General features: G+C 67.7%; 53 protein-coding genes and 1 pseudogene (1 of these 54 only partly in view). 20 read left to right on the forward strand and 34 right to left on the reverse strand.

What is annotated here, in order from left to right; translation table 11 throughout:
• Positions 1-109 precede the first annotated feature (109 nt).
• From AC3WTD_RS11305 to AC3WTD_RS11315, 3 genes are all read left to right on the forward strand, one after another.
• Entirely contained in the window at positions 110-2,107 is a 1,998-nt protein-coding gene (locus tag AC3WTD_RS11305; RefSeq protein WP_492613850.1) for an acetyl/propionyl/methylcrotonyl-CoA carboxylase subunit alpha, read from the forward strand.
• Between the two features lie 140 nt (positions 2,108-2,247).
• Positions 2,248-3,150, forward strand: coding sequence for a hydroxymethylglutaryl-CoA lyase (locus tag AC3WTD_RS11310; protein WP_027492742.1), 903 nt, complete (start codon positions 2,248-2,250; stop codon positions 3,148-3,150).
• Between the two features lie 64 nt (positions 3,151-3,214).
• Positions 3,215-4,531: a metal-dependent hydrolase family protein gene (locus tag AC3WTD_RS11315; RefSeq protein ID WP_492613890.1), complete on the forward strand. Its 1,317-nt coding sequence runs from the start codon at positions 3,215-3,217 to the stop codon at positions 4,529-4,531.
• Positions 4,532-4,553: 22 nt separating this feature from the next.
• Here the strand turns inward: AC3WTD_RS11315 and AC3WTD_RS11320 are convergent, their stop codons facing one another.
• On the reverse strand, positions 4,554-5,030 hold the full coding sequence (locus AC3WTD_RS11320) for an NUDIX hydrolase (protein ID WP_492613851.1): 477 nt from the start codon (positions 5,028-5,030) through the stop codon (positions 4,554-4,556).
• On the reverse strand, positions 5,027-5,698 hold the full coding sequence (locus AC3WTD_RS11325) for a glutathione S-transferase family protein (protein WP_492613852.1): 672 nt from the start codon (positions 5,696-5,698) through the stop codon (positions 5,027-5,029). The genes AC3WTD_RS11320 and AC3WTD_RS11325 overlap by 4 nt, the downstream gene beginning before the upstream one ends.
• A 32-nt stretch (positions 5,699-5,730) precedes the next feature.
• Here AC3WTD_RS11325 and AC3WTD_RS11330 point away from each other — a divergent pair, with 32 nt between their 5' ends.
• Together AC3WTD_RS11330 and AC3WTD_RS11335 are read left to right on the forward strand one after the other, a co-directional pair.
• Positions 5,731-6,219, forward strand: a complete 489-nt coding sequence (locus AC3WTD_RS11330) for a GNAT family N-acetyltransferase (RefSeq protein WP_027492745.1) — start codon at positions 5,731-5,733, stop codon at positions 6,217-6,219.
• Between the two features lie 5 nt (positions 6,220-6,224).
• Positions 6,225-6,800 carry a GNAT family N-acetyltransferase gene (locus tag AC3WTD_RS11335; RefSeq protein ID WP_492613853.1) on the forward strand — a complete coding sequence of 192 codons (576 nt, stop codon included), beginning with the start codon at positions 6,225-6,227 and terminating at the stop codon, positions 6,798-6,800.
• A gap of 161 nt (positions 6,801-6,961) precedes the next feature.
• Here the strand turns inward: AC3WTD_RS11335 and AC3WTD_RS11340 are convergent, their stop codons facing one another.
• Entirely contained in the window at positions 6,962-7,426 is a 465-nt protein-coding gene (locus tag AC3WTD_RS11340) for an RcnB family protein (RefSeq protein ID WP_492613854.1), read from the reverse strand.
• A gap of 213 nt (positions 7,427-7,639) precedes the next feature.
• Between AC3WTD_RS11340 and AC3WTD_RS11345 the strand changes: the two genes are divergently transcribed.
• From AC3WTD_RS11345 to kynU, 6 genes are all read left to right on the forward strand, one after another.
• The gene (locus AC3WTD_RS11345) at positions 7,640-8,407 is read left to right on the forward strand and encodes an SDR family NAD(P)-dependent oxidoreductase (protein ID WP_027492748.1); all 768 of its coding nucleotides are present in this window, start codon (positions 7,640-7,642) and stop codon (positions 8,405-8,407) included.
• A gap of 111 nt (positions 8,408-8,518) precedes the next feature.
• On the forward strand, positions 8,519-9,082 hold the full coding sequence (gene efpL / locus AC3WTD_RS11350; RefSeq protein ID WP_027492749.1) for an elongation factor P-like protein EfpL: 564 nt from the start codon (positions 8,519-8,521) through the stop codon (positions 9,080-9,082).
• Between the two features lie 187 nt (positions 9,083-9,269).
• Positions 9,270-11,351: an FUSC family protein gene (locus tag AC3WTD_RS11355; RefSeq protein ID WP_027492750.1), complete on the forward strand. Its 2,082-nt coding sequence runs from the start codon at positions 9,270-9,272 to the stop codon at positions 11,349-11,351.
• A gap of 97 nt (positions 11,352-11,448) precedes the next feature.
• On the forward strand, positions 11,449-12,483 hold the full coding sequence (locus AC3WTD_RS11360) for an amidohydrolase family protein (RefSeq protein ID WP_492613855.1): 1,035 nt from the start codon (positions 11,449-11,451) through the stop codon (positions 12,481-12,483).
• A complete protein-coding gene (locus AC3WTD_RS11365) occupies positions 12,480-12,998 on the forward strand; it encodes a hypothetical protein (protein ID WP_027492751.1) in 519 nt (172 codons plus the stop codon). The genes AC3WTD_RS11360 and AC3WTD_RS11365 overlap by 4 nt, the downstream gene beginning before the upstream one ends.
• Positions 12,999-13,183: 185 nt before the next feature.
• Entirely contained in the window at positions 13,184-14,464 is a 1,281-nt protein-coding gene (gene kynU, locus AC3WTD_RS11370; protein ID WP_492613856.1) for a kynureninase, read from the forward strand.
• 91 nt (positions 14,465-14,555) lie between these two features.
• On the opposite strand, the gene AC3WTD_RS11375 is transcribed toward kynU, so the two are convergent.
• The 4 genes from AC3WTD_RS11375 to AC3WTD_RS11390 all read right to left on the reverse strand — a co-directional run bounded on the left by AC3WTD_RS11375 (position 14,556) and on the right by AC3WTD_RS11390 (position 18,616).
• Positions 14,556-15,683: an alpha/beta hydrolase family protein gene (locus tag AC3WTD_RS11375; protein WP_027492753.1), complete on the reverse strand. Its 1,128-nt coding sequence runs from the start codon at positions 15,681-15,683 to the stop codon at positions 14,556-14,558.
• Positions 15,684-15,792: 109 nt separating this feature from the next.
• Complete coding sequence (locus AC3WTD_RS11380) at positions 15,793-16,983, reverse strand: ABC transporter permease (protein WP_492613857.1); 1,191 nt, start codon at positions 16,981-16,983, stop codon at positions 15,793-15,795.
• Positions 16,983-17,921 carry an efflux RND transporter periplasmic adaptor subunit gene (locus AC3WTD_RS11385; RefSeq protein ID WP_492613858.1) on the reverse strand — a complete coding sequence of 313 codons (939 nt, stop codon included), beginning with the start codon at positions 17,919-17,921 and terminating at the stop codon, positions 16,983-16,985. Before AC3WTD_RS11385 ends, AC3WTD_RS11380 begins: the two co-directional genes overlap by 1 nt.
• Positions 17,921-18,616, reverse strand: a complete 696-nt coding sequence (locus AC3WTD_RS11390) for an ABC transporter ATP-binding protein (RefSeq protein ID WP_027492756.1) — start codon at positions 18,614-18,616, stop codon at positions 17,921-17,923. Before AC3WTD_RS11390 ends, AC3WTD_RS11385 begins: the two co-directional genes overlap by 1 nt.
• A gap of 77 nt (positions 18,617-18,693) precedes the next feature.
• Between AC3WTD_RS11390 and AC3WTD_RS11395 the strand changes: the two genes are divergently transcribed.
• Together AC3WTD_RS11395 and AC3WTD_RS11400 are read left to right on the forward strand one after the other, a co-directional pair.
• Positions 18,694-19,008, forward strand: a complete 315-nt coding sequence (locus AC3WTD_RS11395; RefSeq protein WP_492613859.1) for a kynureninase/PvdN C-terminal domain-containing protein — start codon at positions 18,694-18,696, stop codon at positions 19,006-19,008.
• 179 nt (positions 19,009-19,187) lie between these two features.
• Positions 19,188-20,975: a tetratricopeptide repeat protein gene (locus AC3WTD_RS11400; RefSeq protein ID WP_492613860.1), complete on the forward strand. Its 1,788-nt coding sequence runs from the start codon at positions 19,188-19,190 to the stop codon at positions 20,973-20,975.
• 536 nt (positions 20,976-21,511) lie between these two features.
• Here the strand turns inward: AC3WTD_RS11400 and AC3WTD_RS11405 are convergent.
• From AC3WTD_RS11405 to AC3WTD_RS11465, 13 genes and pseudogenes are all read right to left on the reverse strand, one after another.
• Entirely contained in the window at positions 21,512-22,255 is a 744-nt protein-coding gene (locus tag AC3WTD_RS11405; protein ID WP_492613861.1) for a PEP-CTERM sorting domain-containing protein, read from the reverse strand.
• A 297-nt stretch (positions 22,256-22,552) separates the two neighbouring features.
• Positions 22,553-22,697, reverse strand: a pseudogene (locus tag AC3WTD_RS11410) (IS256 family transposase); the annotation flags it as partial.
• 63 nt (positions 22,698-22,760) lie between these two features.
• Positions 22,761-24,029 carry a glutamate-5-semialdehyde dehydrogenase gene (locus AC3WTD_RS11415; protein WP_492613862.1) on the reverse strand — a complete coding sequence of 423 codons (1,269 nt, stop codon included), beginning with the start codon at positions 24,027-24,029 and terminating at the stop codon, positions 22,761-22,763.
• Entirely contained in the window at positions 24,026-25,213 is a 1,188-nt protein-coding gene (proB, locus tag AC3WTD_RS11420; RefSeq protein ID WP_492613863.1) for a glutamate 5-kinase, read from the reverse strand. The genes AC3WTD_RS11415 and proB overlap by 4 nt, the downstream gene beginning before the upstream one ends.
• A 15-nt stretch (positions 25,214-25,228) precedes the next feature.
• Positions 25,229-26,524, reverse strand: coding sequence for an argininosuccinate lyase (locus tag AC3WTD_RS11425; RefSeq protein WP_492613864.1), 1,296 nt, complete (start codon positions 26,522-26,524; stop codon positions 25,229-25,231).
• 138 nt (positions 26,525-26,662) lie between these two features.
• Positions 26,663-27,616 carry an N-acetyl-gamma-glutamyl-phosphate reductase gene (gene argC, locus AC3WTD_RS11430; protein ID WP_492613865.1) on the reverse strand — a complete coding sequence of 318 codons (954 nt, stop codon included), beginning with the start codon at positions 27,614-27,616 and terminating at the stop codon, positions 26,663-26,665.
• Between the two features lie 142 nt (positions 27,617-27,758).
• Entirely contained in the window at positions 27,759-29,081 is a 1,323-nt protein-coding gene (locus AC3WTD_RS11435; protein ID WP_027492763.1) for an acetylglutamate kinase, read from the reverse strand.
• A gap of 16 nt (positions 29,082-29,097) precedes the next feature.
• Positions 29,098-30,357, reverse strand: a complete 1,260-nt coding sequence (locus AC3WTD_RS11440; RefSeq protein WP_492613866.1) for an acetylornithine deacetylase — start codon at positions 30,355-30,357, stop codon at positions 29,098-29,100.
• A gap of 169 nt (positions 30,358-30,526) precedes the next feature.
• A complete protein-coding gene (locus AC3WTD_RS11445; protein WP_492613867.1) occupies positions 30,527-31,789 on the reverse strand; it encodes an argininosuccinate synthase in 1,263 nt (420 codons plus the stop codon).
• A gap of 52 nt (positions 31,790-31,841) precedes the next feature.
• Entirely contained in the window at positions 31,842-32,339 is a 498-nt protein-coding gene (locus tag AC3WTD_RS11450) for an OsmC family protein (protein ID WP_492613868.1), read from the reverse strand.
• Positions 32,336-32,959 (reverse strand): FMN-binding negative transcriptional regulator, encoded by a 624-nt coding sequence (locus AC3WTD_RS11455; protein ID WP_492613869.1) that lies wholly within the window; start codon positions 32,957-32,959, stop codon positions 32,336-32,338. The genes AC3WTD_RS11450 and AC3WTD_RS11455 overlap by 4 nt, the downstream gene beginning before the upstream one ends.
• 42 nt (positions 32,960-33,001) lie before the next feature.
• Positions 33,002-34,003: an N-acetylornithine carbamoyltransferase gene (locus AC3WTD_RS11460; RefSeq protein WP_492613870.1), complete on the reverse strand. Its 1,002-nt coding sequence runs from the start codon at positions 34,001-34,003 to the stop codon at positions 33,002-33,004.
• A gap of 311 nt (positions 34,004-34,314) precedes the next feature.
• Positions 34,315-34,839, reverse strand: coding sequence for a glycine zipper 2TM domain-containing protein (locus tag AC3WTD_RS11465; RefSeq protein ID WP_027492769.1), 525 nt, complete (start codon positions 34,837-34,839; stop codon positions 34,315-34,317).
• A 190-nt stretch (positions 34,840-35,029) separates the two neighbouring features.
• On the opposite strand from AC3WTD_RS11465, the gene cysS reads away from it, so the two are divergent.
• The 3 genes from cysS (at position 35,030) to AC3WTD_RS11480 (ending at position 39,372) form a co-directional block, all read left to right on the forward strand.
• The gene (gene cysS, locus AC3WTD_RS11470) at positions 35,030-36,400 is read left to right on the forward strand and encodes a cysteine--tRNA ligase (protein WP_492613871.1); all 1,371 of its coding nucleotides are present in this window, start codon (positions 35,030-35,032) and stop codon (positions 36,398-36,400) included.
• A gap of 143 nt (positions 36,401-36,543) precedes the next feature.
• Positions 36,544-36,978 carry a SufE family protein gene (locus AC3WTD_RS11475; protein WP_492613872.1) on the forward strand — a complete coding sequence of 145 codons (435 nt, stop codon included), beginning with the start codon at positions 36,544-36,546 and terminating at the stop codon, positions 36,976-36,978.
• Positions 36,979-37,275: 297 nt separating this feature from the next.
• Entirely contained in the window at positions 37,276-39,372 is a 2,097-nt protein-coding gene (locus AC3WTD_RS11480) for a TonB-dependent receptor (RefSeq protein WP_492613873.1), read from the forward strand.
• 126 nt (positions 39,373-39,498) lie between these two features.
• Here AC3WTD_RS11480 and dksA read toward each other — a convergent pair whose 3' ends face one another.
• Positions 39,499-40,590 (reverse strand): RNA polymerase-binding protein DksA, encoded by a 1,092-nt coding sequence (gene dksA / locus AC3WTD_RS11485; RefSeq protein ID WP_492613874.1) that lies wholly within the window; start codon positions 40,588-40,590, stop codon positions 39,499-39,501.
• A 253-nt stretch (positions 40,591-40,843) separates the two neighbouring features.
• Here dksA and yidD point away from each other — a divergent pair, with 253 nt between their 5' ends.
• Positions 40,844-41,086 (forward strand): membrane protein insertion efficiency factor YidD, encoded by a 243-nt coding sequence (yidD, locus tag AC3WTD_RS11490; protein WP_221174207.1) that lies wholly within the window; start codon positions 40,844-40,846, stop codon positions 41,084-41,086.
• 122 nt (positions 41,087-41,208) lie between these two features.
• Here the strand turns inward: yidD and folE2 are convergent, their stop codons facing one another.
• The 7 genes from folE2 to efp form a co-directional block, all read right to left on the reverse strand.
• On the reverse strand, positions 41,209-42,156 hold the full coding sequence (folE2, locus tag AC3WTD_RS11495; protein WP_027492775.1) for a GTP cyclohydrolase FolE2: 948 nt from the start codon (positions 42,154-42,156) through the stop codon (positions 41,209-41,211).
• Positions 42,157-42,265: 109 nt separating this feature from the next.
• Positions 42,266-43,120 carry an isoprenoid biosynthesis enzyme family protein gene (locus AC3WTD_RS11500; protein ID WP_492613875.1) on the reverse strand — a complete coding sequence of 285 codons (855 nt, stop codon included), beginning with the start codon at positions 43,118-43,120 and terminating at the stop codon, positions 42,266-42,268.
• A complete protein-coding gene (gene gph, locus AC3WTD_RS11505) occupies positions 43,117-43,797 on the reverse strand; it encodes a phosphoglycolate phosphatase (protein WP_027492776.1) in 681 nt (226 codons plus the stop codon). Before gph ends, AC3WTD_RS11500 begins: the two co-directional genes overlap by 4 nt.
• Positions 43,794-44,522, reverse strand: a complete 729-nt coding sequence (gene ubiG / locus AC3WTD_RS11510; protein ID WP_492613876.1) for a bifunctional 2-polyprenyl-6-hydroxyphenol methylase/3-demethylubiquinol 3-O-methyltransferase UbiG — start codon at positions 44,520-44,522, stop codon at positions 43,794-43,796. Before ubiG ends, gph begins: the two co-directional genes overlap by 4 nt.
• 78 nt (positions 44,523-44,600) lie before the next feature.
• Positions 44,601-44,855 (reverse strand): YciI family protein, encoded by a 255-nt coding sequence (locus AC3WTD_RS11515; protein ID WP_492613877.1) that lies wholly within the window; start codon positions 44,853-44,855, stop codon positions 44,601-44,603.
• A gap of 14 nt (positions 44,856-44,869) precedes the next feature.
• Positions 44,870-46,201: a TRZ/ATZ family hydrolase gene (locus AC3WTD_RS11520; protein ID WP_027492779.1), complete on the reverse strand. Its 1,332-nt coding sequence runs from the start codon at positions 46,199-46,201 to the stop codon at positions 44,870-44,872.
• Positions 46,202-46,432: 231 nt separating this feature from the next.
• Positions 46,433-46,999: an elongation factor P gene (gene efp, locus AC3WTD_RS11525; protein ID WP_235642598.1), complete on the reverse strand. Its 567-nt coding sequence runs from the start codon at positions 46,997-46,999 to the stop codon at positions 46,433-46,435.
• Positions 47,000-47,116: 117 nt separating this feature from the next.
• Here efp and epmB point away from each other — a divergent pair, with 117 nt between their 5' ends.
• Positions 47,117-48,133: an EF-P beta-lysylation protein EpmB gene (gene epmB, locus AC3WTD_RS11530; protein ID WP_492613878.1), complete on the forward strand. Its 1,017-nt coding sequence runs from the start codon at positions 47,117-47,119 to the stop codon at positions 48,131-48,133.
• Positions 48,134-48,266: 133 nt separating this feature from the next.
• The gene (locus AC3WTD_RS11535; protein ID WP_027492781.1) at positions 48,267-50,309 is read left to right on the forward strand and encodes an EAL domain-containing response regulator; all 2,043 of its coding nucleotides are present in this window, start codon (positions 48,267-48,269) and stop codon (positions 50,307-50,309) included.
• A gap of 98 nt (positions 50,310-50,407) precedes the next feature.
• Here the strand turns inward: AC3WTD_RS11535 and rplS are convergent, their stop codons facing one another.
• The 5 genes from rplS to ffh form a co-directional block, all read right to left on the reverse strand.
• Entirely contained in the window at positions 50,408-50,800 is a 393-nt protein-coding gene (rplS, locus tag AC3WTD_RS11540; protein ID WP_027492782.1) for a 50S ribosomal protein L19, read from the reverse strand.
• Positions 50,801-50,845: 45 nt separating this feature from the next.
• The gene (trmD, locus tag AC3WTD_RS11545) at positions 50,846-51,619 is read right to left on the reverse strand and encodes a tRNA (guanosine(37)-N1)-methyltransferase TrmD (protein WP_027492783.1); all 774 of its coding nucleotides are present in this window, start codon (positions 51,617-51,619) and stop codon (positions 50,846-50,848) included.
• A gap of 19 nt (positions 51,620-51,638) precedes the next feature.
• The gene (gene rimM, locus AC3WTD_RS11550; RefSeq protein ID WP_027492784.1) at positions 51,639-52,154 is read right to left on the reverse strand and encodes a ribosome maturation factor RimM; all 516 of its coding nucleotides are present in this window, start codon (positions 52,152-52,154) and stop codon (positions 51,639-51,641) included.
• A gap of 2 nt (positions 52,155-52,156) precedes the next feature.
• A complete protein-coding gene (gene rpsP, locus AC3WTD_RS11555) occupies positions 52,157-52,411 on the reverse strand; it encodes a 30S ribosomal protein S16 (protein WP_007510510.1) in 255 nt (84 codons plus the stop codon).
• 253 nt (positions 52,412-52,664) lie between these two features.
• Entirely contained in the window at positions 52,665-54,044 is a 1,380-nt protein-coding gene (ffh, locus tag AC3WTD_RS11560) for a signal recognition particle protein (protein ID WP_492613879.1), read from the reverse strand.
• Between the two features lie 96 nt (positions 54,045-54,140).
• On the opposite strand from ffh, the gene AC3WTD_RS11565 reads away from it, so the two are divergent.
• The gene (locus AC3WTD_RS11565) at positions 54,141-54,941 is read left to right on the forward strand and encodes a cytochrome C assembly family protein (RefSeq protein WP_027492786.1); all 801 of its coding nucleotides are present in this window, start codon (positions 54,141-54,143) and stop codon (positions 54,939-54,941) included.
• A 32-nt stretch (positions 54,942-54,973) separates the two neighbouring features.
• Here AC3WTD_RS11565 and radA read toward each other — a convergent pair whose 3' ends face one another.
• Positions 54,974-55,629: the 3' end of a DNA repair protein RadA gene (radA, locus tag AC3WTD_RS11570; RefSeq protein WP_235642596.1), read on the reverse strand. The gene runs 730 nt beyond the window's last position; only the last 656 of its 1,386 coding nucleotides appear in the window; its start codon lies off the right edge, out of view — the gene reads right to left on this strand; it ends in the stop codon at positions 54,974-54,976.

Consider the following 55,629-nt stretch of genomic DNA (forward strand, 5'->3'; position numbering starts at 1 on the left):
GTGCGCGATGCTCTTCGTCACGTGACGAAAGGCATCGCGCACAGGGTGCGCTCCTACACGTGCGTCGCAATCTGCTAGCTTTAGACGATTTGCATCGACAGGGATTCGCATGTTCGAACGCGTACTGATCGCCAACCGCGGTGAAATTGCCTGCCGGGTGATCCGCACCTGCCGCCGGCTTGGCATCCGCACCATCGCGGTATATTCGGAAGCCGACAAGGATGCGCAGCACGTGCGACTGGCCGACGAGGCGTGGCCGATCGGCGGCCCTCTGCCGACCGAGTCCTACCTGCGCATCGACGCGATCCTCGACGCTGCGAAGAACAGCGGCGCCCAGGCCATCCACCCCGGCTACGGCTTCCTGTCCGAGAACACCGCCTTCTCACGCGCCTGCCGGGACGCCGGCATCGTGTTCATCGGCCCCGCTCCGGAGAGCATCGAGGCGATGGGCTCCAAGGCCGCCGCCAAGCACCTGATGGCGAAGCACGCCGTGCCGCTGGTGCCCGGCTACGACGGCGACGAGCAGGACAACGCGTACCTTGCCGAACAGGCGCACGCCATCGGCTATCCGCTGATCATCAAGCCCTCGGCCGGCGGCGGCGGCAAGGGCATGCAGATCGTCCGCTCGGATGCCGAGTTCGCCGAGGCGCTGGCCACCGCGCAGCGCGTGGCGCTGGCCGCGTTCGGCGACGCCAGCATGCTGCTGGAGCGTTATGTCGAGCAGCCGCGCCACATCGAGTTCCAGGTGTTCGGTGACCGCCACGGCCATGTGATCCACCTCAACGAGCGCGAGTGCTCGGCCCAGCGCCGCTATCAGAAGGTGCTGGAGGAAACCCCCTCGCCGTTCCTCGACGACACGCGCCGCCAGGCGATGGGTGCGGCTGCCGTGGCCGCCGCGAAAGCAGTGGATTACGTCGGCGCCGGCACGGTGGAGTTCATCGTGGCGCAGGACGGCACGTTCTTCTTCATGGAGATGAACACGCGCCTGCAGGTCGAGCACCCGGTCACCGAGCTGACCCTGGGCCTGGACCTGGTCGAATGGCAGCTGCGCGTGGCGAACGGCGAAGCGCTGCCGCTCACGCAGGATGAAGTGGCCTCGCACGGCCACGCCATCGAGGTGCGCATCTACGCCGAGGACCCCGACCAGAACTTCCTGCCCGGCTCCGGCAAGCTGCACACGCTGCGCCTGCCCGCGCCGTCGGCCCACGTGCGCCTCGACGGCGGCGTGGTCGAGGGCGATACGGTGACGATCTTCTACGACCCGATGATCGCCAAGTTGATCGTGTTCGACGCGGACCGGCCGCAGGCCCTGCAACGGCTGCGCGAAGCGCTGGCGGCGTGCGAGATCACCGGCCCGAAATCGAACATCGGCTTCCTCGAACGGCTGGCGCGGCACCCGGCCGTGGTCGAGGGGCGCATCGACACTGGCTACCTGGATCGCCACCTCGACGAATTCCTGGTCGGCGATGCGGCACCGACCGCTGGCGTACTGTTCGCGGCCGCGACGGCGGTGTTGCTGCGCGACGAGTCGCACCTGGCCACCGCCGCCTCCGACCCGCATTCACCCTGGGCCAGCGCCGACGCCTGGCGCATCAGCCATGCTGGCAAGCGCATCGTGGCGCTGACCTGGCGCGAGCAGCGCTTCGAGATCGAGGCGCGTGGCCACGCCGGCGATTACCAGCTGCACCAAGGCGAAACCGGCTGCAACGTGCGCGGCGCGCGCCTGCTCGATGACCATCTCAGCGCCCGCTTCGACGGCGAATCGCGCCGCGTGCCGTTGCGCGCTGACGCCGCCCACGTGCTGCTGCACGACGCCCACGGCCAGCGCTACAGCTTCGCCCGCGCCGCCGCATTCGCGTGGGCGTCCAGCGACGACGCCGGCGGCAACCAGGTGATCGCGCCGATGCCCGGCCGCATCGTGCTGGTGAAGGCGAAAGCCGGCGACACGGTCGAGCAAGGCCAGGAGCTGCTGGTGATGGAAGCGATGAAGATGGAACTGGCCTTGAAGGCGCCTCGCGCCGGCACCATCGAGAGCGTGAATGCCACACAGGGCGAGTTTGTCGAAGCCGACGCGGTGCTGGTGCGTTTCGCCGATCGAGCTTCTTGAGCCCCTCTCCCCTCGGGAGAGGGGTTGGGGTGAGGGTCCGGGCAGGCAGGATGGTTCACCTCGACCCCGCACCCTCATCCGCCCCTTCGGGGCACCTTCTCCCGGAGGGAGAAGGACATTACGTCCTTCGGAGCTTTTTCATGAACGCTTCCAACCACGTCCGCATCGTCGAAGTCGGCGCCCGCGACGGCCTGCAGAACGAGAAGACCATGCTGCCGGCCGAGGTGAAGATCGCGCTGATCGACCGGCTCTCCTCCACCGGTCTGAAGACCATCGAGGCGACCAGCTTCGTCAGCCCGAAGTGGGTGCCGCAGCTCGCCGACGCAGCCGAAGTGTTCGCCGGCATCCGCAAGCTGCCGGGGGTGAGCTACCCGGTGCTGGTGCCGAACCTGCAGGGCTACCAGCGCGCGCGCGAAGCCGGCGCCACGCATGTCGCCGTGTTCACCGCCGCGTCCGAAGCGTTCAACCGCCGGAACATCAACGCCTCGATCGACGAGTCGATCGAGCGCTTCATCCCGGTGATGGAACAGGCCCAGGCCGACGAGGTGAAGGTGCGCGGCTACGTCTCCACCGTGCTCGGCTGCCCCTACCAGGGCGCGGTGCCGGTGGCCGACGTGGTGCGCGTGGCGCGGCGCATGTACGAGCTGGGCTGCGACGAGATCTCGCTGGGCGACACCATCGGCGTAGGCACTCCGGCGAAGGCGCGCGCGATGCTGCACGCGGTGGCGCAGGAGGTGCCGATCCATGCGCTCGCCGTGCACTTCCACGACACCTACGGCCAGGCGCTGGCGAACATCCTGGCCTGCCTGGAGGAAGGCGTGCGCGTGGTCGACAGCGCCGTCTCCGGCACCGGCGGCTGCCCGTACGCAAAGGGCGCCACCGGCAACGTAGCCAGCGAGGACGTGGTCTACATGCTGTACGGCCTGGGGCTGGAAACCGGCATCGACCTCGACCTGCTCATCGCCACCGGCGCCTGGCTCGCCGCGCAGCTGCACAAGGAAACCGCCAGCCGGGTCACCCGCGCGCGCACGGCCGCCGGCTGAGCCGCCCGTGCTCCCCGCGCGACTCGTTATGATCGAAACCTCGATCGACGAGGGGCAGGACACGATGCGCGCAAACCCGACGATCCGGCGAACGACGACACTCCTGCTGCTCCTGCTGTGCACCGTGCTCGCACCCGTGGCGGCGGGCGGCACCACACCCAAGGGCGACTGGCTGCTGCTGCCCGAGCGCGTGTGGACCGGCGACGGTGATGCCGCGCACAGCGGCTGGGCGGTGCTGGTGCACGATGGCGCGATCGCGGCGGTGGGTCCCGCTGCATCGATCCAGGCGCCCGCCGATGCGCAGCGCATCGAACTGCCCGGCGCCACGCTCACGCCCGGCCTGATCGACCTGCACTCGCACCTGTTCCTGCATCCGTACAACGAGACGTTGTGGAACGACCAGGTGCTCACCGAGCCGCAGGACTACCGCACGCTGGAAGCCGCCGCGCACGCGAAGGCCACCCTGCTCGCCGGCTTCACCACCCTGCGCGATCTCGGCACTGAGGGTGCCGGCTACGCCGACGTGTCGGTGAAACGCGCGATCGACGAAGGCCTAATCCCCGGTCCGCGGTTGTTCGTGGCCACCCGCGCGATCGTGGCCACCGCCAGCTACGGCCCCGGCCCGCGCGGCTTCCGCCCGGATCTCGAACTACCCGGCGGCGCGCAGGAAGTCAGCGGCGTCGACCAGGCGATGGCCGCGGTGCGCGAGCAGGCCGCGCGCGGCGCCGACTGGATCAAGCTCTACGGCGACTACCGCGTCGGCCCCGACGGCGCCACCGCGCCCACCTTTACCCCCGCCGAGCTGAAGGCGCTGGTCGACACCGCGCACCAGCTCGGCCGTCCGGTCGCCGTGCACGCAGCCAGCGACGTCGGCGTGCGCATGGCGGCGGAAGCCGGTGCGGACAGCATCGAGCACGGCTACGGCGCCAGCGAGGCGACCTTCAAGCTGCTCAAGCAGAAGGCCATTGCCTACGAGCCCACGCTCACTGCGGTCGCGTCTACCGAGCAGTACTTCCACCACTACGTGCCCGGCCGCGACCCACCCACCCCACGCATGCAGGAGGCCGCCCGCGCGTTCCGCACCGCGCTGAAGCTGGGCGTGACCATCGGCAACGGCAGCGACGTGGGTGTGTTCACGCATGGCGAGAACTGGCGCGAACCAGCCGCAATGGTCGCTGACGGCATGACGCCCGCGCAGGCGCTGCACGCCGCTACCGACGTGGCGGCGAAGATCCTGCGCCAGCAGGCCGCGTTCGGCCGCATCGCGCCCGGCCTGCGCGCCGACCTCGCCGCCTTCGCGGGCGACCCGGACGCGCAGATCGACGCCCTGAAAAAACCGGTGTTCGTGATGAAGGACGGCAGCGTCTACCGCCACCCCTGACCGCAAGCCCGGCGCGTACCGCTCAGTCGAGCGCGAGGCGCAGGAACGGCGAGGGCTCGCGCTCCACGAATTCGCGGCGTACGTGCGCCAGCAGCTCGCGCTGGCTGCCGAACGGCAGCAGCGCGGCGGCCTCATCCAGGGTGACCCAGCGGAACGCCGAGTGCTCGCCGTTGAGGCGCACCTGCACTCCCTCGGACACGCGCGCCACGAAGGCAGGCACGATTTCGATGGCGTCCGCTGCAGCGAGATAGACCTGCTCGCAGAAGCTGGTGGCCCAGAAGCTTTGCGGCACCAGCGCGGTTTCCTCGCGCAATTCACGCAACGCGGCCTGCCAGCCCGTCTCGCCCGCCTCGACATGGCCGGCGAGGTAACTCCACGCACCGTCGAGATAGGCGCCGGCGCGCCGCGCCACCAGCATCTGCGTCGCCACGCCCGAGCCGCGCAACGCCACCACGGACACCATGCTGCTGCGCACCGGCAGGCCGCGTCCGACGCTCATGCGGATGCCAGCAGCTCGCGGCTGGCCGCCGCGCTCGGCCGTGCCGCCACGCGCGCGAACCACGGGCCGATGCTCGGCAGCGTGCGGTCGAAGGGCTGGTTCACGCCGGCGCCGAAATCCAGCCACACGTAAAGCCAGATATCCGCCGCGCTGAAGCGCTCGCCGCACAGCCACGGCCCGGCGCCGAACAGGCCATCGAGCCAGGCCAGGCGATCCTGCGCGATGCGCTTCAGGCCTGCCGCTGCCTCGGGCGCCACCGGGATGCGCGGCGCGAAGCGCGACAGACCCTCGGCGTAGTGGAAGGCGTTGTGGATGAACTCGGTGACGTTGAGCTCCACCCGCCGCCACCATTGGCGGGTCAGTGCGCGCTGTTCCGGCGTTGCGCCGACCAGCGCCGGCGCGGGGTGCAGCTCCTCCAGGTATTCGGCGATCGCCACCGCCTCGGCCAGCGTCGAGCCGTCGTCCAGCCGCAGCGCCGGTGTCTGCCCGGCCGGGTTGATCGCAAGATAAGCGGGCTCGCGGTTCTCGCCGCGCATCACGTCCACCGTCACGGCCGGCAGGCGCAGGCCTTTCTCCAGCAGGAACATGCGCAGGCAACGCGGCGCGGGGCTTATGGCATCGTAGACCAGCACGGCACGACTCCCGGGCGGCACCAACTCGGTGCACACTACACCCTCTCCTTTCCCCGCACCCCGCTTCCATGGCCAACGACTACCTGATCCGCCGGATCGAGCCTTCCGACAACGCGGCCATCGCCGCGATCATCCGCACCGTGATGCCCGAGTTCGGCGCCGACGGCCCCGGCTTCGCGATCCACGACGCCGAGGTGGACACGATGTGCGAGGCCTACGCACAGCCACGCAGCAGCTATTTCGTGGTCGAGCGCGACGGGGCGGTGATCGGCGGCGGCGGCGTGGCGCCGCTGCAGAATGCCGAAGCGGACGTGTGCGAGCTGCGCAAGATGTATTTCCTGCCCGCCGCGCGCGGCATCGGCGCGGGTGCGGCGATGATGCAGCGTTGCCTCGACGCGGCGCGCACGCACGGCTTCCAGCGCTGCTACCTGGAAACGCTGACCGGCATGGACGCGGCGCAGGCGCTGTACAAGCGCAGCGGTTTCACGCCGTTGTGCGCACCGCTGGGCGGCACCGGACACTTCAGCTGCGACCGCTTCTTCATCCGCGAGCTGTGACCGTGATGACCGCCATCCGCACCGCCCGCGACGAAGACGCCGCAGCCATCCACGCCATCTACGCCCCTTCGGTCAGCGCCGGCACGGCCACCTTCGAGACCGAACTGCCCGGCGTGGACGCCATGCGCGAACGCCTGCGCGCTCGCCTCAAGCACTACCCGTGGCTAGTGTGGGAAGAGGCCAGCGAGGTGCTGGCCTATGCCTATGCCGGACGCTTCCGCGAGCGCGCCGCCTACGACTGGATCGCCGAGACCTCGATCTACGTGCGCGCCGACGCGCAGCGTCGCGGCATCGCACGCCAACTGTACGGCGCGCTGCTGGACGTGATGCGGCAGCAGGGCATCACCCAGGCCGTCGGCGTGATCACCCTGCCCGGTGCGGCCAGCGTGGCGATGCATGAGGCGATGGGCTTCCAGCCCGCCGGCGTGTGGCGCCAGTGCGGCTACAAGCTGGGGCAGTGGTGGGACGTGGGGGTGTGGCAGAAGGAACTGCAGCCGGCGGCGAATCCGCCCGCAGCCGTCATCCCGTTCCCCCGGCTGCCGCCAGCGCAGTTGCAATCACTGCTGGAACGCCAACACTGAATTCCCAACGCGCGTAGGGCGGGCACGGCCCGCCGCTTTGTCCTCACGATGCCGAAGAAGCCAAAGCTGGCGGGCAGTGCCCGCCCTACAACTGTGCGATGCCATAAAAAAAACGTGCCCGCGGTGGCGGGCACGTCTTCATGCGTCGCAGTCGAACCGGCTTACTGGTTGAGCAGCAGGTCGACGATCACGCCGGTGGCGATCGCCACCAGCAGGTAGTCGCCGCTATCGCTGCGTACCCAGCGATAGCCGCGCGGCGGTTCGCGCAGGTCGGCGTCGCGCCAGTCGTACACCACGTAGCGGGTGCTGCGGTATTCCTCCGGCAGGTAGCCGCCGCGCTTGTACCAGCCCTCGTGGCGGCCACGGTCGTGCCAGTTCTTGTAATGGCCGTAGGCATGGCCGCGGCCACGCCCGTGACCCGGTCCCTGGTCGTCGTCATCGTCGTAGCGCACGTAGCGACCGCCATCCTGATCATGGCCGCGACCGCGATCGCCATCATCCTGCTCATACCCGTCATTGTCGTGACCATGGCCACGACCGTGGCCGTGACCCTGCGCCAGCACGGAGCCGCTGGCCAGCATCAGCATCGCACCGCACACGACGGACAGACCTAGCAGCTTCTTCATGTGTCGATCTCCACTTCTATGGACCATGGGGCCGCCCGCATCGTACCGGCAATCACCCCGGCACTGCTGTGCGGCCCGGCACAAAGCTTGCCCCGGCCAGCCCAACCCGGCATGAACCGCCCGGACCCGGTCGGATTCGCGTTCAGCCTGCAGCAACCGGGGCCGCTCGGCTACCATTGGCGGCTTTCAGCATCCATTTCGGGGGAATTCCTAATGCAGCTCGATCAGGTCAAGGCGATCATCACCGGCGGCGCCTCCGGTCTCGGCCACGCGGTGGCGCAGCACTTCGTCGCCCACGGCGGCAAGGTCGCGCTGTTCGACGTCAACGACGACAAGGGCCAGGCCGCCGCGAAGGAGCTGGGCGGCGCCGCGCGCTTCTTCCGCACCGACGTCACCTCCGAGGACGGCGTGGCCACCAACGTGGCCGCCGCGCACCACGCGATGGGCGGCCTCAACGTGGTGATGAACTGCGCCGGCATCCTCGGCGCCGGCCGCGTGCTGGGCAAGGAGGGCCCGATGGCGCTGTCCACCTTCGCCACCACCGTGATGGTGAACCTGGTTGGCAGCTTCAACGTGGCCAAGGCCGGCGCGGCGCTGATGCAGAACAACGAGGCCGGTGAGGACGGCGAGCGCGGCGTGATCGTCAACACCGCCAGCGTGGCCGCGTATGAAGGCCAGATCGGCCAGGCGGCGTACTCCGCCTCCAAGGGCGGCGTGGTTGGCATGACCCTGCCAATGGCGCGCGAGCTGGCCCGCTTCGGCATCCGCGTGGCGACCATCGCACCGGGCATCTTCTGGACTCCCATGATGGACGGCATGCCCGAGTCCGTGCAGCAGTCGCTGTCCGCCTCGATCCCGTTCCCCTCGCGCCTCGGCAAGCCGCAGGAGTTCGCGCAGACCGTCGCCTTCATCCTCGGCAACCGCTACATCAACGGCGAGACCATTCGCCTCGATGGCGCGGTGCGGTTGGCTGCCAAATAGCCGGGATTCGGGATTCGAGATTCGGGATTCGTACAATCCGCATCGCGCAAGCCCTGACGCCCCGGCTCCAGAACGAATCCCGAATCCCCAATCCCGAATCCCGGAAAAAAAATGAAAGCTTCCGACGTCAAGAAAGGCAACGTGGTCGAACACGACGGTACCGTCTACCAGGTGCGCGACATCGAGCGCAGCGCGCCCACTGCGCGCGGCGGCAACGTCACCTTCCGCTTCACCATGTATTCGATCCCCGGCGGGCGCAAGTACGACCTCAGCCTGCGCGCCGACGACGATCTGCGCGAGATGGACCTGGTGCGCCGCGCGGCGAACTTCTCCTACATGGATGGCGAGGCCTTCGTGTTCATGGACGCCGAGGATTACACCCAGTACCCACTGTCGCCGGAACTGGTGGGCGACAACGCCGGCTACATCGTCGAGAGCGTCGAGGGCTACTACGTGCAGCTGATCGACGACGCCCCGGTGGGCCTGCAGGTGCCCACCAGCGTGGTGCTCACCGTGGTCGACACCGCGCCGGAGATGAAGGGCGCCAGCGCCACCAAGCGCACCAAGCCGGCCAAGCTCGACACCGGCATCGAGATCCAGGTGCCTGAGTACATCAGCAACGACGAGAAGGTGTGGGTGAACACGCTGACCGGCGAGTTCGCGGGTAGAGCCTGACGCGTTTGCGACAGTCCAGTGGACTGTCGCGCGTCAGGCTCCGGTGAGGCATGGATGCCGGGCGGACAGCGCCGCAAGGACGCCTGCTCGCCCTCCCCTGTTGCGCTGACACACAGAACGCGAGCGTGAGGCCTGCGGCACCTGGTTTTGCCATACTCGTCCCTCACCTCGCTGCTCATCACGCCTGATGCCCTCCAGCGCCTATTCGCTCCGCGCCCACGCGCTCGAAAGCCTGACCGCCATCAAGCGGCCGGACGTACCGTGGCGGGTGGTGCTGCGCAATACCGCGGCGGTGGTGCTGCCGCTGGGTGTGGGCATGGCCACCGGCCACCCGCAGATCGGCCTGGGCGTGGCCGCCGGCGCGCTGGACACGATGTTCTCCGACCAGCACGGGCCCTATCGCCAGCGCATGCAGCAATTGCTGCTGGCCTCGCTGGCCGCCGGCCTCGCCGCGCTGGTGGGTTTCCTGATCGGCGGCCAGTTGCTGCCGATCCTGCTGGCTACGGCGGCCTGCGGCTTCTTCGGCGGCCTGCTGGTGGTGTTCGGCACCGACACCGCGCGGGTCGGCATGACCAGCATGATCCTGCTGGTGATCACCGCCTCGACGCCGGCCTCGCTCGAGCATGCGCTCGGCGGCGCCGCGCTGATCTTCGCCGGCGGCCTGCTGCTGATGGTGTTCTCGCTGGCGGCGTGGCCGCTGCAGCGTTACTGGCCGGAGCGCATGGCGCTGGCCAACGTATACGCGGGGCTGGCGGAACTGGCCCGGCAGCCATCGCACGACGAGGCCGACGTGCCGGCGCTGACCGAGGCGATGACCACGCTGCAGCAGACCCTGCTCGGCCGCCACCGCGCGCACGGCCGCGCGATGGAGGCGTTCGGCGTGCTGCTGGAGCTGGCCGAGCGGATCCGGTTGGAACTCACCGCGATGAGCGCGCTGCACGCCGAGCCGGGCATCCATGCGCGGTTTCGCGACGACGCCGCACACGTGCTGGCAGCCATCGCCGAGGCGCTGGAACGCGGCGACTCGCCCGAACGCGCGCAGCGCATGCTTGAGGCCCTGCGCGCCAGCGAGCGCATCCTGCTCGACGGCAACGAACGGGCGCCTGGGCTGGCCGCGCACATCCACGCGCTGGCCGGCCAGCTGGCCGCCGCGGTGCGCAACGCCGACTGGGCCGGCAGCCGCGGCGAACTGCGCGCCAACGCGGCCGAAACCCGGCTGCCGCCGTCGCTGCGCAGCAACTCCCCCTGGGCCACCCTGCGCGCCAGCCTCACGCCGCGCTCGGTGGCGTTCCGCCATGCCGTGCGCATGGCGGTCTGCCTCACTGCCGCCCTGTGGCTCTCGCGCCAGCTGCAGCTGCCGCACGGCTACTGGCTGCCGATGACTGCGGCGATCGTGCTGCGCCCGGACTTCGCCGCCACCTTCAACTTCGGCCTGCTGCGCGTGCTCGGCACCGTGCTCGGGTTGGTGCTGACCACCGTGCTGCTGCACGTCACGCCGGACGAACCGTGGGCGCACCTGGCGCTGATGGCGCTGCTGTGCATGGCGTTCCGCTACCTGGCCAGCGCGCACTACGGCATTGCGGTGGCGGCGCTGACCGGCACCGTGGTGATCCTGCTCTCGTTCGACGGCGTGAACCCGGGCCTGGCGGTAACCGACCGCGTGATCAACACGGCGCTGGGCTGCGGCATGGCCCTGCTCGCCTACGTGGCCTGGCCGACCTGGGAGCGTGGCCGCGCGCGCGCCGCACTGGCCGACATGCTGGACGCCTACGCCAGCTATCTGCACGCCCTGGCAAAGCCCGGGCAAACCGCCCTCCACAACGACACGCGCAGCGCGGCACGCACCGCGCGCACCAACGCGCAAGCCTCGATCGACCGCATGCGCACCGAGCCGGCCACGCCGCCGGAACTGCTGGCCCTGGCGCGCGCGCTGTTCGCCAACGGCAACCGCCTGGCGCGCAGCGCAATGTCCCTGGAAGCCACCCTCGACGATCTCGCCACACTGGCCGAACCGGCCGGCGTCGCACGCTTCGTCGAACAGGCGGCCGGCAACCTGCGCGCGATCGCCGCCGCCCTGCGCGAACAGCACCCGACCGGCCCGCTGCGCGACCTGCGCGCGCTGCAGCGCCGGCTGGTCGGTGCGATGCAGGAAGGTGATGCCCCTGCGGCCGCCGAGCTGCTGGCACGCATCAGCGACCGCCTGGTGGACAACGTCGACACGCTGGCCTACGTGACGAACCGCAGCCGGCCGGACGTTCCCGTCCGGTAGGGCGGGCACCGCCCGCCGCTGTTTGCTTCAAGGGCCGGCGGGCAGTGCCCGCCCTACCAAGCGCGACGCCACCGCACGGAGGTTTTACACTGCGCGAATGCTGAAGATCGACACCCACGCGCACATCCTGCCCCGCGACTGGCCGAATCTGGCGGCAAAGTTCGGCGATGACCGCTTCCCGGTGATGACGCATACCGACGGGCGCCACCGCATCTACAAGGACAGCCGCTTCTTCCGCGAAGTGTGGGATTCGGCGTTCGATCCACAGACGCGCATCGACGACTACGCCCGCTTCGGCGTCGACGTGCAGGTGATCTCCACCGTGCCGGTGCTGTTCTCGTACTGGGCGCCGGGCCACCAGGCGCTGGAACTTCATCGCCACCTGAACGAGCACATGGCCGGCATCTGCCGCGACTTTCCGCGCCACTACGCCGGCATCGGCACCGTGCCGCTGCAGGCGCCGCAGCTGGCCGTGCGCGAGCTGGAACGCTGCATCGACGAGCTGGGCCTGCAGGGCGTGCAGATCGGCTCGCATTGCGGCGACTGGAACCTGGATGCGCCGGAGCTGTTCCCGTTCTTCGAGGCCGCCGCCGATCTCGGCGCCGCCGTGCTGGTGCATCCGTGGGACATGATGGGCATGGCCAGCATGCCGAAGTACTGGATGCCGTGGCTGGTCGGCATGCCCGCCGAGCAGTCGCGCGCCGCCTGCTGCCTGGCCTTCGGCAGCGTGCTGGAGCGGCTGCCGAAGCTACGCGTGATGCTGGCCCACGGCGGCGGCAGCTTCCCCTACACCATCGGCCGCATCGAGCACGGCTTCAAGATGCGCCCCGACCTGGTCGCTACCGACAACCCACGCAACCCGCGCGAGTACCTCCAGCGTTTCTACTTCGACTCCTGCGTGCACGACGACCGGGCGCTACGCTATCTGCTGGATGTGACGGGCGCCCGCCAGGTGATGCTCGGCACCGACTATCCTTTCCCGCTGGGGGAACAGCAACCCGGCAGCGGCATCGAGGCGCTGGGCCTGGACGAGGCCGACCGCGCGCGGCTGTTCCACGGCACGGCGCTGGAATGGCTGGGCCTGCCCCGCCACCGCTTCGCTCCCGATCCCATCACGAAGGAACCCGCATGAGCCTTCTGCGCAGCACCATCCTCGCGATCGTCTTCGCCACTGCCCTGCTGGCCGGTGGTGCGCGCGCCGCCGACGTCAGCATGGCCGACGGCAGCGTCCACTTCAGCACGCCGGGCAACTGGCTCGACATCATGGAAACCCAGGGTGACCCCGAAGCCCGCGTGTTCCAGGTGCCCGACCCCTCGCCCACCGGCAAGAACAGCCTCGCCCGCGTCACCGTCACGGTGAAGCAGGTGGCCGACCTCAACGGCTTCAACCAGTACCGCAGCGAAGCCACCGCCAAAGCCATGGCGCTGCCCGGCTACAAAGCCAACGAAGTGCCGCCAGGCCCGAACAGCAACGTCTACACCGCGCAGGAAAACGCCGCCGCCTTCAGCTACACCGAGCACTACTGGTTCAAGAACGGCCACGCGATCCAGCTGCGCTGCATGCGCCCCAGCCAGACGCAGGCCGGTGCCGACTGGAAGGCCGCCTTCGACAAGGGTTGCGACGCGATCGCCGCACAGTTGAAATAATCAACTGCCTTGCTCCCTCCCCTGCCCCGCAGGGGAGGGTTGGGCGACCGAAGGGAGTCCTTTAGGTGTGGGGTAGCTCTTGATCTTCCCGCACGCCCGGACAACCCCCTCCCAACCTCCCCCTGCGACCGAAGGAAGTCCCTTTGGGACGTGCAAGGGGAGGAGCCGCTCTCAGAGACTGAACGATGTCCGCAAGTTTCGAAGCCACCCTCGACTGGGCCAACGCCCGCGATGCCGCCGACCCGCTGCGTGCATTCCGCGACGAGTTCCTGATCCCGCCGCACGAAGGCCGCGACAGTGCGTACTTCTGCGGCAATTCGCTCGGCCTGCAGCCGCGCGCGGTACGCGAAGCCGTCAACGCGGAGCTGGACTACTGGGGTGAACTGGGCGTGGAAGGCCACTTCAAGGGCCGCCTGCCGTGGATGGATTACCACGAGTTCGTCCGCGACGACCTCGCCGCCATCGTCGGTGCGCAGCCCACCGAGGTGGTGACGATGAACACCCTGGGCGTGAACCTGCACCTGATGATGGTGAGCTTCTACCGCCCCCGCGCCGAGCGTCCAGCGATCCTGATCGAGGCCGGCGCGTTCCCCACCGACCGCTACGCGGTGGAATCGCAGATCCGCTTCCACGGCTTCGACCCCGCCACCACGCTGATCGAGCTGCAGAGCGACGAACCGAACGGCACCACCTCGCTCGCCGCCATCGAACGCGCGCTAGCCGAACATGGCTCGCGCATCGCGCTGGTGCTGCTGCCCGGTGTGCAGTACCGCACCGGCCAGGCCTTCGACCTCGAGGCGATCACCGCACTCGGCCACAAGCACGGCTGCACCGTCGGTTTCGACCTCGCCCACGCCGTCGGCAACCTGCCGCTGCAACTGCACGACAGCGGCGCCGACTTCGCCATCTGGTGCAGCTACAAATACTTGAACAGCGGCCCCGGCGCGGTCGGCGGCGCCTTCGTGCACGAACGCCACGCCCAAGCCGTGCTGCCGCGCTTCGCCGGCTGGTGGGGCCACGACAAGGCCACCCGCTTCCAGATGGGCCCAGAGTTCCGCCCGACCCCAGGCGCCGACGGCTGGCAACTGTCCAACCCGCCGATCCTCGCGCTGGCGCCGCTGCGCGTGTCGCTGCAGATCTTCCGCCGCGCAGGCATGAGCGCACTGCGCGAGAAGTCGCTGCAACTCACCGGCTACCTGGAATGGCTGGTGCAGACGCAGCTAGCCGACGTGCTGCAGGTACTGACCCCCGCCGAACCGCAGCGCCGCGGCGCCCAGCTCTCCATCCGCGTGACCGGCGGCCGCGAGCGCGGCCGTGCCCTGTTCGAATACCTGATGGACCACGGCATCATCGGCGACTGGCGCGAGCCGGATGTGATCCGCATCTCGCCCGCGCCCCTGTACAACCGGTTCGCGGATTGTCTGGCGTTTGCGGAGACGGTACGGGCCTGGGGTCGCGGCGACTGATTCGGGTCCTGTAGAGGCTCGTTGAGCTGGCTCTTTACGCCGGCTCCCCTCGGCTCGAGTCCGCACTCCGCATGACGCGGCAGCGATGGGGTCAGCGAGCCGAAAACTCGCCAGGGTCCTTTCGAGTCAATGTCTGGAACGCCTGCATGATCTGCTCCGGCGTAAATCCGCAATGGCCTTCGCCGACCGGCGGCAATACCGTCGGCGCACGGCCATGCGCGGCCTGCACCATGGCCGGATATACCGGCTGGTAGCGCGCGGGAATGAGGGGATCGTCGTTGTCGTACTGCAGGACCAATGGCTTGCGGATCTTGCCGCTGAGCGAGGTTGCTGCTGCCAGGTAACGCACCGCTTGTGGGTCGCCCGCGTAGCGGTGCACACCGCGATTGAACGCCGCATCGTCACCGAAGCCGGCATAAATCGTCGCGCGATTGTCAACCGGCAGGCCTTTCGCACGCGCGACCATTTGGTGCAGGACCAGGTAATGCACGCCGATGGTGCCGGCCAGGCGTTCGCGCGATACCTGCGCGTGCCTGGCAAGGAGCCGTGCGGCGTCTTCATTGGTCTTCAGCGCGGCATCCACCGCGTGCATCACCTCCATCTGGCCCAGCGTCGGCCCGGCAGGATCGGCAAGGCCGCCCTGCGGCAATCCGGCTGTGCGGGGAAAAAAGTAGTCGAACGCCACGAGAGAGGTCAGCACATCGTCGAACACGCGCGTGCCGGGCACGTTGGCGCCGCACAGGGACAACGCGCCGTCGTAGTACTTGCCGTGGTGCTCCAGACTCGCCAGCGCGACGTAGCCGCCCATCGAGAAACCGACGAGGTAAGTGCGCCTGGGCTTGCCGTACTTGTGTCCGAACCACGCACGCAGCCGCTCGTTGTCGCGCAGCGCGTCATCCACCGCCCACCCTTGCGAGGCAAAGCTGCTCTGCGCCACCGCGTACCCGGCCGCGAGAAACAGCGGAGCTTCATCGCCCAGCGGTTTCGGCATGGTGCGCGGCGTGCCGATCGGCTCGAAGCCGTGCAGTTGCATGACCAGTTCGCCGTTCCAGTTCGCGGGGATATCCACCCGGTACGGCGCGCCTTCCAGAACGCCGGTGTCCACCGTGGGAGTGGACTCCGCTTTACGTTCGGGGGCGGCATCGCGCGCGTGCGCCATCCCCAGACTCAGAGCGACCACCATCAAGAGGACGACTGCACCATTGGGTTTCCGGATCATCTGGAGCAACTCCTTAGCTTTGGGAAGGAAACAGAGGTCAGGCCAATCTTCAACGATGCCCCGGAACAAGCCATATATCAGCGGTGGTGCGGAGCATACCGCCGCTGGCTCACCGCCCGGCGAACACCACCGCCGGTTGCAGCTTCACCACCGGGCGCACGCTGATCAGCGCGGCCACCACGCTCACCACGACCACGCCCAGCAACCCCGCCAGCGGGGTGAACCACAGCATGCGGAACGGGAAGCCCAGCCGCACCACGACCTCGCCGGCGATGCCGCACAACCCCAGGCCCATGCCGGTGCCCAGCAAGGCGCACATCGCGGTCTGCGCCAGCACCATCGCGGTCAACATTCCCGACGGCGTGCCCAGTGCCTTGAGCACGGCGTACTGGCTCTGGTGCTCGTAGGTGAACATGTAGAGCATGATGCCGGTGACGCCGAAGCCCATGGTCATCGCCAGCATGAGCATCGCCGCGATGTCGCCGACGTCCTCGGAGTTGACCAGGAACCAGCGCACCGTGTCGGACTTGAAATCCGCCGTGGTGCGTGCGCGCAGGCCTGTGCGCTGCTCGATGCGCCTGGCCACCTCGGGCGGCGAGGCGCCCGCCACGGTCCGCGCCATCACGAAGGTCAGCGTATGCGGTTCCACCGGCAGGATGAGCAACGCGTTGGACAGCGTGGTGTAGAGCAGCGGCCGCGGTGGGAAACGCGGCAGGGTCGAGGACTGGCCCAGCACGCGCACCAGGTGCTCGTTGACCAGCAGCTCGTCGCCGCTGCGCAACTCGCGCGTCGGCGCATCCAGGTGCGCGCCGTCGTGCGGCCACTGGTCCTGCGGCAGCGCCGGCGTCTCCAGCTTGCCGCTGGTGCCGCCGGCGTCGACGATCACCGCAGCGCGCGCGCGCAGCTCGTCGGGATTCCGTCCGGGCACCACCGGCGCGCCGGCCAGCGAGGCGTCGTCCACGCCGATCACCTGGAAGGTCTGGAACTGTCCGTTTGCGAAACGCACATCCGCGTTGCCCAGCGCCAGCGGCACCGCGCGGCTGACGCCGTCGACGCTGCGCACCCGGTCCAGCGCGGAGGCCGGCATGTTGATGGTCTGCTCCACCGACTGGACCGCCGGGTCCATCACCCACACGTCGGTGGCGCCGTTCTCGGAGATCAGCGCGAAGCCGTTGGTCATGAAGCCGCAGAAATACGAGGCGGCGAAGGTGACCAGGAAGGAGGTAAAGGCGATCCCGAACAGCAACCCCACGAACTTCGCGCGATCCGCCGCCAGCATCTTCAGCGCGATGCGGAACATCAGCGCTGTCCGCCCGCCGGCTGGCCCGGCGCGGGCGGCACCTCGATGAAGGCATCCATCTGCTGCCCGAGGTACACCGGCAGCGTGCCGCGCTCGAAGCTGTAGATCACCTGCAGCACGCGGACGTCGGTGCGCTCCGTGCTCAGTCCGGTCAGCGACGTCTTGGGAGTGACGTACGGCTCGATGTACTCGAAGTGCAGCGGGATGGACAGGCGCGGATTGCCGCGCACGAACGCGCGTGCCTGCGTGTGCGGACGGACGCGCCACGCGTCGTTCTCGTCGATGTCCACGCGCAGGTACATGCGCTGGTCGTCGCCGATCAGCACCAGCGGCTTGGCCACCTCACCCGCCGGCGCGAACTCGCCCACCCGCACGTTGACCTGCAGGATGCGTCCAGCGATGGGGGCATGAGCCACCGCGCGGGCGATATCGACCTCGATCTGCCGCTCGGTCGCCGCAGCCGTCTCCACCGCAGAGGCGGCCGCCTCCATGTCGTCCCTGGCATTGGTCAGCGCCTCGACGCTGAGGGCAGACTTGTCGAGGCGCTGCAGATTCGTGAGGTAATCCAGCCGGTGTGCGGGCTTCGCCAGTGCCGCCCGGGCCAGCCGGACATTGGCCTTGGCCACGCCCAGGCGCGCCTGCAGGTCGCGGTCGTCGATGCTGAAGAGCGGAGCGCCGGCCTCGACCTCGTCGCCCGGTCGCACGTCGATCGCGCTGACCACCCCGGGCACGGCGGTGCCGACCGACACGTTGCCCAGGCCGGTTTCGGTGATGCCGGTGCCGACCACATAGTCGGCGAAGGACACCTGCTCCATCGGCGCCGCCGAGGTCGTCACCACGGCCGAATCGCCGGAGCGGAACACCACCGCCACCGCGATGATGGCGCCGGCCAGCGCCAGGCCGGCCAGCAGGTAGATCCGCTTCTCGAATGGCGCCATCACGACTGCTCCCCCTGCCGCCCGCCCTCGCTGATCTCGATGATCCGCCCGTCCTCCATGCGCGCCATGCGATCGGCGTAGTCGAAGGTCCGGTTGTCGTGCGTGACCACGATCAGCGCCCGGTCGGACGCACGGGCCACGCCGCGCAGGATGTCCATCATCTCGTGTCCCGTCTTCGCATCCAGGTTGCTGGTCGGTTCGTCGCACACCACCAGTTTCGGATCGTGCACCAGCGCACGCCCGATGGCGACGCGCTGCTGCTGTCCGCCGCTGAGCTTGCGCGGCAGCGCATCGGCGCGCGCCCCCAGCCCGACTTCCTCGAGCACGGACCTGGCACGCTGCTCGGCCACCTCCCGCGCCACGCCGGATATCAGCAACGGCACCGACACGTTCTCCACCGCCGTGAGCGCGGGCAGCAGGTTGAAGGCCTGGAAGACGAAACCGATGCTCTCGCCGCGAAAGTGCGTGCGCTCCGCCTCCGTCATGCGGCCGATGTCGCGGCCCAGCACCTCGCAGCTGCCGTCATCCCGGTCGAGGATCGTGGTGATGATCGAGATCAGCGTGGTCTTGCCGCAACCCGACGGCCCCACCAGCATCAGCAGCTCCCCGCTGCGCACATCGAGATCCACGCCGCGCAGCGCATCCACGCGCTCGTCGCCCGAGCCATAGTGCTTGGTCAGGCCGCGGCAGCGCACGGCAGGTTCCTGGTCTGCGCCTGTCATCGATGGCCGCTGCCTTCAGGAGTATCAAGGCCCGATTGTAGCCCGCCACCATGAACGCGAAAGGCATGGACGCTGCGCAAGAAATCTCGCGTATTCGCTGGCAGCAGCCGGGACCCTCGAGCGTGCCGATCCCTGCGCTGGCGCCGCTGCGCATGGCGCAACCGCGCGAAAAGCTTCTTCAGCTCATCCGTGTGAGCGTTGGTCACAAGCGCAGCGGCATCCTGTTCGACTGCCTGATGAGCCACGGTATCAGGGATGACTGGCGCAAACCCGTCGTGGTCCGCCTCTCGCCTGCGCCGCTGCACAACCGGTTTGCGGATTGTCTGGCGTTTGCGGAGGCAGTCCTCAGTGTGTTGCATCGATGAGTTGAATCCACAACCCATTGCTGACAGTCGTGACAGTCAGCTTTCGGCGACACTGGTTGTGCCCGCGGCAGCTAGCTTCGGGCCAGCCTTGAGCATGCAGACATCGTCTACCGACCGACCCTGCAGCGTCGCGGCATGCAAGTTCTATACTCAGCGAATCTCTGGGCGGAGGTCTTGCCGTGGAAGAGTTCCTTGCACGCCTGAAACAGCACAAGCTTGTGCAATGGGCGATCGGTTACGCCGCCGTGGCGATCGCACTGATCCCAGTATTGGATGTGATTGCCGTTCAGTTCGGATGGCCGGAAGGTTTGCGGCGAGGCATCACACTGACGCTGATCATGGGGTTCTTCGTAGTGCTGGTAGTGGCGTGGTATCACGGTGAGCGCAGTGCCCAAAAAATGCCACGCTCCGAAATGCTCGCAGTCGCAGGTCTGGTCATCCTCAGCAGCGCACTGATGTGGCGTGTCGCGCCGGTTACCCACGATGCCGTCACCGCAACCCGCACGACAGCAACAATCGATACCGCGACACTCGCCGCCGAACTGGCGAAAGTCCCGGACAAGTCCGTCGCAGTGCTGCCGCTGGCCAACCAAAGCGGCGATCCCAAGCAGCAGTACTTCTCCGACGGCCTATCCGAGGAGCTGATCTCCGACCTCACCCAGATCAACGGGCTGAAGGTGATCGGCAAGTACTCCAGCTTCAAGTTCCGCGATTCCGAGGACAGTCCGGCGCAGATCGGCGCAGCGCTCGGGGTGGCCAACCTGATCCAGGGTTCGGTGTTCCAGCAAGGCGATCGCATTCGGGTCACGGTCGGCATGATCCGCGCCAAAGACGGCAGCAGTGCCTGGTCCCGCAGTTACGATGAACAACTCAAAGACGTGTTCGCGATCCAGTCGAAGATCGGCCAGGCCATCGCCGCGGCGCTCAAGGTCCAGTTGCTGGGGAAGGCCATCATCTCAAGCGACAAACCGCCCGGCGGCAATGTCGAGGCTTACCAGCTGATGCTGCAAGGGCGCGCGTTTGCCATGCACTTCACCGAATCAGACATGCGCCAAGGCATCACGCTGCTCAAACAGGCAATCAGGCTCGAACCCAACTACGCCTATGCATGGGGCGCACTGTCTACTGCCTTGGTCAATCAGGGGCAGATATCCATGACTGGCGATGCGCGCCACCAGGCGTACGAGCAAGCCCGCACGGCGGCAGACAGGCAGCAGGCGCTGACGCCGGACGCGGCGGCTACCCACAGTACTCGCGGCTACTTGTTGTCAAACGTCGATAACGATCCGGTGGGTGCATTGGATGAATACCGGAAGGCGCTGGTGCTGGAACCGAACGATGGCAGAACGATGAGTTTCATGGCCTACGGACTGGCGACCGTCGGGCAACTGCAGCCGGCGGCGGAATTGATGCGCAAAGCCATCGCCACTGATCCGTTGAAAGCCGACATGTATGCCAATTTGGCTGCCGTACTGTTGGCGCAAGGCCAGTTCGATGCTGCCGAGCAGGCGACGCGCAAGGTACTGGCCTTGCAGTCGGATTTCCCGGGGATGTATGCGACTCTGGCCGAGATCGACATCCTGCGTGGCGATGCGGCCGCCGCGCTGCGCAACGCGAAGCAGGAAACCGACCCGGTACTCGGATCGCTGGTGCGCGCACTGGCGGAACAGATCGGTCCCCATCACAAGCAGGCCGACGTGGCCTTGCACGATTACATCGCCAAAAACGGCAAGGATCAGCCTTATTTCGTCGCCGACCTGTACGCACTGCGCAAGCAACCCGACGACATGTTCGACTGGCTTCTGCGTGCCTGGAATCAACACGATCCGGCCTTTTTCAGCCTGCTCTTCGACCCCTTCGCGCTTACCTACCAGCACGATCCGCGTTTTGCTGCCTTGTGCAAGCAGTCGGGATTGCCATTGCCGAGCCAGCGGTTGCCTGCGGCGGTCAGCGCCAGCGTACATTGAGCGACGGCTGGATTGACGACGTGTGTGCGACAACCGGGGGTGGCGGATTGCACGCCGCGGCGGCTGACGGAATCGCATGCTGGATGCGGCGTTGTCGCTTGGGTGTCGAAGGGCAGCCGTTGAGAGCGGTTAGGGGACTCTGGTTTTGCCCGTCATCCGGAACCTCGAATCGATATCCTGGATCCAGCGCCCTTGTGCATTGACGCATTGCAGGAACGACACTGGATTCCCGCTTTCGTGGGAATGACGACAAGGGCGGGTCGATCAGGCCTTCCTAGGCAGCCAGTGGCAGCCAACCGATTCTGTTGGAAAATTTCTGTTGGAAAATTCGCAGGGCACCGATTCTTGACAAACGTCTGACCATCAGAGTTGGCTTGGAGATCGTTGCCACTCACACCGTAGTACTTCGCGTCGCTCATTGCGGTCGGCTCACGAAGGGACCTTCCCTTTCAGGATCACGCCCATGCCGGACGCGCAAAAAAAGCAGCCCCCGTTACGGGGGCTGCTCAAAGTCAACGAACCTCAAGCTGTGGCCGTCAGCTAGTCCGGCGCCGGCGCAAGCCCACGAACGCGCCGATCAGCAGGAGACCCAGTCCGAAGATGCCCAACGCCTTCGGCTCCGGCACCGTGTTCAGCACGAAGTCCCCGCCCAACAGGATGTTGCCGTTGTCGGTGCCGCTCTGGTCCGTGGTGCTGGATGCAACCCAGATATCGGTGATGCTCTGGCCGAGAAGGTCCGCTGCGGTAAAGTTGAACATACACTGCGCCGCGTGACTGGACCAATTGCCGAAGCCGGTGCAGCTATCCAAGACGATCGGCGTGCAGCTACCGCCCACCGTGCAAGTGGCTCCGAGCAGATAGCCGGTTTCATCGCCGCCCAAACTTGCTGCGTTGACCGAGCCGAGGTATAGCGTCAGGCTTTTCCAGCCGGTGAGCTGGCTGATGTTCAGGTCTAGCATCTGCCACGGCGTGGCACCGATCTCGTGCTGGCCGCACTCGTTATCGGATGGTTGCTGATTGCAGATGACGCCCATGCCTGTTTCGGCGGCAGATCCAGATTTATACGACATGACGGCGTCGGTCCAAACCTGGTTATCGTATTCCCAAGCGGTGAGGGTCACGGTGCCGTGCGGGTCACCGATGACCGGAGACGTCCAGCTATGGCTGCCAGCAGCATCCTGAAGTCCGACATGGATGGGTAAGGCGCTGGCGTCGAAGGACACCAGACCCAGTAATGCGCTGCAACCTAGTGCCAGCGATGTGAGCATGGATTTGTGCATGTTCGATCCCTTGAAAAAAACCGTGAAGGCTTTCCCTGGAATCTGAATCTATCGATCGTCCGTGGAGTCAGGGATCGCTGGGGCTCAGTCTGAGTCTTAACTAAAAAGCATATTGCATGCCATATCTCCAGTCGATTGATTTTATTGGTTATTGAATTTTTTCACTCCAGATTTTGTGCAAAAATGAAAAATATTCCGACAGATCATGATCGCCAAAACGGTGATTATGGATCTGCAACCCTCGCCTGCCTCGGGTTGGAAGGTGTGCAGAATCTTGTGTACCAGGGATATGAGTTGCCGCCGAGGAACTCGCTCCTCGAACTGAATCGTGAAGCGATTCAGTGCAGCCCTCCGGTCGCGGATCGGCATCGTCCATTTCTTGCTGATGTTGCGGGGCCAGGTAGAACAGTTTCAGCAACGCCTCGTCACTCGGGAAGCCTCCCATGTCCGCTATCGGGCAACACGACTCAGGTTGCGACCGGCTTCTTCCACCCAAAGCGGACATTCAACACTGCGCCCGGCTCAGCGGATGCCTCACCTGCCCCGCCCCGCGGACCACGAAGCGCTCCACCGTGAGCGCCTCCGCACCCATCGGGCCGTAGGCATGCAGGCGGGTGGTGGAGATGCCGATTTCGGCGCCGAGGCCGAGTTCGCCGCCGTCGCTGAAACGGGAGGAGGCGTTGACCATCACCACGGCGGAACGGATCGCCAGCACGAAGCGTTGCGCGGCGGCTTCGTCGGCGGTGGCGATGACTTCGGTGTGGTCGGAGCCGTAGCGGTGGATGTGGGCGATCGCTTCGTCCAGGCTGTCCACCACGCGCACGGCGAGGACCAGGTCGAGGAACTCTGCGGCGTAGTCGTCCTCCGTGGCGACATGCATGGTGGGCACCAGCGCGCGGCTGGGGTCGTCGCCGCGCAGCTCGACGCTGCGCTCGCGCAAAGCCGCGGCGGCGCGCGGCAGGAACGCTTCGGCGACGTCACGATGCACCAGCAGGGTTTCCAGCGCGTTGCACACGCCGGGGCGCGAGGTCTTGCCGTCGATCAGCAGGCCCAGCGCCAGCTCGAGATCGGCGGCGCGGTCCACGTACAGGTGGCACACGCCCTTGTAGTGCTTGATCACCGGCACGCGTGCGTGTTCGGCGACGAAGCGGATCAACCCCTCGCCGCCGCGCGGAATGGCCAGGTCGATGAGGTCGCCGAGCTGCAGCAGTTCGACCATCGCCTCGCGGCTCAGGTCGTCGAGCACGGTGACGGCGGCCTCGGGCACGCCATGCGCGCGCAGCGCGGCGTGCAGCGCGGCGGCGATGGCGAGGTTGGAATGGATCGCCTCGGAACCGCCACGCAGGATCACCGCGTTGCCGGCCTTGAGGCACAGCGCAGCGGCGTCGGCGGTGACGTTGGGGCGCGCCTCGTAGATCATCGCGATCACGCCGAGCGGGATGCGCACGCGTTCGATCGACAGGCCATTCGGCCGCGTCTCGCGGCGGGTCGTCACGCCGACCGGATCGGGCAGTTCGGCCACTTCGCGCAGCGCGCCGGCAATGCCGGCCACGCGCGCCTCGTCCAGCCGCAGGCGGTCGAGCATGGCACCCTGCACGCCTTTCGCGGCAGCCTGACGCATGTCTTCGGCGTTGGCCGCCAGCACCGCGGCGGACTGCGCCTCCAGCTCCGCGGCCATGTCGCGCAGCAGCGCACGCTTCGCCCCGGTGTCGAGCGCCGCGACCACCTGCGCCGCGTCACGGCAGGCGAGTGCCTGTTCCCTGATCGTGCTCATGCGCCGATCTCCTGCCCGGATGCCACCGGGCGGTTCATGGTGACGAGGTCGTCGCGATGCACCACCTCGTCGCCGTAGCTGTAACCGAGCACGCCGCCGATCTCGCGGCTGTGCCGGCCAGCCAGGCGACGCACCTCGGCGGCGCCGTACTGGCTGAGTCCGCGCGCGACGGCGGCGCCGTCCATGTCGACGATCTCGACCAGGTCGCCGCGGTGGAAGTCACCGTCGGCGCCGAGCACGCCGCCCGGCAGCAGCGAGACGAGCCCGCCGGCCAGCGCCTTCGCGGCACCGGCGTCGATGCAGATGCGGCCCGGCGCGGCGGGTGCGTGGCGCAGCCAGTACTTGCGCGCCTGCAGGCGCGTGGAGGCCGCGGCGATCAGGGTGCCGTGCAGCTGCCCGCGTTGCAGCGCCTGCACGGTGGCCACCTCGCGGCCGCTGAACAAGGCCGTGGAGATGCCGGCGGCGGCGGCTTTCGCCGCTGCCTGCAGCTTGGTGCGCATGCCGCCGGTGCCGGCCGCGCTGCCGCTGTCACCGGCCATCGCCACGATCTCGGGCGTCAGCGCAGCGACGTGTGTGATCGGCGTGGCCGCTGGATCGTGCCGCGGGTCGGCGCTGTACAGCGCATCGACATCGGAGGCGATCAGCAGCAGGTCGGCATCGACCAGTGCGGCGACGATGGCGGCGAGGTTGTCGTTGTCGCCGAGTTTCAATTCGTCCACCGAGACGGTGTCGTTCTCGTTGACCACCGGCAGCACGCCGAGCTGCAGCAGCTCGCGCAGGGTGGCGCGCGCGTTGAGGTAGCGACGGCGGTTGCGCAGGTCGTCGTGGGTCAGCAGCACCTGCGCCACCGGCCGCGCAGACAGCGACTGCCACAGCGCGATCATCGGCGCCTGGCCCAGCGCGGCCAGGGCCTGCCGCGCGGCGAGGCCACCACCGTCGCGCGCATGCTGGCGCAGCAGCGCGCGCCCCGCCGCCACTGCGCCGGAAGACACCAGCACCACCTGGCGGCCCTCCGCGTGGCTGGCGGCGATGAAGGCGGCCAGCGTTTCGGCATAGCGCGGCGTGAGGCCGCCGCCGTCGGCGGCGAGCAGGTTGCTGCCCACCTTCAGTACGGCGCGACGCCAGGAAGGCAGCGCCTGCGCGGGCAGCTCGGTGTGCGTGTTCCCGGTGTCGATCGCCGCCATGCCCGTGTCTCCGCTTCAGTCGTCGAGTGCGCGCAAGCGCGCGTGCAGTTCATCCAGCCGCAGGTCGTTGCCGGCGCCCGGCGACACGCGGGCGGCGAGGCTGCCTTCCGGCGTGCGCCCCTGCCCCGCGGACGCCGCGGCTTCCGCCGCGGCACGGTAGGCGTCGCGGAACGGCACGCCGGCGGCGGCCTGCTCGATCGCCACGTCGGTGGCGTACATCGCCGGCTCGATCGCAGCGCGCATCGCGCCCTCGTTCCAGCCGAACCGCGCCAGCAGGTCGGGCACCAGCTCCAGCGCCATCAGGCCATGGCGCACGCCATGGAAGATCGAGCCCTTGGAGAACTGCAGGTCGCGCTGGTAGCCGGACGGCAGCGACAGCAGCTGCTCGATCTCGGTACGCGCGGCAGCTACGCTGGCATAGCTGGCGCGCAGCAGTTCGATCACGTCGGGGTTGCGCTTGTTCGGCATGATCGAGCTGCCGGTGGTGTACTCGGGCGGCAGCTTGACGAAGTCGAACTCGGCGGTGGTGAACAGCGACAGATCCCAGGCCAGCCGGCGCAGGTCGAGCAGCGCGCCGCCGATCGCCTCCAACACGGCCATCTCGAACTTGCCGCGCGACAGCTGCGCGTAGATCGGGCTGAGCTGCATGCGTGCGAAACCGAGTGCCTGGGTGGTGTGTTCGCGGTCCAGCTTCAGGTTCACGCCGTAGCCGGCGGCCGTGCCGAGCGGGTTGGCGTCGATCAGCGCCATCGTCTGGCGGGCGCGCAACGCATTGTCGATGAAGCCCTCGGCGAAACCGGCGAACCACATCGCGGTGGACGACACCACCGCGCGCTGCAGATGGGTGTAGCCCGGCAGTGGCACGGCTGGCTGCGCCGCGCGGTCGAGACAGACCTGCGCGATGGCGCGGCAATGCGTTTCCAGCGCGATGAGCTGGTCCTTCAGCCACAAGCGCGTGGCGACCAGGATCTGGTCGTTGCGGCTGCGCCCGGTGTGCACGCGGCGGCCAGCGTCGCCGAGGCGCTCGGTAAGCCGTGCCTCAATCGCCGAATGGCCGTCCTCGTAGCGCTCGTCCAGCACGAAGGCGCCGCTGGCGAAATCGTCGGCCAGCGCATCCAGCTCGCGCTTCAGCGCGGCCGCTTCGTCGGCGTCGACCACGCCGATGTTGGCCAGCCCCTCCACGTGCGCCTTGCTGGCGGTGATGTCGTGCAGGAAGAACTCGCGGTCCAGCAGCACGTCGTCGCCAGCGAGGAACTTCATGATCTTTGCGTCGATCTGGATGCCGGATTTTTGCCAGAGGGGTTGGTTCATGGTGTGATCTCAAAGCTCTCGTCGGAGACTGCCCGTCATCCCAGCGTACGCTGGGATCCAGAGCCTTTGCTCACGAAAGGCACTGGATGACCAGCTTCGCTGTTGTAAAGCGCTGCCGGCTTTCGCCGGAATGACGATTCATTGCGGAATGGCGGTGTATTCGTCCAGGCCGATCGCGCGGTTGATGTTCTGCATCGCCTGCGTGGCGGCGCCTTTCAGCAGGTTGTCCAGCGTGGCCACGATCACCACGCGCTTGCCGTCGGCCGAGACGGCAAAACCACCAATCTCGGCGTAGTGCTTGTGCGCAACGCGACTGACCCACGGTGCCTCGTCGGTCACGTTGACCAGATTCTCGCCGTCGTAGGCCGCATGGAAACGCTGCAGCACGTCCTCGCGTTTCAGCGGGCGGGTGAGGTACAGGTTGGTGGTGACGGTGAGGCCGCGAAAGTGCGGCGCCACGTGCGGCATGAACTCCACCGGGATGCCGAGCCGGAAGCTGGCTTCCTTCTCGTGCATGTGGCCGGTGAGTGCGTACGGCATCAGGTTGTCGCGCAGCTTGTCCGGATCGTTCTTGTCCGACGGCGTGGTGCCGGCGCCGGAGTAGCCGGAGACGCCGAAGCACACTGGCGGAGCGGCCAGCAGGTCCTTCAGCGGCGTGATCGACAACTCCATTGCGGTGGCGTAGCAGCCGGGGTTGCTGATCCTTTTTTCGCCACGCCATTGCCCGCGGGTGAGTTCGGGCAGGCCGTAGTACCACGACGGATCGAAGCGGTAGTCGGCGGAAAGATCGAGGATCAGCGTGTCCGGCCTCGCCGCGTCGATCGCCGCCACGTACGGCGCCGCCTTGCCGTTCGGCAGCGCCAGGATCACCACGTCGGCGCGCTTGGCGGCCACGGCGTCGGGGTCGAGGTTCTCGTAGCGCAGTTCACCGGCGAAGCCATCGACATGATCGGCCACGCGCTGGCCATCCAGTTCACGCGAGGAGACGAAAGCCAGCTTCAGCGCAGGATGCGCAGCGATCAGGCGGATCAGCTCCATGCCGGTGTGGCCGCGCGCGCCGACGATGCCGATGATTTTCTTGTCGTGTGTCACCGATTCACTCCTGCGATTTTTTTGCTCCTCCCCCTGCACCGCAGGGGGAGGTCGGGAGGGGGTAGGCTTTTGATCTTCCAGCAAGATCAAGAGCGACCCCACCCCCAGCCCTCCCCTGCTTCGCAGGGGAGGGCTATACCGCTCACCCCACCAGCGTCGGCTGGCGTTGCGCGCAATGCGCCACGCAGCGGGCGATGGTGTCGAAATTGCCGTCCAGGCCGTACCAGAACACCTTCCACTTCGGCTGCTTCAGACAGCCGTCGGACTCGGCGTAGTAGAAGATATTGACCGGGTTGTGGTGACGCGAGCGCCAGAACAGCTGCGGGTTCTCCTCGCGCATCACCTGCCACACCGCGCGGCCCAGGCCTTCGCCCTGCGCGTCGTCGAGCACGGCGAACTTGTCCAGGTACGGCAGGCCGCCTTCCATGGTGAGGATCATCGCGGCACGGTAGTTCTCGCTGACGTAGATGCGGAACGGTTGCGTGCGTTCGAAGTAATCCGGCACCAGGGTGCGGCCGAAGCTGGATTCGATCAGCCCGCGCATGCGCTCGCGGTCCACGCCCTCCCAGGAGTCGAAGCGCAGCACCTTCTCGCCACGCCGCACCAGGGTGCCCGAACCTTTGTGGGTGAACAGTTCCTTGGCCAGTTCGGACGGCCGGGTGATCGACACCGACGAGGTCAGCGGCAGGTCGGCCAGCAGGTCGGCGATCTGCTCGATCTTCAGGCGCATGCCGCCGTTGATCCACGGCTGCGCCATCAGGTGCTCGAACTCGGTGCTGAGGTTGATCGAGTCGATCACCTTGCCCTCGCCGTCGAGCAGGCCGCCGGTGCCGGTGAGGAACACGATCTTGTACGGCTGCAGTGCGCGCACCAGTTCGTTCGCGGCGACGTCGGCGTTGACGTTGAGGATCTGCCCCTCGTCGGTCTCGCCCAGGCTGGCGATCACCGGGATCGAGTTCGCGTGCAGGCTGGCCTCGATCGGCGCCAGGTTGATGCTCTCCACCTTGCCGACCAGCCCCAGGGTCTCGCGGTCGAGGTAGCTGGCCATGAACACGCCCGACGGCACCGCGGTAGCGCGGGTGTCCATCGACTGCAGCGCCTCGACCAGCTTCAGGTTCTGCTGCATGAACACGCGCCGCACGATGCCCAGCGCCTTCGGCGAGGTCACGCGCAGGCCGCCCACCGTCTGCTTCACGATGCCGGCGGCAGCCAGCTCCTCGTCGAGCTGCGGGCCGGCGCCGTGCAGCACGATTGGGGTCAGCCCCACCTGCTGCAGGAAAGTCAGCGACGAGGCGAGGTCGGCCAGCTCGTCGCGCAGCACGGCACCGCCGACCTTCACCACGGCGAAACGCTTGGCGTCCACCTCGGAAAAGCGCTTCAGGTACTGCTGGATTTCCTTCGCGCTGCCCATGCTCGAGAGCAGGCGCACGATGGTCTTGCGGGTGTTGTGCTTAGCCGTGTCCATTGTTTGTTCCTTACGCTCATCCATGCTCGCGGGGGTCAAAAACCGGCCGTCCCTGGCCGGACTTCTCAACGATTCGATAAACCGTTTGCGCATAGTGTTCGAGTTGTTCCAGCGCAACCCACTCGTCGGCGCTGTGCGCCTGGGCGATGTCGCCGGGGCCGTAGACGAAAGCGGTGCAGCCGGCGGCGGAGAACAGTGCGGCCTCGGTCCAGAAATCCACCGCATTGCCGATCGGGATGCCCAGCTCGTCGGCAAGGTCGCGCGCCGCCAGTCGACGCTCCTCGGCGCGCGCGGTGTCGCCGGCCGGCAACGTGGCGCCACGGAAAGTCTCGGTGAATTCCACCGGCTGCGGTTCCACCAGATTGCGGAAACGGATCAGCAGGTGATCCGGATTCATCGTGGGCAACGCGCGAAAGCCGAAGCGCACTTCCGCCGTGGGCGCGATCATGTTCGCCTTGATGCCGCCTTCGATGCGACCGATATTGAAGCGCAGGCCGGTCAGGCCACCGAAGCGCTCGTGCGCCTGCGCCGCGACGAAGTCCAGCGCCGCATCGCCCCAGCGCACCGCCTGGTGCAAGGCGCTGTCGCCCGGCTTCTGCTCGCCCGAGGCATGCCCGGCGTGGCCGGCGAAACGCATCAGCACCGACTGGATGCCGCGATGGGCCAGCACCGCCTCGCCTTTGGTTGGCTCGGCCACGATCACCGCTTGATAGCCCCTCTCCCTTTGGGAGAGGGGCTGGGGTGAGGGTGCGCTCGAAGCCGGATCTCCCGCTTCGCCCGTACCCTCTCCCCGGCCCTCTCCCAGAGGCGACCCCGAGGGAGTCCCCTTGTGGGTGAGAGGGGGCAAAGCGCGCAGGAAGCCGGCGATGCAGCGTGCGTCGTTGGCTTCCTCATCGGTGGTGAACAGCAGCGCCATGGCGCCGTCGCTGGCCTCCGCCACCGCCAGCAGCGCCGCCGCCGCGCCCTTGATGTCGCAAGCGCCGAGACCGATTGCGCGATCGTCGCTGATCCGCAGCACATGCGGATCGGCCGTCCACGCCGGCGAATCCGGCACCGTATCCAGATGCACGTTGAACAGCAGCTTCGGCTCGCCGCGCACCGCATGCAAGGCCACTGCACCGGCACCGAAATCGGTGACCGTCACCGTGAAACCAGGCAGCTGCGCGCGCAGGTAGTCGAAGACGCCGCCGGTGTTGATCGCCCGCGGCGGATTGCGCGTATCGAAACCGACCAGCACGCGCAGGTGTTCCAGCGTGGCGTCGAGCAGCGCACTCATCGCGCGGCTCCACGCTGCGAAGCCCCTCTCCCTGCGGGAGAGGGGTTGGGGTGAGGGTTCGGGCGGAGCGAGGCGTCGCGGCACGGCCGGACCGTCACCCCCGGCCCCTCTCCCGCAGGCGGCCCTGCGGGAGTCCCCTTGCGGGTGAGCGGGGAGAAAAGCTCGCTACTCATGCGCCACCGCTCCGATTGACCTCGGCCCACAGCGTGCTGCTCATGCCGAACAGCTTGATGAAGCCTTCGGCTTCCTCGACGCCCCAGTCGGCCGACTGCGCGTAGGTGGCGCCCTTGGCGTTGAGGATGTGCTTCGACTCCACCGCCACCGCGCCGACGCTGCCGCCGTTCGTCTCCAGCGTCACAGTGCCGTTGACGGTGGTCTGGCTGGAGGCCAGGAACGCTTCCAGGTCGGTCTTCAGCGGATCGTGGAAGAAGCCCTCGTAGACCAGCTCCACCCACTTGCGCGCCACTTCCGGCTTGAAGCGGTTCTGCTGCTTGCTGAGCACCGCCTCTTCCAGCGCACGATGCGCGGCGAGCAGCGCGGTGAGGCCAGGCGCCTCGAAGATGATGCGGCCCTTCAGGCCGATGGTGGTGTCGCCGGTGTAGAGGCCGCGGCCCACGCCGTAGGCAGCGAACAGGCCGTTCAACTTGGCCAGCATCTTGTGGCCGGCGAGCTTTTCTCCGTCCAGCGTCACCGCCTCGCCATTGACGAAGCCGACCTTCACTCGAAGCGGTTTGGACGGCCATTCGGCGCGCGGCTTGCACCAGCCCACCGCGCCGGCACCGGGCGCCTGCCACTGGTCGATCTCGCCGCCGGACATAGTCAGGCCGAGCAGGTTCTCGTTGATGGTGTAGGCCTGCTGCTTGGCGCGCACGCCGAAGCCGCGATCTTCCAGGAACTTCTGTTCGTAGGCGCGCGTCTGCGTGTGTTCCTTCTGGATCTCGCGGATCGGCGCCACGATCTGGTAGTCGCCCAGCGCCTTCACCGCCAGGTCGAAACGCACCTGGTCGTTGCCCATGCCGGTGCAGCCATGCGCGATGGCGCGCGTGCCCAGCTCCGCGGCGCGCTTGATCGCGGCGTCGACGATCAGATAGCGGTCGGACACCAGCAGCGGGTACTGGCCCTGGTAGCCCTCGCCCGCCCACACGAACGGCTTGACGAAACCGTTCCAGATTGCCGGGCCGCCGTCCACGGTGACGTGGCTGGCCACGCCCAGTTCCTTCGCGCGGCTCTCGATGAAGGCGCGCTCCTCGGCATCGACACCGCCGGTGTCGGCGAACACGGTATGCACGGCCCAGCCGCGCTCCTGCAGATAAGGCACGCAGAAGCTGGTGTCGAGGCCGCCGGAGAAGGCCAAGACGATGTCTCGGCCTTCTCCGGTGGCGGGATTCAGGATACGGGATACGGGATTCGTGGGAGCGGTTTGCGACGACATGGGAGTTCTCGGTGTAGATGGAAGGGTTGATGCGGCGGTTTGGCTTCTGCTGTTACGAATCCCCAATCCCGTATCCCGTATCCCGGCTCACAACAATGCGCGGCTCGCAGCGCACCGGGAAGTTGACGGAATTGGCGATGAAGCAGGCGTGGTGTGCGGCCTCGTGCGCGGCTTCGGCCTTCCTCGGATCGCTGGCGGCGCTGATGGTCACCAGCGGACGCAGCACTACCTCGACGAAACGGCCGCCGTCGCCTTCGGTGACCATGGTGCCTTCGGCGGCATCGGCGTAGGCCGTCACCACCACGCCGGCCACGGTGGCCATGTGCAGGTAGGACAACATGTGGCAGGTCGACAGCGCGGTCACCAGCATGTCCTCCGGATTGTGCCGGGTGGCATCGCCGCGAAACGTCGGATCGGACGAACCGGCCAGCTCGGGTTTCCCCGCGATGCGGATCACGTGGTTGCGGCTGTAGTTGCGGTAGCCGTCCGTACCGCTGCCGCGGTTGCCGGTCCACTCCACGCCGACGAGGTAACGATGCGGGCGGTTCATGGCTTCGACTCCTCCTGCAGGGCCATCAATGCAGCCAGTTCCGCGTCGCCATTGTCGTCGCGCTCGCGCAGGCCGGCGATCACGCCCGCGCGATTGCGCGCGGGGTGGTTCTGGTTGAGCTTGAACTTGCCCTCGATGCGCTCGATCGCGACTTCGAGGCCGACGATCGCCTGCAGCGACTTCTCGATGTGGTCATCCGGCGCGTCGGTGATCTTCCACGGCTGCGGCTGGCCCGCTTCGTGGCGATTGGTCAGGGTTTCCAGCAGGCGACGCAACCAGTCGGCATCGTCGATCACGCGCAGGCGGCCATGCACATGCACCACCGCATAGTTCCAGGTCGGCACCTCGCGATGCGTCTCCTGCTTGGTCGGGTACCAGTTCGGGCTGATGTAGCCGTCCGGGCCCTGGAATATCAGCAGCACCTCGGCGCCGTCCAGCCGTGCCAGTTCATTGCCGCGGGCGACATGGCCGTGCAGCAACCCGCCGACCAGCTCGAACGGCAGGTGGTTGGCGAGCAGGCCGTCGGCCGCGTTCGCCACCACGGTGGCGAACGGGTAGTCACGCATCAGCCCGTGCACGACCTCGACGCGCGTTTCGACAAAATGCTTCGGCATGTACATGGCAGCTCCGAGATGCACCTATTCCCAATTCCCCATTCCCCGCTACGCCAGCAGCGATGCCATCACCGCCTTCTGCACGTGCAGGCGGTTCTCGGCTTCGTCGATGGCGATGCAGTACGGCGCGTCCATCACCGCGTCGGTGGCCTTGACGTTGCGACGCAGCGGCAGGCAGTGGCTGAACAGGCCGTGGTTAGTCAGCGCCATCTTCGCCTCGTCCACGATGAAATGCTTGTGCGCCTCGCGGATCGGCTTCTCCTGCTCCCAGCGACCGAAGAACGGCAGCGCGCCCCAGCTCTTGGCGTAGACCACGTCGGCGCCGGCGTAGGCTTCCTCGATGTCGTGGCTGACCCTCAGCGAACCGCCGTTCTGCTCGGCGTTCAGACGGCCAAACGCCATGTAGCGCTCGTCCAGCACGTAGTCCGGGGTGGGACACAGCAGGGTCACGTCCATGCCCATCTTGGTGGCGATCAGCAGCGCCGAGTTCGCCACCGCGGTGTTCAGCGGCTTCGGATGATAGGTCCAGGTGAGCACATACTTCTTCCTGGTGAGGTCGCCCAGGTGCTCCTTCAACGCCAGCGCATGGGCCAGCTCCTGGCAGGGGTGGGTGATCGTCTCCATGTTGATCACCGGCACCGTGGCGTACTGCGCGAACGCCTTGATCACCTTGTCCTGGCGGTCCACCGCCCAGTCCTGGAACTTCGGGAACGCGCGCACCGCGATCAGGTCGACGTAGCGGCTGAGCACGCGCGCCACCTCGGCGATGTGCTCCTCGGTGTCGCCGTCCATCACGCTGCCCACCTCGAATTCGATCGGCCACGCGTCCTTGCCCGGCGCCAGCACGATGGCGTGGCCACCCAGCTGGAACGCGCCCAGCTCGAAGCTGGTGCGGGTGCGCATCGAGGGATTGAAGAACAGCAGCGCGATCGACTTGCCGGCCAATTGCCCGCCGCGCACTTCACGCTTGAATCGCGCGGCCTGCTCCAGCAGCGCGTCGATCTCGGCGCGGCTGTAATCCTGGGTGGTGATGAAATGCCGTGGTGCCATGGTTAACTCCCATCCAAAAACAAAAAACCCGGCGCAAGAGCCGGGTTTATCGTCGATGCACATGAAACGCGTGCGACTGCCTACCCGGCCAAATGTCCGTCCAGCGGTCGGCGCGCACGCGACGTCATGCCAGCGGCCGCGCGGGCGCTGGTCAGTACGGTGGCGGTATAGACGGCTGTGGACATGCAGAATCCAGATGGCGAGCGCGCATCATGGCGGCAATTTCGCTGCCATGCAACAAAAAAATCGATGCCCCTGAACGACAGCGCCGCCAACGGGTGGCGGCGCTGCTGCTGGCAGGCAAAGACGGATCAGTCGGCTGGGTCGACCCGCACGCGCACGCGCAGGCGCTCGCCGGGGTCGTAGCTCAGACGCGAGGTGTAGACCTCGCCGCGATAGCGGTATTCCACGTCGTAGCCGATGATCCGGCGCTGTTCGCTGATCGAGCTGACCTGGCGGCATTCGGTCTGGCTGGATTCGTACTCGCCACCCCGGGTGGCGCGGTTGCCGATGGCGCCGCCGGCCACGGCACCGGCGACGGTGGCCGCCTTGCGCCCGTCGCCCTTGCCCACGGTGTTGCCCAGCACGCCGCCGATCACCGCACCCAGCACGGTGCCGGCGGTGGTGTTGCCGCCCTCGCGGCGAACCACCGGCTGCTCGTAGCACTCCTGGCGCGGCACTTCGGTGCGGGTGACGCCCTGCACCGGGTCGGCCCGCAGCACGTCGGCCCAACCATAGTGGGCATTGTCGTCAGCATTGGCGTAACGCCCATCCTGGGCGTAGACACCGGTAGCCATCACGGCGAGTACCAGAGCGGAAAGCCATGGTTTGGTCATGGTGACCTCCCAAATTCGGAAACTGCAGGTGCGTCTGCACCCGTACTGGCGGCATTCCAGCAAATTCACGCTGAATACACCCTTAGAACCCATCCCCCGGGCGCTTGCGCGACTCGTCCGCTTACACCTTGTTAAGATGCCGGGCTGGCCGCGCTGCCGCCGGCCGGCCCCCTCGTTGCGGATTCCACCGATGCCGATTTCGCTCTACAACAGCCTGACCCGCCGCACCGAACCGTTCGCCCCGCTCGATCCCGAGCGCGTGACGATGTACCTGTGCGGCCCCACCGTCTACAACTACGTGCATATCGGCAATGCGCGCGGGCCGGTGGTGTTCGATGTGCTGGTGAGGCTGCTGCGGCGGCACTACCCGCAGGTGGCGTACGCGCGCAACATCACCGACGTCGACGACAAGATCAACACCGCCGCGCAGCAGCAGGGCGTGCCGATCGGCACGATCACCGAGCGCTTCGCGCAGGCCTATCGCGAGGACATGGCCGAGCTCGGAGTGGCGCCGCCGGACGTCGAGCCGCGCGCCACCACCCACATCGGCCCCATCATCACGATGATCGAGAGCCTGCTGGATGGCGGCCATGCCTACGCCGCCGAAGGCCACGTGCTGTTCGACGTCGGCTCGTTTCCGGCCTACGGCGAGCTGTCCGGCCGCGACCCCGAGGAACTGATCGCCGGCGCCCGCGTGGAAGTGGCCCCGTACAAGCGCAACCCTGGCGATTTCGTGCTGTGGAAACCGTCCACGCCGGAGCTGCCCGGCTGGGACAGCCCGTGGGGCCGCGGCCGCCCCGGCTGGCACATCGAGTGTTCGGCGATGAGCGCGGCGCACCTGGGCGAGACCATCGACATCCATGCCGGCGGCGTCGACCTCTTGTTCCCGCACCACGAGAACGAGGTCGCCCAGTCCACCTGCGCGCACGGCGGCAAGACCTTCGCGCGCTGGTGGATGCACAACGGCATGCTCACCTTCGACGGTCGCAAGATGTCCAAGTCGCTGGGCAACGTGCTGCTGGTGCACGAGCTGCTCAAGCAGCATCCGCCCGAGGCGCTGCGCCTGCGCCTGCTGAGCGGCCACTACCGGCAGCCGCTGGACTGGTCGGAAGCCGCCATCGCGCAGGCGACCAGCACGCTGGACGGCTGGTATCGCGTGCTGCGCGACCTGGCCGCGATCGAGCTGCCGGCTGGCGAACTGCCGGTGCCGGAGCGTATCGAGGCGGCGCTGTGCGACGACCTCAACACGCCGCAGGCGCTGGCCGAGCTGTCTGTGCTGGCCGACGCGGCGCGCCAGTCCGGCAGCGCCGAGGCCAAGGCCGCGCTGCTCGGCGGCGGCGCCGTGCTCGGCCTGCTGCAGCAGGACCCGCAGGCCTGGTTCCGCCGCGGCGAAGAGGCGGTCGATGCGGCGCACGTCGAGGACCTGCTGCAGCAGCGCCAGGCCGCCCGCGCGGCCCGCGACTTCGCGCGCGCCGATGCGATCCGCGACGAGCTGGCTGCCATGCACATCGCGATCGAGGACAGCGCCCAGGGCACGCGCTGGAGCATCGCCAAGCCGTGACGCACGTGTAGGAGCGCACCCTGTGCGCGATGCCTTCCGTCACGTGGCGAGGAGCATCGCGCACAGAGCCTGCCCCGGACTCGATCCGGGGGTGCGCTCCTACACATTTCATCTCCCGCCCTGCTGCGCGCGATAATGGACGCATGAACGCCACCGCCACCACCAGCACCGACCAGACCCAGCAGGAAATCGCCGAGGAATTCGCCTTCCTGGGCGACTGGACCGAGCGCTACCAGTATCTGATCGATCTCGGCCGGCAGCTGCCGCCGTTCCCGGACGAGTACAAGACCGAGGCGTACCGCGTGCACGGTTGCCAGTCGATGGTCTGGCTGGTGCCCAGCGGCGATGCGTCGGGCATGCACTTCGAGGCGAGCAGCGATTCGGCGATCGTGTCCGGCCTGATCGCGCTGGTGCTGCGCGTCTATTCCGACCGCCCCGCAGCGGAGATTCTCGCCACCGAGCCGGCCTTCATCGGCACGATCGGCCTGGCCAAGCATCTCTCGCCAACCCGCTCGAACGGCCTGGCCGCGATGCTGGCCAAGCTGAAGGGCTACGCCGCCGCGGCAGGCGGTGGCTGATCACAAAGCGGGGACGCCACGCGTCTTCCGCCCTCTTCGCCGTTGCCTGCAACCCGCAGCGATACCTGTCGCACACCGCACGGTGCGTCCATTCAATGCAGTGTTGACGCCCTTCGCGAAAATAAGAATAATTCGCAACAACTTGCTGACCGCTCCCGGCCGGCAACGATGAAAGCGTTCCATCCGTTCGCCGCGGCCTGAGCCAGCCAGCGCCACGCCGGCCCGGCGCCAACCCCTGTGTGCTCATCGCGCCCCCGCGAGGGATGCGCGTGGCCCACTGCTGCCCAGGATTTTTCCATGCGCCTGCTGCCTCTCTCCCTCGCCCTGCTCACCATCCTGGGCTCGCCCCGGGCCCATGCCGACGCTTCCCCCGACCAGGCCAAACTGCTGCCCGGCGTCAACGTGCAGGCCACCCACCCCGGCGATTACCGCGTGCCGGACGCCACCAGCGCCACCAAAATCGCCGCCGCCCTGCGCGACGTGCCGCAGACGGTGAACGTGGTTCCGGCCAGCGTGCTGCGCGACCAGCACGCCACCTCGATCCAGGATGCGCTGAAGAACGTGCCCGGCGTCGGTTTCTCGACTGGTGACGGCCAGCGCGACCAGGTTTCCATCCGCAGCTTCACCGCGATCGCCGACCAGTTCGTCGATGGCCTGCGCGACGACGCGCTGTACTTCCGCGACCTCTCCAACATCGAGCGCATCGAGGTGCTGAAAGGGCCGGCGTCGGTGCTGTACGGACGCGGCTCGTCGGGCGGCCTGATCAATCGCATCACGCGGCAGCCGGGCACCGACGGCGGCCAGGTCGCGCTCAGCTATGGCAGCTGGGCCGATCGCCGCGGCGAACTGGACGTCGGCCGGCGCTTCGGCGACGCCGGCAGCGCGTGGCGCCTCACCGGCGCGGTCGAGGACGCCAACGGCTATCGCGACCCGCAGTTCCTCAAGCGCCGCGCCGTGGCTCCCTCGGTGCTGCTGCATCCCGGCAGCAACACCACGCTGCTGCTGCAGGCCGATTACCTGAACGACCGCCGCGTCACCGATTTCGGCATTCCGGCCTGGCACGGGCGCCCGGTCGACGTGCCGAGGGAAACCTATTACGGCGCAGCCAACGCGCGCGATGTCGACACCAGCGAGTCGACCGTGACCTCGACCACCGCGACCCTGACCCACGCCTTCAGCGACGACCTGACGCTGCGCAACGCCATGCGCTGGTACGACTACAAGCTCGACCGCAACAACACGCTGCCGGGCAGCGTCAACGAAAACGCGCGAACCGTTTCACTCAACCGCTCCAACGTCGACCGGCACGAGCACGGCTGGTTCAACCAGACCGAACTCAGCCAGCGCCTGGCCGGCGACACGCTCAGCCACGACCTGCTCTACGGCCTGGAGCTGGGGCGGCAGAACAAGGCCCAGCTCAATCGCAGCGCCAGTGGCGTGGCCGTGGTCGACCTGTTCCATCCGGTGCTGCCGGTACTGCCGCTGCAGGTGTCTCGCGCGCCGGCCGCTGACAACCTTGGCATCTTCGACACCAGCGCCGTCTACCTGCAGGATCTGCTGAGCCTGGGTTCGCAGTGGAAAGCCCTGCTGGGCGTGCGCTACGACCGCTTTCGCCAGAGGACGGAAAACCACCTGCCGGGCCAGCGGAACCTCGCGCGCACCGACAAGGCATTGAGCCCGCGCGTGGGCGTGGTCTGGCAGCCTTCCGCCATGCAGTCCTACTACGTGTCCTGGAGTCGTTCGTTCCAGCCTTCCGGCGAGGCGTTCGCTCTCGCGGCGAGCAATGCCGACATCGCACCCGAGCGCACGCACAACACCGAGGTCGGCGCGAAGTACGACCTGCTGGACGGACGCGTCACCTTCAACGCCGCCCTTTTCGAGCTGGAGCGCAGCGGCATCAAGGCCACCGATCCGGCCACGCAGAAAGTGCTGACGATCGGCACGCAACGCACGCGCGGCGTCGAGCTCAGCGCCGCCGCGGACCTGGCGGACGGCTGGCGCCTGCTCGCCGGCTACGCCTGGCTGGATGCGCGCGTCACCCGTTCCGTGGCCAGGGATGCCGGGCGCCCTGTGCAGGGCAAGCGCGCCACCCTCACCCCGCGCCACAGCGGCAACCTGTGGGTCACCCGCGCGTTCGCGGAGCACTGGCAGCTGGGCGGCGGCCTGAACCTGGTCGGCGCACGACAGGCCAACCCGGGCAACACGGTGACCCTACCCGGCTACGTGACCGCCGACCTCATGGCGCAGTACCGCACCGGGCCGGTCTCGCTGCAGCTCAACCTGACCAACCTGTTCGACACGCGCTACATCGTGTCTGCCCACGGCACCAGCCCGAACCTCAACCTGCCGGGCGCGCCGCGTGGCGCGAACCTGACCTTGCGCTACCAGTTCTAGCGTCGACCGCGGCGAGCGCGAGCCCGCCCGGAAAAAAAGAAACCCCCGAGCCGCGAGGTTCGGGGGTTTCTTTGATGGTGGATGCGGGCAACGACGCCATCCCTGGCCGCAGGGATGGCGCGGCGATCAGTCGCCCATCTGCTTCTGCAGGTGCTCGCGACGTTCCTGCGCATCCAGCGACAGCGTGGCGATCGGGCGCGCATCGAGGCGGTCGATGCCGATTTCCTCGTCGGTCTCCTCGCAGAAGCCGTAGCTGCCCTCCTCGATCCGGCGCAGCGCCTTGTCGATCTTCGAGATCAGCTTGCGGTAGCGGTCGCGGGTGCGCAGCTCCAGCGAGTTCTCCGTTTCACGCGTGGCGCGCTCGGCCTCGTCGCCGACGTCACGCACTTCCTCGCGCAGGTTGTCCATGGTCTGGCGCGACTCTTCCACCAGCTGATCGCGCCAGTCGCGCAGCTTGTTGCGGAAGTAGGCCAGATGCATCGGGTTCATGTACTCCTCGGCAAGCGAGGGGTGGTATCCCTTGGGCAGGTTGATGATGCTGGTGGACGGCAGCGCATACCGGCCATCTTCGCGGGTGATGCCGTTGTCGAGTTTCGTTGCAGCGGATTTGTTCATTGAGGACGACGAATTTTTCGGACTTTTGTGGGGAGGGGCGTGACCTGCGGCACCTTGGGTTGCACGCGGGATCACCATGGCGGTTGCGCTCGCCACCTTGCCCTTGAACAGGGTGCTGGCAGGCGCCGGGGACACGTGGTTGACGGCGACCGCTGCCGGTTTGGCAACGGATTTTGCAGCGGGTTCGGCCGGCGGGTTCGGCCGGGTGGCGGGTTTGGCGGCGGGTTTCGCCACCGGCTTCGCCGGCACCGCCTTCTTGGCGACCACCTTGGTCGCCGGCTTCGCGGCCTTCTTCACCGCAGCGCCGCTCCCGGGCCTGGCGTTCGTAACGGCAGGCTTCTTCGCGACAACTTTCTTCACGGCAGGCTTCTTCAAGGCAGGCTTCTTCGCGACGGCTTTCTTCACGGCGGGCTTCTTCGCGACGGCTTTCTTCGCCGGCGCGTTCTTCATCGCGGATTTCTTCACCGTCACCTTCTTCACGACGGACTTCTTCGCCGGCGACTTGGCGGCGGCTTTCCCAGCCACGGGCTTGGCGGCCGGCTTCTTCGCCGCCACCGGCTTGGCGACGGCCTTCTTCGGCGCGGCCTTGGCGGCGCTCTTCACCGGCCGTTCCCTGCCTGCGGCCGGCTTCGACCTGGCGCCCCTGCTCCCTGTCGGAGACTTGCCCTTCTGCGCCTTGGCAGCGGTCGAACTACGCGTCGTTTTCGCCATATCCCTTCACCGTTTTTGGCCGTGGCGGCCGGGTGTTATAGCCCATGTGTCCTACACCGGCAAGCTCGCATCTGGAATACTTGTACCACTACCCATCGCTGGCCGCTCCGGCACCGTGAATGTCCTGACCCGATTGATACTGTGGATGCTGCGTTTGTACAAGCGCTGGCTCAGTCCCCTGCTCGGCCCGCGCTGCCGCTTCCACCCCAGTTGCTCCGATTATGCACGGATTGCGGTCACCCGCTTCGGCCCGTGGCGCGGCAGCTTGCTGGCCGGCTGGCGCGTGCTGCGCTGCCAGCCGCTGTGCGATGGCGGCGAGGATCCGGTGCCCGAGCACTTCCATTTTTCCCGCTGTCGCCACCACGTGGATTCTCCCGAGGCGCACTGACCGTTCCGGAATACGGAGTCGTCGCCGCGAGGCCGCCCCCGTCTCGCGTGAAGCGCGGCTAGCTCGGAATGGCCGCCGACGCCGGACCGGCGCAAGCGGCAGCGATCGTCACGGAGCGATCGTCACGGCGTGGAGCCGTAGCCGCCTTCCACGCCCTTGCTCGCATAGGCCACGGCATCGTGCGGGTGCAGGCTTTCCTGGTGCTCGACGCGGACATGGAAATCGCCGAGCGCGGCATCGGTGTCGAGTGCCTTCTGGATGCGTCGGGCGGCATCCTCGCAGAACATCAGGTTGCCGCCGTTGGCCAGCGCGAAGGCCTGTTCGTCCTCGCGCTTCACCGCGGTCTGCACCGGCGTGCCGAGCGCATGCTCGACGCGATCGATCAGGCCGATCAGGTGGAAGTCGGCGCCGGGCACGAGGCGGATGCGCAGGCGCGCCACGCTGCGCTGGGCATGCGGGGTAGCGACGATGCCGCGCTCGCTGCCTAGCCAGGCCAGCACCGCAGCATGGTCGAGCGGCTGACCGGCATCGAAGTCGCTGGCGAACTGGTCCTGGATCAGCTGGCGCGACAGCGCCGCCGAGGCCGGGCAGGTGGAGGAATAGACCACCTCGGTGCCGAACTCGAGCAGGAACTCGTCGCCGGTGAGGCTGGCCTCGATGCATACCGGGTAGGCGCGCCAGCCGCTGTTGGCGCTCTTCAGCGCGGGGCGGCGCACCAGGTGCTCGAACTGGATGCTGAGGCAGGCCCGGTCGGACAGATCCTTGTGTGAATCGAGGAAGCCGCGCAGCAGCGCGTGCAGCATCGACGCATCCAGCGTCTGCGTGCTCAGCGCCTGTTCGACCTGCAGGTACAGCCGCGACATGTGGATGCCGCGCTTGTCTGGCCGGCTCAGGTTGACGAAGGCACCGACCCGGGCGCTGGAACGCTGCACCTGGCCATCGCCGGCGTCGAACAGCACCGGCACCTGGATGTCGGCCATGCCGACCCAGTCCAGCGCGCCGGCAAGATGCGGCTGCGCGTGCACGGCGACATCGGGCAGCAGGCGGGCGGTATTTTCCTGGTTCGGCATGATGGGGAATCCTGGCATCGGCGAGCGGGCGCCGTGAAGCAGACAATCTTGGGGCAGGCAGGCGGCCGCGCAATAGTGGCGTGGTGGAAACGCTGCGTCCGTGGCCGTTTTACGCCACGTACCGGCGCCATGCGCGCGCCGCCTGCCAGGCCTGCAGCGCGGTGGTCAGCACGGTGCGCGACTGGCCGGCCTGCAGCACTGCCAGCGCGTCGCCGGCACGCGCCGCCCGCCGCGCCAGACTGCTGGCATGACGCGATTCGAGCGCGCGAAACACGCTGAGCGGCCCGGCCAGCGTGGACGACTCCTGCCAGCTGGCCAGCAGGTCGCCCAGTTGCGCCCTGACCGCCTGCTGCCGCGCCGCGCCGGCCGTACGCAACTGCGCGCGGCTCAGGCCATGTCGCGCCAGGCACGCCATCGGCAGCGGCAGGCGGTCGCGCTCGACATCCTGCTGCAGCCGCACCAGCGCATGCAGCAGATGATTCAGCACGGCCACCCGCGACGCCCGCGCCGGCGACGCCTCGGCACCGTACCACCAGGCGGTTTCCAGCGCGGCCAGCGCACCGTGCAGCGGCAGCGCGGCTTCGATCTGTGCAGGGAAGTCGGCGGCGGTGCCCTGCTCCAGCTGTGCCATCGCGGCCAGCACCGGCGCCAGCCAGAGCTCGCTGGCGATGGCATGCGCGCGCTCGTCGTCGAACAGCACCTGGCTCAGCGGGTGACGCCCGCCGCTGGCTGGCGCGCCGGCCAGTTCCTCGGCCCACCAGTTGAGCTTGGCGGTGGCCACCAGCGGTTCGCGGATGCCGTAGGCGGCGCCGAGCAGTTCCTGCTCCAGCGCGGCCAATGCAACGTGGCCGGGATAACGCCGGCCATCGACGAAGGCCAGCGCCACGCGCTGCTGCGGCTGCACCGCCAGCCACTTGTCGATGAAACCCTGCAGTACCGCGTTCTGTTCGACCAGTTCGATCATGCGACTACCGGTTGCAGTTTCAGCAGCTCGACCAGCCCGGCCGGGTGGTCCAGCACGGCATCGGCGCCCCAGTCGTGGGGATCGCCGCCGTCGAGATAGCCCCAGCTCACCGCCACCGTGTACAGGCCGGCCGCCGCGCCGGCCTGTACGTCGCGACGGTCGTCGCCGACGAACAGGCTTTGCGCGGGCGCCACGCCGGCACGCTCGCAGGCCAGCAGCACCGGCGCCGGGTCCGGCTTCTTTACTGCCAGGGTGTCACCCGAGACCACCGCACCGGCGCGCCCCGCCCAGCCGATGCGGGCCACCAGCTCGTCGGTGAGGAAACCCGCCTTGTTGGTGACGATGCCCCAGCGCAGGCCGTGCGCCTCGATCCGCGCCAGCAGCTCGTCGATGCCGTCGAACGCACGCGTCTGCTGCGCCATCACGTCCTGGTACAACTGCAGATAGCGCGGCACCAGCGCCTCCAGCGCCGGCTCGCCACACGCGGCGAACGCGGTGCGCAGCACAGCGCGCGCACCGCGCGACACCACCTCGCGCACCGCTGCATACGGCGGCGGCGCCACGTTCTCTTCCGCGCACTGCGCCAGCAGCGCGGCATAGAGGTCGGGAGCGCTGTCGAGCAAGGTGCCGTCCAGGTCGAACAGCACGCCCTGGATGTTCTCGGGCAAGGGCTTCATGCCGGTTTGCGACCGTAGGAAGTCCCCATGGGACGTGCGCTGAGCACGTAGTTGACCGCGGTGATCGAACTCAGCCAGGCCTTGCGGCTGAGCGGGTTGTAGGCCAGCCCGGAGACATCCTCCAGCTCCAGCCCGGCGTGGCGCAGCAGGCGGCCCAGCTCGGACGGCTTGAGGAACTGCGCGTAGTGGTGGGTGCCGCGCGGCAGCAGGCGCATCACGTATTCCGCGCCCACGATCGCCGCGCCGAACGCGGCCGGCGTGCGGTTGAGCGTGGACATGAACAGCCGCCCGCCTGGCTTCAGCAGCGCAGCCAGGTCGTTGACCAATGCCTGTGGGTCGGGTACGTGCTCGACCAGTTCCATGCAGCACACCGCGTCGAAGCTCGCCGGCTCGGCCGCCGCCAGTTCGGTCGAGGACTGCACGCGATAATCGACGGCGAGGCCGGATTCATGCAGGTGCAGCTTCGCGACCTCGATCACCTTCCCGCCCAGGTCGATGCCGGTGACCTTCGCGCCGGCGCGCGCCAGCGCCTCGCTGAGCAGGCCGCCGCCGCAACCGACGTCGGCGACCTTCGCCCCGCGCAGGTCGACGCGGGCGGCGGCGTAGGCCGCGCGCACCGGGTTGAGGTCGTGCAGCGGGCGCGACTCGCCATCGGGATCCCACCAGCGTGCCGCCAGGCTGTCGAAGCGGGCGATCTCGGCGGGGTTGACGTTGGCGGTGGTCATGTTCGAGTCCACGGTGAGCCCATGAGTCTATTGGAAAGTTCGGCCACGGATGACTGCCTGTTGATTCTCCCGCTCAGATCAAACCGCCTGCCACTCGTACACCGTGATGTCCCAACCGCCACTGACGTGGGCCGGATCGCGGTGCACCAGCGCGGTCGCCTCGGCCAGGTCGGCCGCACGCAGCAGGTAGGCACCGCCGGACTTGTCGCTGAAGCCGCCGGACAGCTCGACCCGGCCCTCCTTGTGCAAGCCCTGCAGGAAGGCCAGATGCAGCGGTACCGCGGCGGGATCGAGCTGCGGCCGGCGGATCAGCAGGACCAGGTAACGGTTCATCGAGGGACTCCGCTTCAGGCCGAGGCGATACGCTCGCGCCAGGCGCGCGTGCGCTCCAGGATCGCGACGGTATCCATGCCGACCAGTTCGCGCGTGGCCAGCTTGCGCTTGCCGGCAATCCACACGTCGCTGACCTGATGGCGGCCGGTGGCATAGACCAGCTGCGAGACGACGTGGAACAGCGGCTGGGTTTCCAGGTCGCTCAATCGCACGGCGGCGAAGTCGGCCTGCTTGCCGACTTCGATCGAGCCGATCTTCGCCTCCAGTCCGACCGCCTTCGCGCCGTTGAGCGTGGCCGCACGTAGCGCGAACGCCGCATCGAACGCCGCGGCGTCGCCGGCCACCGCCTTGGCCAGCAGCGCGGCGGTACGCATCTCACCGAACATGTCCAGGTCGTTGTTGGAGGCGCAGCCATCGGTGCCAAGCGCCAGGTTGACCCCGGCGACGCGCAGTTTTTCCGCCGGGCAGAAGCCGGAGGCGAGCTTGAGATTGGACTCCGGGCAATGCACCACCGACACGCCGGCGGCGGCGCAGGCGGCGATCTCGCCGTCGGTCAGCTGGGTCATGTGCACCGCGATCAGGCGGTCGTTGACCAGGCCCAGCTTCTGCAGCCGCTGGAACGGGCGCAGCCCGCTCCTGGCCTTCTCGTCCTCGACCTCGTGCGCAGTCTCGTGCGTGTGCAGGTGCACCGGGATGTCGAGCTGGTCGGACAACACGCGGATGCGCTCGAAGCTCTCGTCCGACACCGTATACGGCGCATGCGGCGCGAACGCGGTGCTGATCAGGTGGTCACCGCGGAAGCTGTCGTACACCTCGCCGGCACGTTCGAAGTACTCGTCCTGGCTTTTCGCCCAGGCGGTGGGGAATTCGATCACCGGCAGGCCGACCACCGCGCGGAAACCCAGCTTGCGGTAAGTGGCGCCGATCACGTCGGGGAAGAAGTAGTTCTCGTTGGCACAGGTGGTGCCGCCGCGCAGCATCTCGGCCACCGCCAGTTCCACGCCGTCGCGCACGAACTCCGGCCCCAGTACCTTCGCCTCGGCCGGCCAGATGTGCTGCTGCAGCCACACCATCAGCGGCAGGTCGTCGGCAAGGCCGCGCAGCAGGGTCATCGGATTGTGCGTGTGGCTGTTGACCAGACCGGGAATCAACGCGTGTTCGGAAAGCGAAACACGCTCGCGCGGCGCGTAGGCGGCATGCGCCTCGGCCATGGGGAGCACGGCCACGATGCGGCCGCCGTCGACGGCGACGGCGTGGTTGTCGAGCACCACGCCATGCGGTTCGATCGGGACGACCCAGCGCGCTTCGATCATCAGGTCGACGGGCTGCGGAGGCATCTGGCTCATCGCTCACTCACTGTGCAAGGGATAAATACGAGACGGGGCGGCGCACCTTGCGGCGCCCGCCCCAGAATCGTCATGTCTCGACATCGTCATTCCGGCGAAGGCCGGAGTCCAGGGCTCTCGTGCAGCCGGGTGAAGGGTTTGGCGTGCTGCGCACGAGTACTTCACTGGATCCCGGCCTTCGCCGGGATGACGAACCGGCAAAGGCGCGGGCACAGCCCGCGCGCCGGTTCGTCACTTGACGCGGCTGACGTACTCGCCGGTGCGGGTGTCGACCTTGATCACCTCGTCGGTGCCCACGAACAGCGGCACGCGCACCACCGCGCCGGTTTCCAGCGTGGCCGGTTTGCCGCCGCCGCCGGAGGTGTCGCCGCGCACGCCGGGATCGGTCTCGGTGATCTTCAGCTCGACGAAGTTCGGCGGCTGCACCGCGATGATCTCGCCGTTGAACAGCGTGACCACGCACTCTTCCTCGCCCTTCAGCCACTTCGCCGTGTCGCCGACGCCGGTCTTGCCGGCCTGGTGCTGCTCGAACGATTCCTGGTGCATGAAGTGCCAGAACTCGCCGTCGGAGTACAGGTACTGCATGTCGGTGTCGGTGATGTCCGCCACCTCGAACGAATCGCTGGACTTCATCGTCTGCTCGGTGGTGCGCCCCGTCTTCAGGTTGCGGATGAAGATGCGGGTGAACGCCTGTCCCTTGCCGGGCTTGATGAACTCGGCTTCGGTGATGATCCACGGATCGTTGTTGTGAAGGATCTTCATACCCTTCTTGACGTCGTTGAGACCGGCGGTGGCCATGCAGTGCGCTCCGATATATGAATTTCAATGTTCAAGGGCCCGAAACGGGCCCTTGCGCCGCTGCCGGCGGCTAAAATAGATGGTTTGACGGGCCGGCCGGCCCAGACAAGGCCACACATGATAACCGCAAGCCCTGCCGCACGCATTACGCCGGACGCCCCGGCCGCCGACTGGCGCCAGCTGTGGCGCGAGGCTGTCACCGATGCTGGCGAACTGCTGGACCTGCTCGGGCTGCAGCATCTCGCCGGCCAGCTGCCGCCGGCGGACGCCGGTTTCCAGCTGCGCGTGCCGCGCGGCTTCGTGGCTCGCATGCGCCACGGCGATTCGCGCGATCCGCTGCTGCTGCAGGTGTTGCCGCAACTGGTCGAGCTGGACGAGGTGCCCGGCTTCGTTACCGATGCGGTCGGCGACATGGCAGCGCGTGAGGCGCGCGGCGTGCTGCACAAGTACCACGGGCGCGCCCTGCTGATCGCCAGCGGCAGCTGCGCGATCAACTGTCGCTACTGCTTCCGCCGTCACTTCCCGTATGGCGAGGAGATGGCCGCCGCCGGCCAGTGGAAGCAGGCGCTGGAGCATCTGCGCCAGGACCCCTCGATCAGCGAGCTGATCCTGTCCGGCGGAGACCCGCTGGCGCTGGCCACCACCAAACTGGAGGAACTGGGCCGCGGCCTGGCCGAATTGCCGCAGGTCATCCGCCTGCGCATCCACAGCCGCCTGCCGGTGGTGCTGCCGGAGCGCATCGATGACGCCTTCACCGGCTGGCTGGGCGCGCTGCCGCTGCAGAAGGTGGTGGTGCTGCACGCGAACCATGCCAACGAACTGGACGCCAGCGTCGACGCCGCCTGCGCCCGGCTGCGCGCGGCCGGCGCCACCGTGCTGAACCAGTCGGTGCTGCTGCGCGGGGTCAACGACGACGCCAACGCGCTGGCCGAGCTGTCCGAGCGGCTGTTCGCCGCTGGCGTGCTGCCGTACTACCTGCACCAGCTCGACCGCGTACAGGGCGCCGCGCACTTCGAGGTCGACGACCACCGCGCCCTGGTCCTGGTGGAAGCGCTGCGCGCCCGCCTGCCGGGCTACCTGGTGCCCCGACTGGTGCGCGAGGTGGGCGGCGACGCCTCCAAACGGCCGCTGTAAAGCGGCAGTGGCGCCCGTCGCATGATTTTCCCGCTGGCGGCTGCTGGCGGAATCCGTTACAAACGGTCACTGCGGCCAAATGCGCCGACCGTCCAGCACCGCCCGCGATGAACAACGGACAGCGTCACGCCCCATGAAAAAAGATTTCGTCATCAAGATCCTCTTCGTCGAAAGCTCGCTGGAGGAGGCCGAGCAGATCATCAGCCTGCTGCGCAACACCGGCATTGCCGTGCGGCCAGCCCGCGCCACCAACGTCGAGCAGATGCAGGCCGCGGTGAACGAGCTGGAACCGGACGTGGTGATGTTCGACCCGGCGATCACCGGCATCACCCTGGAAGAGGCGGTCAAGGTGCTCGATGCCTACGGCCGCGATTATTCGCTGTTGGGACTGGTCAACACGATCGACAACCAGATCGTGGCGGATCTGTTCGTGCACGGTGCCCGCGGCGTCGCCTCGCGCAGCCAGCCGAAGCAGCTGATCGCGGTGCTGCAGCGCGAGTTTGACTCGCTGCAGACGCGCCGCCAGGTCCGCCGCCTGGAAACCGCCCTGCGCGAATCGGAGCGGCGCTGCGACGCGCTGCTCGACTCCTCCACCGACGCGATCGCCTACGTGCACGAGGGCATGCACGTGCGCGCCAACCAGGCCTACCTGGAAACCTTCGGCTACGACAGCTTCGACGACCTGCTCGGCTTGCCGGTGCTGGACATGATCGACTCGACCCATGCCGACGAGTTCAAGACCCTGCTGCGCGGACACGCGCGGCAGGAGAAGACACCATCCCAGCTCACCCTGCATGCGCGCCGCGCCGACGGCAGCCAGTTCGACGCCACGGTGGAGTTCGCGCCGGCCACCTTCGAGGGCGAGTCCTGCCTGCAGATCGTGTTCCGCCGGCAACTGGTCGACCAGACGGTGCTGGAGCAGCTGCAGCGCGACCCGGTCACCGGCCTGTTCAATCGCGCCCGCATGCTGGAATCCATCGATGATGCCGTGACCGCCGCGGCGAAGGGCAAGAAGGGCCAGTCGCTGCTGCTGGTCGAGCCGGACAACTGGGCCTCGCTGGTGGGCGGCATCGGCCTGGGCAAGGCCGACGAGTTGCTGGCCGGCTTCGCCGACCGCATCCGCATGCTGCTCGGCGCCGATGATGTCGCCGGCATGCTCGCCGAGCACACCCTGGGCGTGGTGCTCGATGCGCGTCCGGACGAGGCGATCAAGGAGTGGATCGCCAGGCTGCAACACAGCGTCAGCAACGAGATTTTCGACGCCGGCTCGCGCTCGATCACGGTCACCGCCAGCATCGGCGGCAGCCTGCTGGGCGAAAAGAACGCCAACGCCGAACTGCTGCTCAACCAGGCCAGCCAGGCCCTGCGCACCGCGCAGAGCCTGGGCGGCAGCCAGGTGGAGCTGCATGACCCGGCCGCGCGCGAAAAGGCCGACGAGGAACGCGAGCGCTACTGGCTGGAACTGCTGCGCAAGGCGCTCACCGGGGAAGGCCTGGTGCTCTATCATCAGCAGACCATCAGCCTGCAAGACGCCGAGGGTGACTATTCGGAGATCCTGCTGCGCATGAACGGCCCGCAGGGCGAGGTGCTGCCCGGCTTCTTCATGCCGATCGCCGAGAAGCACGGGCTTACCGGCGCGATCGACCGCTGGGTGCTCGACCAGGCCATCAGGGCGCTGCAGGCGCGCGAGGGCCTGGGCCAGCAGACCACGTTCTTCATCAAGCTCACCGCCGCCTCGCTGCAGGACGACAAGTTGCTGGCGTGGCTGGGCGATCGGCTCAAGCGGGCCGGGTTGAAGCGCGGCCAACTGGTGCTGGAGATGACCGAGAGCAAGGTGATGACCTTGCTGCGCCCGGCCCAGGAGTTCGTCAACGGCTGGAAGAAAGTGGGCGGCCGCTTCGCGCTGGAGCAGTTCGGCTCGGGCCTGAACTCGTTCCAGTTGCTCAACCACATCGACGCGGACTACCTGAAGATCGACCGCAGCTACATGGCCGACCTGCCGCAGCACCCGGAAAGCCAGAAGAAGGTGACCGAGATCTGCCAGCAGGCCCACGAGCTGAAGCGCCTGACCATCGCCGAATGGGTCGAGGACGCCACCAGCACCTCGCTGCTGTTCGCCTGCGGCGTGGATTTCGTGCAGGGCAATTTCCTGCAGCAGCCGCAACGCCTGGAGTGACGGCCTGCGGCAAAGCGCGCCGCCAGCCGCCCCGGAAGCACGAAAAAACCCGCGGATCGCTCCGCGGGTTTTTCATGCCACGGCGATCGCCGGGCGAATTACTCGGCAGCAGCAGCCTTCGCGTTGGCCTTGGCGGCGGCAGCGGCGGCGACGTCTTCCTTGATGCGAGCAGCCTTGCCTTCCAGACCACGCAGGTAGTACAGCTTGGCGCCGCGCACCTTGCCCCGGCGCTTCACCGTCACCGAGTCGATGGCCGGGCTGTGCGCCTGGAACACGCGCTCCACGCCGGTGCCATGCGAGATCTTGCGCACGGTGAAGGCCGAATGCAGGCCGCGGCTGCGCCGGGCGATGACGATGCCCTCGAACGCCTGCACGCGCTCGCGGTTGCCTTCCTTCACCTTGACGTTGACCACCACGGTGTCGCCGGGGTTGAATTCCGGCAGCTGGCGGGTGATCTGCTCGGATTCGAACTGTTCAATGATCTTGTTCATGGCGCACCTGTCGGTTCACGTTTGCGATATCAATGGCTGCGACCGTCAACCGGTCGCATCGTCTTGCCGTGTCGGCCTTCGCGAGGCGTGTTCACGGCGGAATTCATCCAGCAGGGCCCGGGATGGCGCATCCAGCCCCCGCTGTGACAACAAGTCGGGCCGCCGCAACCAGGTCCGTCCCAGCGACTGCTTCAGGCGCCAGCGGGCAATTGCCGCATGGTCGCCGGACAGCAGCACCTCCGGCACGGAACCCAGCGCATCGTGCACCGGTTTTGCATAGTGCGGACAATCCAGCAGGCCATCCGAGAATGAATCCTGCTCGGCCGACTGCGCATCGTTCAACGCGCCATCCTGCAAGCGCCCCACCGCGTCGATGACCACCGCGGCGGCGAGCTCGCCGCCGGACAGCACATAATCGCCGATGGAAAGCTCCTCGTCGACCTCGTGCGCCAGCAGACGCTCGTCCACACCTTCGTAACGCCCGCAGAGCAAGGCGACGCGCGGCATTTTCGCCAGCGCTTCCACCCTGCCCTGCGTCAGCCGCGCTCCCTGCGGACTGAGATAAACCAGATGCACCGGTTCCGGTGCCGCCGCACGCATGGCCGCCAGGGTCGTGCGCAACGGCTCGATCATCATCACCATCCCGGGACCGCCGCCGTACGAGCTGCTGTCCACGCTGCGGTGCCGGTCGGTGGCGTAGTCGCGCGGGTTCCAGGTTTCCACCTGCAGCAGCTCGCGCTGCTGCGCGCGTCCCACCACACCAACCGCGGCGCACTGGCGCACGAAGTCGGGAAACAGGCTGACGACATCGATGCGCATGGGCCTCAAACTCCAGCTTTCAGAATTCGGGATCCCAGTCCACCACCATGCGCCCTGCGGACAGATCCACCGAACGCACATACGAACCCTGGACGAAGGGAACCAGCCGCTCGCGCTCGCCGTCCCTCACCACCACCACGTCATTGGCGCCGGTGGCGAACAGGTGACTGACCCGCCCCAGCTTCACGCCTTCCGTGGTGACGACCTCAAGTCCCTCGAGATCGACCCAGTAATACTCGCCTTCCGCAGGAGGCGGCAGCTGCTCGCGGGCGACATGGATGTCGGTACCGACCAGCGCCGCTGCCTGCTCCCGGTCGTCCACCCCAGGCAGATGGGCCACCAGCCCCTTGCCCTGCGTGCGACCCTTCACTTCGCTGACCTGCGTCTCCGTGCCGGGCGCTGCACCGAGCAGCCACGGCTGGTAGTCGAAGATCCGCATGCGCGGCTCGGCCCAGGATTCGATCTTGAGCCAGCCCTGCACGCCATACAGTCCGACGATGCGCCCGATCAGGACGCGCCGACCGGCTGCAGTCATACTCAGGCAGCCTGCTGCTTGCCGGCTTCCTTGACCAGGGCGGCGACCTTGTCGGTCAGCTGGGCGCCCTTGCCGACCCACTCCTGCACGCGCGCGACGTTCAGCTCAAGGCGCTTGTCCTTGCCCGCCGCGACCGGGTTGTAGAAGCCCACGTTCTCGATATTGCGGCCGTCGCGCTTGTTGCGCTGGTCGGTCACGACGACGTGGTAGAACGGACGGCCCTTGGCGCCACCGCGCGAAAGACGAATCTTGACCATGGTAGAACTCCAGAATTGCCGAATCAGCGGCAGGCGCACGAGAGTCGTGCGCGGGAAACGGGGCATTTTAGCGGATTTTCGGGAAAAGGGAAGGCTTTCGCGACATGACAGCCCCGCACCGGAATCATTCCCGCGAGAGCGGGAATCCATCTTGCTCTGGCCGCAAAAGTCAAAATGGGTTCCCGCTTGACCGGCCCTTCGGCCGTTGAAAAGCGCCTCGCGGGAATGACGGTCGGCTTCGGGTAGGGGTTCCTCAGCGCAGCGGCGGCAGCCCACCCATGCCGCCCATGCCCTTCATGGCGCCGCGCATCTGCCGCAGCAGGCCCTTGCTGCCACCCTTGGACAGCTTGGACATCATCTTTTCCATCTGCATGTACTGCTTCAGCAGGCGGTTGACGTCGGCCGGCTGGGTACCCGAACCACGCGCCACGCGCGCGCGGCGCGAGCCGTTCAGCAGATCCGGGTGGCGACGTTCCTTCTTCGTCATCGAGCCGATGATCGCGATCATTCGCCTCATCTCGCCGTCGTTGACCTTGGACTTGACGCTGTCCGGCAGGCTGGACACGCCCGGCAGCTTGTCCATCAGGCCGGCCAGGCCGCCCATGTTGCCCATCTGCTCCAGTTGGTCCCTCATGTCGTTCAGGTCGAAGCGCTTGCCCTTCATCACCTTCTGGGCCAGCTTCTGCGCCTTGTCCTGGTCGACCTTGCGCTCGACCTCCTCGACCAGGCTCAGCACGTCGCCCATGCCGAGGATGCGCTGGGCCAGCCGGTCCGGATGGAACGGCTCCAGTGCGTCGGTCTTCTCGCCGGCGCCGAGGAACTTGATCGGCTTGCCGGTGACGTAGCGCACCGACAGTGCCGCGCCGCCGCGGGCATCGCCGTCGGTCTTGGTGAGGATCACGCCGGTCAGCGGCAGCGCCTCGTTGAATGCCTTGGCGGTGTTGGCGGCGTCCTGGCCGGTCATCGAGTCGACCACGAACAGGGTTTCGATCGGCGTGATCGCGGCATGCAGCGCCTTGATCTCGGCCATCATCGTCTCGTCCACGTGCAGGCGGCCGGCGGTGTCGACCAGCAGCACGTCGACCACCTCGCGCCGCGCGGCGGCGATGGCGTCCTTCGCGATCTGCACCGGATCCTGGCCCGTCGCGGACGGGAAGAACTTCACCCCGACCTGCTCGGCCAGCGTGCGCAGCTGCTCGATCGCGGCCGGACGGTAGACGTCGCAGCTCACCACCATCACCTTTTTCTTCTTGCGCTCGGTCAGCAGCCGCGCCAGCTTGGCCACCGTAGTGGTCTTGCCGGCGCCCTGCAGGCCCGCCATCAGCACCACCGCCGGCGGCTGCTGGGCCAGGTTCAGTTCGGTGTTGGCGGTACCCATCACCACGGTCAGCTCGTCGCTGACCACCTTGATCAGCGCCTGGCCCGGCGACAGGCTCTTGATCACGTCCTGGCCGACCGCGCGCACCTTGATCCGCTGGATCAGCGCCTGCACCACCGGCAGCGCCACGTCGGCTTCCAGCAGCGCAATGCGCACCTCACGCAGGGCTTCGCGGATGTTCTCTTCGGTCAGCCGGCCGCGGCCGCGCAGGCGGTTGACGGTGGTGGCAAGGCGTTGGCTGAGCGACTCGAACATGACGGGACCGGCAAACGGGAAAGCAGCCGATTATAGCGGACGGATCGCCCCACTCCGCATGCAAGCCGGCACGACCCTGTGCGACACTGCCCGGCAATGACCATCCACGTTCTGGCCCTGTTCGCCATCGCGCTCTACCTCGCTGCCGCCGCCGGGCTGGCGCGCCCGCTGCTGGGCGGCGGCCAGCCGCTGAACCGGCTGGCGCTGGCACTGGCCGGCGCCGCGGTGCTGATCCACGCCGGCATCCTGCTCGGCATGCATCGCGGCGCGCTGGACCTGCACTTCTTCGCCGCGCTGTCGCTGGTCGCATTCGTCGTCTCGGCGCTGACCCTGCTGGTGAACGTCTCGCGCCCGGTCGCCGCGCTCGGCGTGATCGTGTTTCCGCTGACCGCCGCGCTGCTCGCGCTGGACAGCTTCCTGGCGCCGCCCACCCTGCCGCAGCCAATGGACTGGCAGATCAAGCTGCACGTGACGGTGGCGCTGCTCGCGTTCGGCGTGCTGTCGATCGCCGCCGTGCTGGCGATCATGCTGGCGCTGCAGGAGCGCGCCCTGCGCCATCGCCAGCTCGGCCGCTGGCTGCGAGCGCTGCCGCCGCTGACGCTGACCGAAACCCTGCTGTTCCGTCTGATCAGCGCCGGCTTCGTGCTGCTCACGCTGACCCTGCTCACCGGCGTGCTGTTCGTCGACAACCTGTTCGGCCAGCACCTGGCGCACAAGACCGTGCTGTCGATCGGCGCCTGGCTGGTGTTCGGCGTGCTGCTGTACGGCCGCTGGCGGCATGGCTGGCGCGGCACCCGCGCGGTCAACCTGACCCTGATCGGCATGGCGGTGCTGGTGCTGGCATTCTTCGGCTCGAAATTCGTGCTGGAGCTGATCCTGCACCGCACGGTGCCCTGAGCACGCCCGCCGGCCGTCAGTCGGCGGGCCTCTCAGCGGCAGGCGTCGATCGCCTCGCCCAGCCGCTCCACCCCGACCACTTCCATCTCGCCCACGCGCCCTTTCTTCGGTGCGTTCGCCTTCGGCACGATGGCGCGGCGGAAACCGTGGTGGGCGGCCTCCTTCAAGCGCTCCTCGCCGTTCGGCACCGGGCGGATCTCGCCGGACAGGCCGACTTCGCCGAAGGCGATGGTGTGCTCCGGCAGCGGCCGGTCGCGCAAGCTGGACAGCACCGCCAGCAGCACCGGCAGGTCGGCCGCCGTCTCCTGCACGCGGATGCCGCCGACCACGTTGACGAACACGTCCTGGTCGTAGGCCGCCACGCCACCGTGCCGGTGCAGCACCGCCAGCAGCATCGCCAGCCGGTTCTGTTCCAGGCCCAGGGTGACCCGGCGCGGGTTGCCCAGCGAGCTCTGGTCCACCAGCGCCTGCACCTCCACCAGCAGCGGCCGGGTGCCTTCGCGGGTGACCATCACCGCGCTGCCCGGCGTGGGGCCCGCGTGCGTGGACAGGAAGATCGCCGACGGGTTCGGCACCTCGCGCAGGCCCTTGTCGCCCATCGCAAACACGCCCAGCTCGTTGACCGCGCCGAAGCGGTTCTTGAATGCGCGCAGCACGCGGAAGCGCGAACCGGATTCGCCCTCGAAAT

The sequence above is a fragment of the Rhodanobacter sp. FW106-PBR-R2A-1-15 genome, assembly GCF_058789735.1.

Excerpts from the sequence above, each read along its gene's own strand:
- rpsP (WP_007510510.1), bottom strand. The coding sequence starts at position 52,411 with ATGGTCAAGATTCGTCTTTCGCGCGGTGGCGCCAAGGGCCGTCCGTTC.
- efp (WP_235642598.1), bottom strand. The coding sequence starts at position 46,999 with ATGGCCACCGCCGGTCTCAACGACGTCAAGAAGGGTATGAAGATCCTT.
- AC3WTD_RS11335 (WP_492613853.1), top strand. The coding sequence starts at position 6,225 with ATGACCGCCATCCGCACCGCCCGCGACGAAGACGCCGCAGCCATCCAC.
- AC3WTD_RS11450 (WP_492613868.1), bottom strand. The coding sequence starts at position 32,339 with ATGAACCGCCCGCATCGTTACCTCGTCGGCGTGGAGTGGACCGGCAAC.
- AC3WTD_RS11405 (WP_492613861.1), bottom strand. The coding sequence starts at position 22,255 with ATGCACAAATCCATGCTCACATCGCTGGCACTAGGTTGCAGCGCATTA.
- folE2 (WP_027492775.1), bottom strand. The coding sequence starts at position 42,156 with ATGCCGAACCAGGAAAATACCGCCCGCCTGCTGCCCGATGTCGCCGTG.
- AC3WTD_RS11535 (WP_027492781.1), top strand. The coding sequence starts at position 48,267 with ATGAAAAAAGATTTCGTCATCAAGATCCTCTTCGTCGAAAGCTCGCTG.
- kynU (WP_492613856.1), top strand. The coding sequence starts at position 13,184 with ATGTCCGCAAGTTTCGAAGCCACCCTCGACTGGGCCAACGCCCGCGAT.
- AC3WTD_RS11380 (WP_492613857.1), bottom strand. The coding sequence starts at position 16,983 with ATGTTCCGCATCGCGCTGAAGATGCTGGCGGCGGATCGCGCGAAGTTC.
- gph (WP_027492776.1), bottom strand. The coding sequence starts at position 43,797 with ATGAAGCCCTTGCCCGAGAACATCCAGGGCGTGCTGTTCGACCTGGAC.
- AC3WTD_RS11375 (WP_027492753.1), bottom strand. The coding sequence starts at position 15,683 with ATGATCCGGAAACCCAATGGTGCAGTCGTCCTCTTGATGGTGGTCGCT.
- AC3WTD_RS11500 (WP_492613875.1), bottom strand. The coding sequence starts at position 43,120 with ATGATCGAACTGGTCGAACAGAACGCGGTACTGCAGGGTTTCATCGAC.
- AC3WTD_RS11440 (WP_492613866.1), bottom strand. The coding sequence starts at position 30,357 with ATGAGTGCGCTGCTCGACGCCACGCTGGAACACCTGCGCGTGCTGGTC.
- AC3WTD_RS11305 (WP_492613850.1), top strand. The coding sequence starts at position 110 with ATGTTCGAACGCGTACTGATCGCCAACCGCGGTGAAATTGCCTGCCGG.
- AC3WTD_RS11515 (WP_492613877.1), bottom strand. The coding sequence starts at position 44,855 with ATGAACCGTTACCTGGTCCTGCTGATCCGCCGGCCGCAGCTCGATCCC.
- cysS (WP_492613871.1), top strand. The coding sequence starts at position 35,030 with ATGCCGATTTCGCTCTACAACAGCCTGACCCGCCGCACCGAACCGTTC.
- AC3WTD_RS11315 (WP_492613890.1), top strand. The coding sequence starts at position 3,215 with ATGCGCGCAAACCCGACGATCCGGCGAACGACGACACTCCTGCTGCTC.
- AC3WTD_RS11355 (WP_027492750.1), top strand. The coding sequence starts at position 9,270 with ATGCCCTCCAGCGCCTATTCGCTCCGCGCCCACGCGCTCGAAAGCCTG.
- AC3WTD_RS11425 (WP_492613864.1), bottom strand. The coding sequence starts at position 26,524 with ATGAACCAACCCCTCTGGCAAAAATCCGGCATCCAGATCGACGCAAAG.
- AC3WTD_RS11310 (WP_027492742.1), top strand. The coding sequence starts at position 2,248 with ATGAACGCTTCCAACCACGTCCGCATCGTCGAAGTCGGCGCCCGCGAC.
- AC3WTD_RS11435 (WP_027492763.1), bottom strand. The coding sequence starts at position 29,081 with ATGGACACGGCTAAGCACAACACCCGCAAGACCATCGTGCGCCTGCTC.
- AC3WTD_RS11320 (WP_492613851.1), bottom strand. The coding sequence starts at position 5,030 with ATGAGCGTCGGACGCGGCCTGCCGGTGCGCAGCAGCATGGTGTCCGTG.
- AC3WTD_RS11385 (WP_492613858.1), bottom strand. The coding sequence starts at position 17,921 with ATGGCGCCATTCGAGAAGCGGATCTACCTGCTGGCCGGCCTGGCGCTG.
- AC3WTD_RS11415 (WP_492613862.1), bottom strand. The coding sequence starts at position 24,029 with ATGAGCACGATCAGGGAACAGGCACTCGCCTGCCGTGACGCGGCGCAG.
- AC3WTD_RS11455 (WP_492613869.1), bottom strand. The coding sequence starts at position 32,959 with ATGTACATGCCGAAGCATTTTGTCGAAACGCGCGTCGAGGTCGTGCAC.
- AC3WTD_RS11465 (WP_027492769.1), bottom strand. The coding sequence starts at position 34,839 with ATGACCAAACCATGGCTTTCCGCTCTGGTACTCGCCGTGATGGCTACC.
- AC3WTD_RS11445 (WP_492613867.1), bottom strand. The coding sequence starts at position 31,789 with ATGTCGTCGCAAACCGCTCCCACGAATCCCGTATCCCGTATCCTGAAT.
- ffh (WP_492613879.1), bottom strand. The coding sequence starts at position 54,044 with ATGTTCGAGTCGCTCAGCCAACGCCTTGCCACCACCGTCAACCGCCTG.
- AC3WTD_RS11395 (WP_492613859.1), top strand. The coding sequence starts at position 18,694 with ATGAACGCGAAAGGCATGGACGCTGCGCAAGAAATCTCGCGTATTCGC.
- rplS (WP_027492782.1), bottom strand. The coding sequence starts at position 50,800 with ATGAACAAGATCATTGAACAGTTCGAATCCGAGCAGATCACCCGCCAG.
- AC3WTD_RS11475 (WP_492613872.1), top strand. The coding sequence starts at position 36,544 with ATGAACGCCACCGCCACCACCAGCACCGACCAGACCCAGCAGGAAATC.
- AC3WTD_RS11365 (WP_027492751.1), top strand. The coding sequence starts at position 12,480 with ATGAGCCTTCTGCGCAGCACCATCCTCGCGATCGTCTTCGCCACTGCC.
- trmD (WP_027492783.1), bottom strand. The coding sequence starts at position 51,619 with ATGCGCATCGATGTCGTCAGCCTGTTTCCCGACTTCGTGCGCCAGTGC.
- AC3WTD_RS11460 (WP_492613870.1), bottom strand. The coding sequence starts at position 34,003 with ATGGCACCACGGCATTTCATCACCACCCAGGATTACAGCCGCGCCGAG.
- AC3WTD_RS11520 (WP_027492779.1), bottom strand. The coding sequence starts at position 46,201 with ATGAGCCAGATGCCTCCGCAGCCCGTCGACCTGATGATCGAAGCGCGC.
- rimM (WP_027492784.1), bottom strand. The coding sequence starts at position 52,154 with ATGACTGCAGCCGGTCGGCGCGTCCTGATCGGGCGCATCGTCGGACTG.
- AC3WTD_RS11565 (WP_027492786.1), top strand. The coding sequence starts at position 54,141 with ATGACCATCCACGTTCTGGCCCTGTTCGCCATCGCGCTCTACCTCGCT.
- AC3WTD_RS11360 (WP_492613855.1), top strand. The coding sequence starts at position 11,449 with ATGCTGAAGATCGACACCCACGCGCACATCCTGCCCCGCGACTGGCCG.
- ubiG (WP_492613876.1), bottom strand. The coding sequence starts at position 44,522 with ATGACCACCGCCAACGTCAACCCCGCCGAGATCGCCCGCTTCGACAGC.
- AC3WTD_RS11330 (WP_027492745.1), top strand. The coding sequence starts at position 5,731 with ATGGCCAACGACTACCTGATCCGCCGGATCGAGCCTTCCGACAACGCG.
- AC3WTD_RS11345 (WP_027492748.1), top strand. The coding sequence starts at position 7,640 with ATGCAGCTCGATCAGGTCAAGGCGATCATCACCGGCGGCGCCTCCGGT.
- AC3WTD_RS11480 (WP_492613873.1), top strand. The coding sequence starts at position 37,276 with ATGCGCCTGCTGCCTCTCTCCCTCGCCCTGCTCACCATCCTGGGCTCG.
- epmB (WP_492613878.1), top strand. The coding sequence starts at position 47,117 with ATGATAACCGCAAGCCCTGCCGCACGCATTACGCCGGACGCCCCGGCC.
- yidD (WP_221174207.1), top strand. The coding sequence starts at position 40,844 with ATGCTGCGTTTGTACAAGCGCTGGCTCAGTCCCCTGCTCGGCCCGCGC.
- proB (WP_492613863.1), bottom strand. The coding sequence starts at position 25,213 with ATGGCGGCGATCGACACCGGGAACACGCACACCGAGCTGCCCGCGCAG.
- AC3WTD_RS11340 (WP_492613854.1), bottom strand. The coding sequence starts at position 7,426 with ATGAAGAAGCTGCTAGGTCTGTCCGTCGTGTGCGGTGCGATGCTGATG.
- efpL (WP_027492749.1), top strand. The coding sequence starts at position 8,519 with ATGAAAGCTTCCGACGTCAAGAAAGGCAACGTGGTCGAACACGACGGT.